We start from the raw sequence: 57,671 nt of genomic DNA on the forward strand, positions 1-57,671 counted from the left end.
ATGTGGAAACAATTTAATCCAGATGGCAGTTTATTTTATGGTAACTTTTTAGAAACTGTTACTGAAATCATGCCGATGTATTGGATGAGAGCTATTGGCGGAAGTATGTATATCATCGGTGCTTTTGTTATGATTTATAACGTTATCCAAACTGCAAGATCTGGTTCAAAAGTTGAAGATGAATTGGCAGAAGCTGCTGCTTTATCTAAAATTACTGGTAGAAAGCGTGGCGAGAAATTCCATACTTGGTTAGAAAGAAAACCAATTCAACTTACAATTTTAGCCACTATCGCTATTTTAATTGGTGGAATTGTTCAAATCATACCAACACTTTTGGTAAAATCTAATATTCCGACGATTACAAGTGTAAAACCTTACACGCCACTGGAATTGGAAGGACGAGACATTTATATAAGAGAAGGTTGTGTCGGTTGTCACTCGCAAATGGTGAGACCATTCCGAAGCGAAGTTGAACGTTACGGCGAATACGCAAAAGCTGGAGAATTTGTTTACGACCGACCATTCTTATGGGGAAGTAAACGTACTGGACCAGATTTATTGAGAGTTGGCGGAAAATACTCAGACAGCTGGCACTTTAACCACATGTACGATCCACAAAGCACGTCTTCAGGCTCAATCATGCCTAGTTACCAATGGCTAATTAAAGATAAATTGGATAAATCTTCGACAGAAGGGAAAATGAAAACCATGGCAGATCTTGGAGTTCCATACAGTGAAGAAGATATTGAAAATGCAAAACAAAGTATGGATAAACAAGGAAAACAGATAGAGAAAAATCTATATGATGATCCAGATTTTGTTAAAAGTTATGAAGCAGACAAAGCTTATGCAGAACAAAATAACGAAGACTTTGTTGAAATGAAAGACCGTGAAATTGTCGCGCTTATTGCTTATCTCCAAAGATTAGGAACAGATATTAAAGTCAAAGATAATAATGAAGTTTCAACTTCAAATTAATTCAAAAATTTAAAAGCTATGTTGAAATTTATAAAAGGACACATGGAAACCATTGAAGGTATAGAAATCTACCCAATAATTTCCTTACTGATATTCTTTCTCTTTTTTGTTGGACTTTTCTGGTGGGTTTTTACTGCCAAAAAGGATTATGTAGAGAAGGTTAGCCAAATTCCATTAGAAAACCAAAACGATAACGAATTATGAGAAAATTATCATCATTTTTAAGATTAATAGCATTGCTTGGCATTGCTTGGTTAGGCGTCGAACTTTTGTTAGAAACAGAATCCGGACAATGGGCGATTGTGGAATATCCAATGTCTTGGCTTTTTTTAGGTGTGGTTTTTCTTTTTGCTCTGGCGATGGAAGCTTCTGTATCGGCTTTGCAAAACACCCTTTATAAGTCATTATCCGAAGAAAAAAGAGAAAAATACCACGAACTTGAAACTGATAGATTAGAAAATCTGAAGTCGAAGTTCAATTGGATTTTTATATCTCTAACAAGATCTAAACCCGTTGAAGAGGAAGATGAAATTGAACTTGATCACAATTACGATGGAATACGTGAATTGGATAACAAACTTCCGCCTTGGTGGTTGTATAGTTTTTATGCAAGTATTGTTTTTGCCGCAGTTTATCTTGTGAGATTTCATGTCTTCAATGATTATGATCAAATTGAAGAATATGAAGCTGAAGTCGCTCAAGCTAAAATTGATATAGAAGAATACAAAAAAACTGCTAAAGACTTAGTTACTATAGAAAATGTATCAGTTCTTGAAGAAGCAGCAGATTTAGAAGTTGGAAATCAAATCTATCTAAATAATTGTGTAGCCTGTCATAAAGCTGATGGTGGAGGTGGAATTGGTCCTAATCTAACCGATGAACATTGGATTCTTGGTGGCGGGATTAAAAACGTTTACAAAACTTTAGTTGAAGGCGGAAGACCTGGAAAAGGTATGGTAGCTTGGAAAAACGATTTTTCACCATACGAGCTTCAGCAAGTTGCGAGTTATGTATTGAGCTTGCAAGGTACAGAACCAGCAGAACCCAAAGAACCTCAAGGTGAAATTTGGGAAGATGATTCAGATTCAGAATAAAACTTAGCAAGCAAAAGTATGGACAATCAGGAAAAGTTTAGAGACAGTATCGGTACCTTGGATGATGAGGGGAAACGCAAGTGGGTTTATCCAAAGCAGCCAAGTGGCAGATATTATGATTACCGAAAATGGGTAAGCTACGCACTCTTAATTTTCCTTTTTGCAGCACCTTTTATCAAAATAAACGGCAATCAGTTTTTATTGTTTAATGTATTGGAACGGAAATTCAATATTTTTGGATTTCCGTTTTGGCCTCAAGATTTTTATCTTTTTGTCATTTCAATGATTATTGGTGTGGTGTTTATCGCACTTTTTACAGTTGCTTTTGGAAGAATTTTCTGTGGCTGGATTTGTCCTCAAACCATTTTTTTAGAAATGGTTTTCAGAAGAATAGAATATGCCATAGAAGGTGATCGTGGCAAACAAATTAGATTGGATAAAATGCCTTGGAATCGCGAAAAGATTGTCAAAAAATCTTCGAAATGGGCTATTTTTGCATTGATTTCCTTTCTAATTGCCAATGTATTTTTAGCCTATTTAGTCGGTAGCGACCAACTTTTAAAATACATCATCAACGGTCCTTCTGGTCATTTGGGAACTTTCATTCCGCTACTTATTTTTACTGCTGTCTTTTATTTCATTTTTGCTTGGTTTAGAGAACAAGTCTGCATTATTGCTTGTCCTTATGGCAGATTGCAAGGTGTGCTTTTGGACAATAAATCAGTAGTTGTAGCCTACGATCACAAACGCGGTGAGCGAGAAGAAGGACGTCAAAAGTTTAAGAAGAATCAAGATAGGAAAGCCAGTGGAATAGGGGATTGTATCGATTGTTTTCAATGCGTACAGGTTTGCCCAACCGGAATTGACATAAGAAACGGAACGCAGTTGGAATGTGTAAATTGTACTGCATGTATTGATGCTTGTGATGATATTATGGTAAAAGTTGATTTGCCAAAAGGTCTGATTCGTTACGCAAGTGAAGAAAATATAGAAAAGAAAGCCAAATTTAAATTCAATGCCAGAATGAAAGGCTACACGGCTGTTTTGGCAATATTAATCGGTTTATTGGTTGGCATGCTCATGATTAGAAGTGATGTTGAAGCGAAAGTTTTAAGATTACCTGGTCAAATTTATGAAACAAAAGACAATGGTAATATTTCCAATGTATTCACTTATAAATTAATCAATAAGACCAACCAAGATATGGATAGTATTCATTTTAAACTGCATAACATTGATGGTGATTTGAAGCTGGTCAAAAAAGATTATTTTCTGTTGGAAGAAAGTGGGCTAGCCAAAGGCACATTGTTTATAGAAATTGAGCCTGAGTTACTGAAAGAAGCCAATAACAAAATTGAAATTGGCGTCTACAGCAAAGACGAATTAATAGATATGGCAACCACTAATTTTATGGGGCCAAGAACTTTTAGATAAAAAATTATGAAACTGAATTGGGGAACTTCCATTGTTATCGCATTTGTACTTTTTATAGGTTTCATCATGTTTATGGTGGTGCAAATGGTTTCTAGTAAAGAATTGGAACACGACTTGGTCGTCGAATCTTATTATCAAAAAGAATTGACATTCCAGAATGAACTTGATGAGGCACAAAATGCCGTAGATTTAGACGCAGATATAGAGATTAAAAAATCGAGCGAAGGGCTAAAGTTTATTTTTCCTGAAACTATAGAATTTTCAAAAATTTCTGGTGAAGTTTTCATGTATCGACCTTCTGATAAAACACTTGATTTTACGGTAGACTTGAAATTGAAAACACAAGAGTTTGTCATTCCAAGACAACTCATTAAATCTGGACGTTGGAATGTCAATTTGAAATTTAAAATAGATGAAAAGTCTTATTTAATTAAAAAAGAAATCTTGTTTTAGATGCTTTGGTCGGCTTTCATATTTGGTTTATTAGGAAGTTTGCACTGCGTCGGTATGTGTGGGCCAATTGCACTAATGCTACCTGTCGACCGACAAAATAAAACCCGAAAGTTTTTTCAAATTTTCCTCTATCATTTAGGTCGAATTTCGACTTATGCATTGATCGGACTCCTTTTTGGCCTGATTGGTGAAAGTTTTGCAATGTTCGGTTTTCAGCAGCAATTGTCCATAATCATAGGTGTTTTGATGTTGCTTTCTGTAATTTTACCTCAATCGACATTGAATTCAATTAAAATTACACAACCATTATATAGATTCATCGGTAAAATAAAATCTGAAATCGGTCAATCTTTGAAGAAAAAAGAAATTGATACATTTTTTTATCTAGGATTTCTGAATGGTTTTTTACCCTGTGGATTGGTTTACATGGCGGTTTTCGCTTCAGTTGCAGTTTCTGACCTTTTGAATAGTTCAGCTTACATGGTGATTTTTGGATTAGGAACTATTCCTTTGATGACTTTAGTGATTTATGCTAAGGATTTCATTCAAAAAATAATTAAATTCAATGTTAGAAAAATTATTCCTGTTGCTGTGGGAATTATCGGGATTTTATTTATTTTGAGAGGAATGGGTCTAGGTATTCCATATGTTTCACCGAAACCGGCAACAGAACAAGTAGACGCATCAAAGTCGTGTCACTTTTAAAATTTAAAACTCAATTTTATGCAAAATTATATCGACAAATCAACCGCTGTATCTTTAGTCAATAGCGGCGATCGAATTTTCTTTCAAGGTGCCGCCATGACGCCTAAAATTTTAATAGAAGCTTTATGTCATCGCTACGAGAATCTTTCTGAAGTGGAAATTGTTCAACTTCATACCGAAGGCGAGGCGCTTTATACGCAAGATCCTTATCGAAAAGCTTTCAAAACCAACTCTTGTTTTGTAGGTGGAAACGTCAGGAAAGCAGTAAATTCTGATTATGGGGATTATATTCCGATTTTTCTGAGTGAAATTCATCTACTTTTCAAACGCGGAATTTTACCGCTAGATGTTGCTTTTATCCAAGTATCTCCACCAGACAAACACGGCTATTGTTCATTAGGAACTTCTGTAGATGTCACGCTTGCAGCCATACAATCGGCTAAAAAAGTCATCGCCCAAGTGAATCCAAAAGTACCGCGTTCTCACGGTGACGGCATCGTGCACATCAGCCAAATAGATGCTGCTGTAGAAGTCGATATGCCAATTCACGGGCACGATCCGCTAGTTGCCAATGAAATTGAAGAAAAAATCGGTCAGCATGTGGCACATTTAGTTGAAGACGGTGCAACTTTACAAATGGGAATCGGTGCTATTCCAAATGCGGTTTTGAATAATTTGTATCATCACAAAGGTTTAGGGATTCATACTGAAATGTTTTCAGATGGAATTTTGCCTTTGGTAGAAAAAGGAATTATTACTGGTGAACATAAAGTCGTCAAACCGGGTAAAATTGTGACTTGTTTCGCGATGGGTTCGCAGAAATTATACGATTACATAGATGAAAATCCAATGGTACATTTCAAAGAAGCCGCTTATACAAACGACACTGCGATTATAAGAAGAAACCCTAAAGTTACGGCGATTAACTCTGCTATAGAAATAGATTTAACTGGACAAATTTGCGCTGATACTATTGGAAGACGACAATATTCTGGTGTTGGCGGTCAGATGGATTTCATTAGAGGTGCATCGCTTTCTGAAGGCGGAAAAGCTATTATTGCCATGCCTTCAGCAACTTACAAGGGAATTTCCAAAATTACACCATTTCTAAATGAAGGTGCAGGCGTGACCACAACAAGAGCACATGTTCATTATGTGGTGACCGAAAATGGCGTGGTCAATTTATATGGAAAAAATTTAAAACAACGTGCCAAAGCTCTGATTTCTATCGCACATCCAGATCATCAGGAAAGCTTAGAAAAAGCAGCTTTTGAAAGATTTGAATCTTCAAAATTGAACTAAATGGAAGATATTGAGAGTAGGGAAGATGTGAGAATTTTAGTCGAAAAGTTTTATGAGAAAATAAGGCAGAATGATGAAATCGGTCATTTTTTCAATGAAACAATTACAGATTGGGAAGCGCATTTAGAAAAGTTGACTGATTTCTGGGAAAGCAACTTGTTTTTTAAATCCACATTTACAGGAAATCCAAAGCGGGCTCATATCAAAGTCGATCAAGCATTTGGTGAAAAAATCACCAATTATCACTTTGGGATTTGGATGAATTTGTGGTTTGAAACCATCGATGAGCTATACAGTGGAGAAATTGCACATCGTGCTAAAACTAATGCGAGAAAAATGTCGGTGCATTTGTTTTTAGGAATTTATAAAGCCAGGTCGAAATAGGGCTTCCTTCGTATATAAATATTCACGTCAAATAGAAGTTCAGCTTTATAAGACCGCAAACTCTTATCATTTTTTTTATATTCGTATTTGTACTTCTGAAAACAAATATTATGAAAAACATGTTTTTAGCATTATTAGCGATGAGTTTGTTTGCTTGTAGTAATGATGACGACATTCAGGATAACGACCAAGACAACCAAGAATTCTTAAATAGTGTCCTAGGAAGTTATGAATTGAAAGCAGCTTATACCGATGTTACTCTAGATTTAAATCACGACGGCAAGAAAACCACCGATCTTTTTGAAGAAGCCACATTTTGCAATATGTCTTCACTTCTAGAGTCATATAGAGGTTGGATTACTGATGAAAATTTTTCTGAAATTGCGATTAAAATTCCCTACTCATACTATCTTGTAGAAACTGAAAATTTCAGTACTTGTTTAATGGATACTACTGTGTTTTATAAAATCAATATTGATGAAGACCAAGAAGAAGTATCTTTGATTCCTAATGATTTTGAAGATGATTTCATTTCTGAATTCAATGCGGTATTTGTAGAGATGTATTGGGAAAATGAAGTGGCATATTTTACCATAGAAAAAGAATTCTATAATTCTAACGGCGAGTGGCAAGAAGCGACGCTTTATATGGAATATGAGAAATTTCGAGATAAATAACATTCAAAATAATTATTTTAATTGAGATTTAAATCCCTGCTTTTTTGTGGGGATTTTTTATACTTGGCATTATGACCAATACAGTTAAGTTCAAGTTTGATATTGGTATAATTTGCACGATATTTGAATAGAGGTTTTTAATGAAAACAATAAATTATGAGTAAGTTTAGTCAGATTATTTCAGGAGACACACCGGTTTTAGTAGATTTCTTTGCAGATTGGTGCGGCCCTTGTAAAACTTTAGCACCAATTCTAAAAGACCTCAAAGCGGATTTAGGCGATGAGGTGAAAATTGTAAAAATAGATGTTGATAAAAATCAAAGTTTAGCCGCAAAATATCAAGTGCGTGGCGTTCCAACACTGATTTTATTTAAAAATGGAGAACAACAATGGCGACAAAGTGGTGTCCTACAAAAAGATGACTTAATCAAAGTGATTGAGTCTGTCTAAATTTAAAAGTATATTTCTGAAATTAGTTATTTTCTAAAGAAACGATAAGCCCTAAAGCAAAAGTGACGAAATTATTTTTATTCAAATAATCACTCTCCTGACGTGGTGCATCTATTGAGTTTGACAAAGAAAAATGAAAATTTGAACTAGCAAAAGCACGTAATGTTTGTTTTTCATTTAAGTAATACGAAACCTGTAAATCATTTTTTATGCCGTTATAATTTAAAATGTAGTTTCCAGTAAAATAGCTATTTCCTTCATTAACTTTGTGCCTTATGCTTCCATTAAAATATCCAAAATTTATGGTAGCGAGCAAGTTTTTGGTAATGAAATGTTCGTAATACACGAAAAAACTTAAAGTTGCCAAATGTTCTTTTTCAAAATTATCGCCTAGAAATACTTGACTATCCAACGATAGTTCAGTTCGGGAATAATTAATTCCAATGCCACCTAAATTTTTTATTCCTCCTAAAATTCCCACGTTGATGCCTAAACTTGGGTCATAAGCTTCACTGAAGTAGCCATCGCTTAGACTTGATAACAATTGACCGCCAGCAGTTATTTGAACTGTAAAATTGTCGTCATAACGTTGATCTAGATCATTCAAATTAGTACTTAAACTATCGGTTTGAGCAATTATAATTTGACAAAATAAAAGTAAGCAAAGTGTTTTTTTCATAATTATTCAGATGGAATCAGTTGAATTGTGCCTAAATCATAATACAATTGGTCAGTATTTACAGGAATTATAACATTATCTCTTTCTATAAATTCACCTTCAAATAAATACCTGAATTCGAGATCTGATGCTTCGAGATATAAAACCAAATCCAAAAAATTAGTGCCAGGAAAATACATTTTGAATTCCCCAGCGGAATTGGTAGAAACGTTCATCCTTAAACTAATCGGGTTGCTGTAAAATGAATTGTTGATAATGTATTCATGCTCATTTTCACCTAGAAAAATCTTTAAATTTTCAACTGGTTGATTATTTTCATCGACAACTTTGCCTTCAAAAACATTTACAACATTATTCCTGAATTCATTTTTACAGCTAACTAAACTCAGTAGAAGGCAAGCTGAAATTAGCTTGAATATAAAACGATTGGTCGATTTCATTTTCAAACATAATAAAAAAGAGGCTAATTTTGCAAAAAGCCTCTATTAAATTTCGGTAAAGTTTTAAATATTTAGATTTTAAAAGTCATCACTGGCAATTCTGAATGGTTCACCACATCTTCACCAATACTGCCATTGAAAAAATGTGACAATCCTTTTCTACCGTGAGTTGGCATGGCTATTAAATCTGCTTTCAGTGATCTAGCACCGTTAATGACACCCTGTTCTATAGTGTAATCGTTATAAATTTCAATATTTTCTCTTGAAAGTGGCACTTCAACTTTATTCAAGAATTTACGCATTTGCTCACGGATTTCTTCAGTGCTGTAAAATTGATTGCCAGGTAAATTCACATAAAGCAATTGGATTTTAGCATCAAAACTATCAGCAAAATTTTTAGCTTTTTTATAAGCGTCTAAATTTTCCAATTCAAAATTTGAAGCAAAAACTACATTTTTGATATTGAAATCTTCAATTTCATTTTTTACAACCAAAATTGGAACTTTGGAATATCTTACTACTTTTTCTGTATTAGAACCTATGACAATTTCCTCAAAACCAGAACTACCGCTTGATCCCATGACTACCAAATCGATGTCGTTTTTTTCTACGGATTCGTTGATTCCAAAAGTCGTTGAACCAGATTCTACATTGTCAATCACATTTACGTCTTTTAGAAAGTCTTTATCTAAAAACTTACTAAACCTTTGTTTTGCCAGTTTCATAAAGAAAATGATTTGCTCATCATCAACATTGAATTGTGCTCCTCCGAATAGTGATTCTGCCAATTCAATAACGTGTAAAACATGCAGTTCTGCGTTATTTTTTTTAGCCAATTGTGCTGCAATTCTCAAGGCATTTTCAGATGGTTTTGAAAAGTCTACGGGTACTAATATTTTTTTCATTGTTTTAGGTTTTAAATAGTCATTGAAAATAATTTGGTTTCAGGTTGTTTTGATTTTAATCTTAAATCGAAAGCCATACAAATATTTCTTATAAAGGCTTTTCCCTTATTTTTTACAATAATTTTATTGTTTTGTATTGAAATTAACTCATCTTGCTCGAACTCTTTTAAATCTGTGATAATATCGTTAAAAATCAAGTTATTTTCATCATTTTTATCCCAACTTGTTTCAAAGTTACACATTAAATTTAAAATATGTCGACGAATATTTAAATCTTTTTGATTCAAAATATGACCTCTAAATACTGGTAATTTCATTTCTGAAATTCGACTGTAATAATCTTCCAATTTTTTTTCATTTTGGGCAAATGCAAACCAACTATCACTAATTGCAGAAACTCCTAAACCGATAAGTTGTTCGGTTTTTGTAGTGGTATAACCCATAAAATTTCTGTGTAATTTTCCATTTTGAAAAGCGATGTTTAGTTCATCTTCTGGAAGTGCAAAATGATCCATACCAATTTCAATATAACCGATATCTTCTAGCATTTTTTTGCCAGTTTCATATTGCAAACGCTTCTGTTTTGGAGAAGGTAAATCCGTTTCGCTAAATCCGCGTTGTCCATTGCCTTTGGTCCAAGGGACGTGCGCATAACTGTAAAATGCAATTCTGTCTGGCATCAAGATTTTGGTTTTCTTGATTGTGTTTATGATGTCTTCCAGAGTTTGTTTTGGCAAACCGTAAATAATATCATGACCAACAGAAGTATAACCTATTTTTCTTGCATTTTCGGTTGCTTTTTGAACGTTTTCAAAAGATTGAATTCTGTGAATTGCTTTTTGAACTTCAGGGTTGTAATCTTGAATGCCATAACTGACTCTGCGAAAGCCAAGATTGAATAAAGTTTCAAGATGTGATTTTGTGGTGTTATTTGGGTGACCTTCAAAACTGAAATTGATATCTTCCGTTTTTGCTGAAGTTTTTAATAAAGTTTCAATGAGAAATTTTAAATTTTCTGGATTGAAAAAAGTTGGTGTACCACCGCCTAAATGAATTTCTTTGATTTTAGGTTTATGAGAAAAAATATCCAAGTACATATTCCATTCTTGAAGCAATGCTTGGATGTAAGGAGATTCGACCTCGTGTCTTTTGGTGATTCGCTTATTGCAGGCACAAAATGTACATAGGCTTTCACAAAATGGCAAATGAATATACAAGCTGATTTCATCACTACCATGTTGCTGAAGTGATTTTTTCCAACTAGCGATTGAAAAATTAGCCTCTTCCCAGTATGGCACTGTTGGATAGCTTGTGTATCTCGGCCCTGGTACATTGTATTTTTCAATTAAATTTCTCATTCTCAACTAAATTTAAATCAAAGATACTGGCTAACTTCAGCATCGTAAATGATATAAATCAGTAAATATGATATTTTGAAAAACTAGTTTTTAGGTTAAATTTTATTCCTCATCAAAATTGTAATATTCAAATTTTAGTTTTACAATTTTTGTGACTTGTGTGACAAAAGTAGAATGAAAATCTGTTTACTTTTGCCTTAAAATTTATTGATGGATAAATACATCGACATTTTCTTAAACTCTTTCACAGGTTACTTTAATTATTTGGTAGAAGAAATTCAAAATCCATCTTGGACCAATTACTTTTGGTGGCTTTTAGGTTTGTCTTTTCTAGTTCTAATTCTTGAAATCCTAATTCCTTGGCGTAAAGATCAAAAAATATTCAGACGTGGATTTTGGTTAGATGTCTTTTACATTTTTTTTAATTTCTTCATATTTTCATTAATAGGATACAATGCTATTTCCAATATTTTTGTTGAATTATTCAATGATTTTTTAAACTTATTTGGCATAGATAATATTGTAGCTTTTCACATTCAGGATTTTCCAGTTTGGCTGCAATTGCTTATCATGTTTTTAGTGGCAGATTTTATTCAATGGAATGTTCATATACAATTACACAAACAGCCGTGGTTGTGGAAGTTTCATAAAGTTCATCATAGTGTTAAAGAAATGGGTTTTGCAGCCCAATTTCGATTTCATTTCATGGAAACGATTGTTTATAAAAGTGTTCAGTATTTGCCTTTAGCAATGATTGGTTTTGGTATTGAAGCTTTTTTTGTCGTTCATATGTTTGGTGTGCTCATCGGTCATTTGAATCATGCCAATTTATCTTGGGATTATGGTATTTTCAAATATATTTTCAACAATCCTAAGATGCATATTTGGCATCACTCTAAAGCCTTGCCCAAATCGCATCCGTATGGCATGAATTTCGGTTTATCTTTGAGTATTTGGGATTATCTTTTTGGTACAGCACACGTCCCAAAAGATGGCAGGGATATCGAATTGGGTTTTGAAAATGATGAAGATTATCCGCAAGATTTTTGGAAACAATTGAAACAACCTTTCAAGGAATAGATTTTATCTTAATTGAATTAAATTCTTATTAAACTTACTCTAGTTTCACTCATCAAACATTGCACTCAAAATAATTTTTATTCCTCTAAAAATTAAATATCCAGCAATAATGCAAATTATAATTCCTAATATTAAAACTGGCCAGTACAAAGGTTTGTCCTGATTGTTGAATGCACTAAAAATTATCGAAGGTCCTAAGAATATGAGTGGTAGAGAACCTGCAACGAATTTTATGCCTTTGCCCAGAGTATTTTTATTGGTATGTTTCATTGGCGATTGCTTTTCTTACACTACCGTGTTTTTCCAGTAGTTCTTTAGCTTTATCTAAATTTACATTCAAAGTTTCCATAATTAATTTTGCCCCTCGCTGTTTCAGTTTTTCATTGCTGAGTTGCATGTCAACCATTTTGTTGTCTTTCACTCGGCCTAACTGAATCATCGTAGAAGTAGAAATCATATTCAGAATTAATTTTTGTGCTGTTCCTGCTTTCATTCTTGAACTGCCAGTGACAAATTCTGGCCCAACTATTACTTCAATAGGGAAATCTGAAACTTTTGACATCGGAGAACCTTCATTACAAGTGATGCAAGCGGTTTTTATTTGATGAGCTTGGCAATCTTTCAAACCACCTATAACGTAAGGCGTGGTTCCCGATGCAGCAATTCCAACAACAACATCTTTGTCATTAATTTCAAATGTCAATAAATCTTTCCAGGCCTGAGTTGTGTCGTCTTCGGCATTTTCTACGGCATAACGAATGGCATGATCTCCACCAGCAATAATACCGTTTACTAAATCGGAAGACACGCCAAAAGTTGGCGGACATTCACTAGCATCCAAAATTCCTAATCTTCCGCTTGTTCCTGCGCCAATATAAAATAAGCGTCCGCCTAGCTTCAATTGTTCAACAATTTTTTGAACTAATTTTTCTAACTGTGGAATGACTTTCTGAACTGCTAAAGCAACACTTTGGTCTTCATTGTTGATGTTAACCAAGATCTCTTCAACTGACATTTTTTCTAAATGTCGGTATTTTGAATCTGATTCTGTGATTTTTTTGAAACTCATTCTTCCTCTTCTTCTTCAATGATAAATTCGCGTTGGTTCATTTCTGAAAGACTAAAATAACCAAAAATTAATTCATCTGGATTTTCTGTATTTTTAATATTTCCTCTTACTGTAGCTGGTTGCGTGGCAAAAGGTCCGCCAGAACTTCCAATCTGATCCAAAAGTATATCTAGAAAATTGTAATAACTTTCTGAAATGCCTAACATTTCAATATCGATAACATCTCCCGGCTCGAGCTCGTCGTCTGAATAAGTAGCAGAAATTTGATTTCCATTGGTGAATCCATCATCAAAAATGTTGAATTCTGGATAAGCGAAATTTGGATCGTCAAAGGTGAACAAATAAAAATTCTCTTCCTCTTCTGGGTCTAAAAAAGTGATTTCAATTTCTATATTATCTCCGAAAAAACCACCTTCATTATTCTGATAAACAAATTCAATCGGTACTATTGGAGTCATTATTTCAGTAGCTGTGTAAGTTTTGCCATCAACTGAAATTTCCAGCCGATATTCCATGCCAATTTCAGGAATGAAAGTCGAAGTTTTGTATGTTCCAGCCTCAGTTTCTTCAAAAATAAATATATCTCCGTTGCTGTTTTCTATGTGAATTTCTGCATCTGAAACTTTCTCTAATTCATCAGCATAAAATCCGCCAGATCTTGATAAATATATGAATTGTTCATTACCGTAAGTTTGTTTTTCCCATTTTATCGCTGCATCTACAACGAGTCTTGGTTCTGCATCTTCAAGGTCGACTTTTACAACATCTTCACAAGCTGTAAAGCTGAAAATCAATATTATATAAATGAAAAGTTTTTTCATGACTAAAATTTAAAATTATAACTCACCGACGGTACAATACCAAATATTGAAAACCTAACCGCCTCGTTTTGTCCAGTAGTTTCATTTTGTTCAAAATTCAGTGAAGCTGCATTTCTTCGGTTATATAAATTATAAATACCGAAATTCCATGAAGATTCCCAAGCTTTTTGTTGTTTTCTTGGTGTGTAAGTCGCAGAAACATCAAATCTGTGAAAAGTCGGTAAACGATTCAGATTTCGTCCTTCATAAATTGGAATATTCAAGTCTTGGTATTCAAATTGTCCCACAGGAAAATTGACTGGTCTACCAGTTTGCAAGTTGAAATTTGCATTGAATGACCAGGCTTTATTCAATTCGTAACTACCAACGATGGACAAATCATGTGTTTTGTCGTAGGGGTTGAGATACCAATCTCCATTATTGATGCCTATTTCTTCTGGTGAACGCCCTGGTGTGCGTTGTTCACTTCTCGATAATGTGTAAGATATCCACCCTGTAAATTTACCAGTATTTTTCTTGAAATAAACTTCCCAGCCATAAGCTCGAGATTCACCGTTCAAAATTACACGTTCAATCGCATCATTTGCTATTAAATTTGCTCCGTCTATATAATCGATGCGGTTATTTATTTTTTTATAGAAAACTTCTGTTTCAAGTGTGTAAGGTGAATTTTTGAAGTCTTTAAAAAAACCAACAGCAAATTGGTCTAATTGCTGCGGTTTTACATATTTTCCGCTGGGTGTCCACACATCAAAAGGTGTTGGTGAAGAAGTGTTGGATAATAAATGTAAGTTTTGAACCATCCTATTATAGCTGGCTTTGATGGAGGTGTTATCATTTAAAATATAAGATACTCCAAGTCTAGGTTCCAGATTGAAATAAGTTTTTTCAATTTCAGATTCATCGCCATCGATAGTTTCAATCGGAGAAGCTTCTACATAAATATCTCTATTTTCATCATATAACAGTGGTTGGTCATTCTCATAGATGTCTATTGTTTTGTCTTGCATTCTGGAAAATGCATTGACTCTCAATCCGTACTGTAAATTTATATTATCGGTAAGTGAATGTTTTACAGAAAAATATGCAGAATTATCATAAGCGTATTTGTTATTTAGAATTCTAGCGTTAAAACTAGATGTCACTGAAGTAGGAATTATTTCTCCTGGATTGATAGCAAACCGAATACTATTTATGCCGTAATTGAAATCTAAATTTTCATTGATATTGTGTTTCAAATCATAATTGATTTTGAAATTAGAAATACTATTTTTGAAATTGAAACCAACCTCTGGCAATTCCAATTCATAACCATATCTACTAAATGAAAAATTTAAGTCGCTAGTTAGATTTTCATCAAATCGATGTTTCCAATTTACAACGCCAAACGCATTGCCGAATATATTACTAAAACTATCATTAATATTTATTAAATCCCGACCATAATAGCCAGAAAAACTCAGTTGGTTTTTTTCATCCAGTCTGAAGTTGAATCTAGTATTAATGTCATAAAAGTATGCCGAGTTATTATTGTCTGTGAGTTTTAGAAAAAGATGTGCGTAAGTTCCACGACCACTGACGAGAAAAGAACTTTTGTTTTTTTGAATTGGCCCTTCTAAGCTAAGTTTACTAGAAATCACGCCAATGCCACCTTCACCTTTTAGCTTTTGAGTATTACCTGTTTTTTGACGAATGTCTAAAACCGAAGACACTCGACCGCCAAAACTGGCAGGAATTCCACCTTTGTAAAGTTTCAGATAATCGACCGCGTCTGGATTGAAAATGGAAAAGAATCCAAATAGGTGAGAGGATTCATAAATAATAGCATCATCGATCAATATTAAATTCTGATCGGCTGCGCCACCACGAACATTGAAACCAGATGTTCCTTCACCACCATTCGAGATTCCAGGTAACTGTAATAAAGAACGAATGACGTCTGGCTCGCCAAAAACCACGGGAATTTTTTTTACACTAGAAGCGTCAAGTTTACTTACGCTCATATCTGTATCACGAATGTTGACTTTTTCAACACTACTAGAAATAACAACTTCTTCTAAATCCTCAGATTTGGGTTCAAGCTGAAAGTCTAAAGTCAAATTTTTGTTGAGATTGACGGTTTCAGTGATTTCTTTAAAACCGAGATAACTAATTTTTAGATTGTATTCACCTTGTGGCAAAGTAATACTGAAATTTCCCTTGTCATCACTAACTGTACCGCGATTTTCGCCTACAATAATTACATTTGCGCCAAGAATAGATTCACCTTGATCATCGGTGATTTGTCCAGAAATTTTAAAATTTTGACCAAAACTGCTTAAGGCGCAAAAGAACAAAATTGAAAAAAATAACTTATAGATTGGTGTCAATTTTTTAGAGCAAATATATTTAAGAAAAGTAAACGAACTCTAATAATAGTTTTAAATAAAACTAAATTTTTCGGATTAAAATTCTTTTTTTGTTAAATAAAAATCTTCACTAAATACAACTTTGAGTTCAACTAAAAAAGAGATTTAATTTTACAAAAACCAAAAGGAGTTAATTTTATAAGTTCTTTTAGCAAAAATAAAGGTTCACAACGAACTTATTTTGATTCATTATGAAAAAAACTAACGAAAAAACTATTTCTTCCTCGAGATCGTCAAACCATCTCGAATTGGCAATACGATAGTTTCGATGCGGGAATCTTCTTTAAGTAAACGGTTGAAAGTTAAAAGTGCTTTCGTTGAAATATCATTTGGATCAACTTTCTCAACAACTTTGCCGCTCCATAAAACATTGTCTGATAGAATGACACCACCTGAATTCAACTTATCCATTACTAATTCAAAGTATTTAGGATAAGAAGTTTTATCTGCATCTATAAATACCAAATCAAAACTTTTTTCCAACTTTGGAATAATTTCCTTAGCATCTCCAGTATGCTGGAAGATTTGTTTTCCATAGCCACTCAAATTAAAATATTTTCGCTGCAAATCATGTAATTCTTCATTGATATCTATTGTGTGCAATTCGCCATTTTCGGATAAACCTTCTGCAAGGCTAAGTGCGGAATATCCTGTATAAGTGCCAATTTCCAGAATATTTTCTGGTCTAATTATTTTGGATAAAATACTCAACAAACGCCCTTGGTAGTGTCCGCTCAACATTCTTGGCTGAAGCACTTTTTGCCAAGTTTCTTTATTCAACTGTTGAAGCAATTCTGGCTCTGCTTCGGAATGTTTTTCTACATAATCTTGAAGTGATTCATCAATAAAATCCATCAACTCAATATTTTGTTTACTAATTTATTTTTGCTTTCATCGTCGCTGCCATAAAGCCATTGAAGTACATTATCCGACCAGATTTCATCTTTTTCAGTTTCAGATATGATTTTCTCGTTTAAAGCTAAATCCAAAATTTTTCCTGGATATGAAGATTGCGGAGCACTTTCCATTTCACCTAAAGGATAAGGGTCATCTAGTCCGGCTAAAATTTGAGAACTTTTCTGGTTCTCAAGTAAGAGTTTCAATGACCTTGTGTCGTGTACAAGTGTATCAAAAAAGATGTTTTTGTGTCCAACTGATTTTCGAGGGTGTGTTTTGCCTTCAAATAAATCTGGTCTTCCATCGAATCCCTGTATTCTTCTTCCTAAATTAATTTGTGCCAACTGACCGCCATGAGCAAAGCAAACACGCATATTTGGATATTTATCTGGATAACCGTTCAATGTTAAAAAATGATAAGCATCTGCACATTGCGCCAACATCCATATCAGATGAAATCGCCAAGCTGTGTTTTCTAATTTAATGAACTTTTCGCCATCATAAGGATGGATTTCTACAGCTAAATTGAATTCGCTTGCCATTTCAAATATTGGCTCATTTTCTTCATCAAAAATACAACGCCAAGTCCCAATACTGTCCATATAATGCGTTGGTAAGCATAATAATTTCAAGTCGAGTTCTTTCACGCAACGTTCTATTTCCCAAAGCGCACTTCTTACAAAAGCTGGATGAACAACAAATCCGCAGGAGAATTTTTTAGGATGGTTATGCTGTACTTTCGCATTGAAATCATTTTGAAAACGCAAAGCTTTTTTCATTTCTTCTACGCGCAAACCATTGCCATATAATTGAGATAAATTAAGCACTACAGCATGGTCAATATTATATCGCTCCATCCATTCTAGTTTTTCATTCAAGAAAAAACTAGAATCTGTTACTGGGCGTTTCCAGTTTTTTTGGAGCATAAATTTCTTATCCTCATCAATCCAAAAAATTTCCTTTTCCCTCATGAAATCAGGAATTTCCTCAGGGTATGGCAATAAATGAGAATGTCCGTTAATTCTGAGTTTTCTCTTCATAATTTTAGAATTTTGGAATCTTTTGTTGAGATTTTTTTAGTTTGAAATCACTATAAACTTTTGGTACGTCCACCATCGATAGGCAAACTTACACCGTTGATATAGCTAGCAGCTTCACCAGCCAAAAATGCAATAGCATTGGCTAATTCTTCTGGTTGACCGAAACGTTTTGCGGGCACGCTGTTTTTCATAGCTTCAGCTACTTCACTTTCAGACTTATTTTGTTTTTTTGATTTGTTGGCAATAATTTGATCTAAACGACCAGTAGCCGTGAATCCTGGTAAGATATTATTTACTGTAATTCCAAATTCACCTAATTCGTTTGCCATAGTTTTGCTCCAGCTAGCAACGGCACCGCGGACAGTATTACTTACACCAAGTCCATCAATCGGTTGTTTCACTGAAGTTGAAATTACATTGATGATTCGACCGTATTTGGCTTTTTTCATTCCAGGAACCAAAGCTTGAACCAAAATTTGATTGCAAATAACATGTTGTGAAAACGCATTAGTAAACTCATTGGTTTCAGCTTCATAAATTGGTCCACCTTTAGGACCGCCAGTATTGTTCAGTAGAATATGATAATCTTTTTGCTTTGTTGCAGTTTCAACTTTAACTTTTAGATTTTCAGGAGCATTAAAATCGGCAACAATATAATCATGTGTTTGACCTGCCACTTTAGATAATTTTTTCAGTGTAGATTTTAATTTTTCTTCATCTCTAGCCACCAAAGTTATGTTAGCACCCAAATCTGCCATCAATAGAGCAGTGGCTTGTCCGATTCCTGCAGTACTGCCACAAATCAAGGCGTTTTTATTTTTTAAATTGATATTCATAAATTAAAATTTTTATTCGTAAGTAATACAAATGTTTTTAGGTTCCGTAAAAAATCGCAAAGCTTCTAAACCGCCTTCTCGACCAACGCCACTTTGTTTGGTGCCGCCAAAAGGGGTTCGCAAATCTCGATTCAGCCAAGTATTGACCCAAACAATACCACATTCAAGTTTTTTGGACATTCGCATCACGCGATTCATATCGGAAGTCCATAATGTAGAAGACAAACCGTATTTGGTGTCATTTGCCATGTTCAATGCTTCTGTTTCTGTTTCAAATGGCATGATGCTGACGATTGGTCCGAAAATTTCTTCTTGATTGATTCTACAATCATTGCTTTTGACTTCTATAATTGTAGGCTGAAAATAGTAACCTTCACTGAAGTTTTCTACATCAACTCGTTTTCCGCCAAATAAAATATTTTGATTTTCAGTTTTGGCAATTTCAACATAAGATTCTACTTTTTCTAAATGTGATTTTGAAACCAAAGCACCAATTTTTGTTTCTGAATTCATCGGATGTCCTATTTTCAATTGAGAAACTTTTTCAATGAAATCTTTTTTGAATTGTTCATAAATTGAAGCTTCTACAAAAATTCGACTGCCACAAAGACAAATCTGACCTTGATTGGCAAATGAAGATTTTACAGTGGTTTCTAACATTTTATCATAATTGCAATCTGCAAAAATCAAATTTGGATTTTTGCCACCGAGTTCCAAGGATAATTTTTTGAACATCGGTGCAGCAATTTTGGCAATATGTTCACCGGTTTTGGTGCCACCTGTAAAGGTGATTGCTTTAATTTTTGGATGTTTGGTGATGGCTTCTCCTGCGGTTTGACCTAATCCATTTACGATATTTAAGACGCCTTTTGGTAAACCAGCTTCAGTGCAAATTTCACCCAATAAGTATGCGGTATACGGTGTGATTTCGCTGGGTTTTGCAACGACGGTGTTTCCAGCGGCTATTGCAGGAGCAATCTTCCAAGTGAATAAATATAAAGGCAAATTCCAAGGTGAAATACAGCCTACAACGCCAATTGGCTGGCGCAATGTGAAATTCATACTTTGTAAACCGATACTTTCGTGGGCTTCACTACTGAATTGTGTAATTGCTTTTGCGAAAAAACTAAAATTTGAGGCTGCTCTGGGAATGTCAACAGATTTTGCTAAACTCAATGGTTTCCCATTGTCCAAACTTTCAGCTTCAGCCAACTGGTCTAGATTGGCTTCAATAATATCCGCAATTTTTTGAAGAATTCTACTCCGTTCATCCAAACTAGTCTCCGACCATGATGGAAATGCATCGGCTGCTGCTTTGTATGCTTTTTCTATATCTTCAGCTCCAGAGTTGGCAATTTTACTGTAAATTTTTCCTTCAGCCGGATTGTAATTATCCAACCATTTGTCATCTATTGGTTTGCAATATTCACCGTTGATATAATTTAAAATCAATTGCATAAAATTCAGTTTGAATGATTGCAATTTAATGATAAAATTGATTGATTACCGTCCACTTTTTAAAAAATAATTAGCAATTGTCAAGATCAATTGAGGATTAGATAATTATATTTTTTTGTAAGCTACAACTTTAATTTCTATCAATAAATGTGGGTGTGGCAATTGGTGTACTGCAACCGTTGTTCGTGTTGGACCGTTTTCTGGTTTGAAATATTTTGCATAAGTTTCATTGTAACCTTTGAAGTCGTTCATATTGACTAAAAAAGTGGTTACATCTACGACATTTTCTAAACTTGCATTTTCTTCTTTTAGAATACTGTCGATATTTTCTAAAACTGCTGCTGTTTGCTTACGAATGTCCAAATTGGTCGTTCCCATTTCATCTACTTCAACACCATCAAAAGTATTATCGGAACGTCGTGAACTCGTTCCTGACACGTAGATGAAGTCTCCAACGCGTTTCACATGTGGATAAGCGCCGCGAGGTTTTGCTTTGCCTTCTACTAATTTGCTTGACATATATTTTACTTTTTAAATTATTTCAATATTGATTTTTAAAAATGAATTACTTTCAATGTTCTAAAATAACATCGCCTTCCAAAATTTGTTGGGTTACATTTCGAATGAGCTCCAACTGTTCTTTAAGAGATTGTTTATCGTGCAATTTGTTGTTTTTAAGCAATCCCAAAATAGCTTTATCTTGTCCGCGACCTCTATCCATGGCTGTTTTATATGAAATTTGCTCTTCAAAAGTAACCAGGCTATATTTGGAAGAATATTGTTTTGGAAATTCCTTTTCTAAAGCCAATTCTATTTTTCTTTTTTGTAGAAATATATCTTGCGCAGTATGCGATTTCATTTCATGGAAATTATCCAAAGCTAAATCCGCAATCGCGTCTGCATCGGGTTTTCTTGTTTCACTAAATACTTTGAAACTCTTAGAAACATCAAAATTATTTTCGACTAAAATTTTATCAAATTCGAAAACATCTTCAAAAGAAGCGTTCATGCCTTGTCCGTAAAACGGAACGATGGCATGTGCGGCATCGCCCATAATCAATGCGTTTTTAAAAGTCCAGGGTGAACATTTCACCGTGCCTAATGGCGCAGTAGGATTTTCAAAAAATTCAGTTTTCAATTCTGGCATAAGTTTATAGGCATCTGGATAGATACTTTTAAAATATTCCTCTACAATTTCAGGATTGTTCAAATTATTGAAATTGTATTTACCGCCTTCGTAAGCTAAAAATAAGGTAACTGTAAAACTTTTATCCAAATTTGGTAAAGCGATGAGCATATTTTCACCTCTTGGCCAAATGTGCAGCGCTCCTTTTTCAGTCGCATATTCTCCAGATTCTGAAGGGGGGAAACTCAACTCTTTATAGCCATGTGTTAGAAAATTTTGCGAATGACTGAAGAGAAAATTCTTTTGATTTTGCATTTCTTTTCTCACGACAGAACCTGCCCCATCTGTACCAAAAATATAATCAGCATTGAAACTTCTTTGTGCTTGGTTTTCAGAATCTTCAAACGTGGCTGAGGTTTTTTCCAAATTTACATCTGTACAAGATTGATTGAAGTGAATTTCAACATTATCATGTTTTTCAACAGCATCTAGAAGCAAAGCATTCAGACCACTTCTTGAAATGGAATTGATATATTCGCCTTCACGGCCACTGTATTTAGACAATTGCATTTCGCCTTGTTGATCGTGCAACATTCTGCCATACATCGGAATGCAGAGTCCTTGAACGGATTTTTCTAAACCGACTAGCTTGATGCCTTTCATCCCGCGGTCAGAAAATGCTAAATTTATGGAACGTCCTGCAGAAATATCAGCTTTTCTTAGGTCTGCACGTTTTTCAATTAAAGTAATTTTATAATCGTGTTGGGCTAAACGCAAAGCCAAAAGTGAACCACAAAGTCCTGCGCCAATAATAAGTATGTGTTCTCTAGATTTCATTCAATACTTTTTTTAAGATTTGGACAAATACGTAAACATCTGTATAAGAATTATATAATGGAGCAGGAGCTACTCTGATGACATCTGGCTCTCGCCAATCTGAAACCACGCCAGCTTCAGTTATTTTATCGAATAAAGTTTTGTCAGCATTTTTTACTTGAATGGAAAGTTGACACCCACGTTCTTCAGGATTTCTTGGTGTAATAATATGAATATCTTCATTGTCTAATTCATCGATTAGGAATTCTAAAAAGCCTGTTATTTTTTCAGATTTTTCTCTAATTTTTTCAAAACCAGCGGCATCAAAGACATCTAATGAAGCACGAATCGCAGCCATCGACAGAATCGGCGGATTGCTGAGTTGCCAACCTTCGGCGCCAGGAATAGGGGAGAAGTCCTTTCGCATATTGAATCTAGTAGATTTGTCGTGTCCCCACCAACCTACAAAACGCTTCAAATCTGGATTGTTGGCGTGTCGCTCATGAACGAAACATCCACCGAGACTTCCTGGTCCAGAATTTAAATATTTATATGTACACCATACGGCAAAATCTGCACCGACTTCATGAAGATTCGGTTGGATATTTCCTGCACCGTGAGCCAAATCGAATCCAACAGTGATATTTTTGTCGTGAGCGAGTTTGGTTATTTTTTTTAAATCGAAAGATTGCCCTGAATAATAATTAGTAGAACCAATCATTACTAACGCAATTTCGTCGCCATGATCTTGAATGATTTTTTCATAATCTTCCATTCGACAGGTATTTTCGCCTGGTCTGGGCTTCCATAAAATCATACCGTCTGTTGGATCGATGTCGTGGAATTTTAACTGAGATTCCACAGCATATTTGTCGGAAGGAAATGCATCGCTTTCAATAAGGATTTTATACCGTTTTTTTGTTGGTCTGAAAAACGAAACCATCATCAAATGCAAGTTGGTCGTCAAGGTATTCATCACAACCACCTCTTTAGGCTTAGCACCAACAATTTTCGCCATTTTTTCAGTCAGAAATTCGTGATAGGGCATCCAAGCGTGTTCGGCTTCTGTATGACCGTCTACGCCATATTTTGCCCAGTCATCTAATTCTTGTTGAATGTATTTTTGCGTGTTTGTCGGTTGCAATCCCAATGAATTTCCACAGAGGTAGATTTTTTCTTCTCCGTCAGTGTGTTTGGGAATATGAAATTGATTTCTAAATGTTTTAAGTGGATCGGTTCGATCCAAAGCTTTTGCAAATTCTATACTATTTTGGTAAATCATGCTATTATTTTGCGCTTATATCTGTAAAATAAAGTTTGAAAGTTTTGTCTGGATTTTGGTGAGTTTTAGCAATTTTTAAACCTTTGAAAGTTTCGTAATCTTCCCAGGTTGTACTCATTGCCGGCTCTTGTTTTCCACTAGGAATATAAGACCACTCACGAATTATATTTTGGTCATCAATGTAAATTTTATAGGTGTCGCCTGGCGTATAACCGGCTTCATTTTTATAATTGATGCTGACTTCTGTAAGTTTTTTTTCTGAAATCGGGGCTTCAACTTCATTTTTGATTTCGGTATCGAAATTATCGTCCCAAACTAGCTGAAATGGAAAAAGCAACCAATATTTATCGTTGATAAATGCTTGGTCTGTGCGTTGTAAAGTGCTGTCAACTTTATTCAAATTGTAGGTTAGAGTTGTGTCTGCTGTGGTCATGCTGACTTTTTCAATTTTGGGTTGCCATTCCCAACCTCTTGTAAAGACATTGCCGCCTCGATCTACATTGAAACTATATTTGAGTTCGTCAATGTCAGACCAATTTTCAAAACCGTGAGCTTTAGCGATTTTCATTAAAATTTCTGGACGATCGTTTTTTACTTCAGTTGAATTCATTTCAGATTTTGAATCTGAATTTTCGCTTTTGTTTTCTGCTTTTTTACAGCTGAAAATCAAGCTTAATATTAAAATAAAGTACAGTTGTTTCATAGCTTTCGAAAAGTTTTTCGTAAAGGTAAATGAAGCCATGATGCTTTACAAACGATTTTCACTTTTAATTGAATTGAAATTTTTTTAACGGCAAATTTATCGCAATACAATTTTCTGAATGACTTCACGTCCAAGACTTTCGTTGAGGCGTTCTATGATTTTGGATTTTCCATAACTGAGTTCTTCTCTTAAAGTAGAAGAGTTCAAGTGAACAGTTAGTGTTTCATTTCTGAAACTCACTTTCTCAGTGTAATTTTTTATGGCGGGACCGAGTTCTGTCATCCAAGCTTTTTCAACATCTACGCGATCTAAACCAAGATTCAAACGATGTTTGCTTTTGAAAATTTCCATTAAATCTTTCATGGATTTTTCTTCGTGCTGCCGTTTATTTTTTGCCATTGTTCTCAATATCTATACGTTCGTGTCTTTTATAAGTGTAGATGAAATCTTGCTCGTTTTTAACGACAAACTTATTTTCACTAATGCTGATAATAGTCTCCTTCCATTGGTCAAAGCTGTTACTGTAGTATAAGCGAATACTGTCGTTTTCAACTTTAATTTCAAAATTTTCTAGGTCTTTTGAAGCTGTGTAATTTCCGATAATACTTGGTTGTAATTTTTTTCTGAAACCAGTGGAATCTTCAATTTTAATGAAATCTATATTTTGATTCATTTCATATTTTTTCGCGCCATAAGGTGTTTCGGCTTTTTTAATTTCCCAGAAACCGTTCAATTGGTCTATGTTGCCAAGATTATTTTCATTTTGACAGGCGAATAATAAAAAAACTAAAGGTAAAACTAAATATTTCATGCTTCAAGATTAATCATTTTATATTGATTGGCGTTTTGTTTGACGACTTCTTCTGTGCGTTCGGGATGTGTGTCGCTAATGAACATCTGACCTAAATCTGATTTTGAAACCATTTGAACTATTTGTTTTACACGATCTTCATCCAGTTTATCAAAAATATCGTCTAAAAGTAAAATAGGTTTCATGCCGTGTTGCGATTTTAAAAAATCATATTGTGCGAACTTTAGCGCAACTAAATATGATTTTTGTTGACCTTGAGATCCGAATTTTTTAACCGAATGCTTTTTAATTTTAAAAATTAAATCATCTTTATGAGTTCCAAAATTAGAATATTGGCGTTGTAAATCTGTTTTTAAACCAGATTTCAAAATCTCGCTAAAACCTGTTTTTTCTTTGAATTGACTTTTATAAGTCAAACTGATTTCTTCTCTAGAATGACTAATTTCGCTATATCTGGCTTGAAGAATTGGTAAGAATTTTTCAATAAAGTTTTGGCGTTTTTCAAAAATATTTTGACCAATTCCAACAATTTGATCGTCATAAACATCTAAAGAAGTTTGGTCGAAAGTGCGATTCGCAGCAAAATATTTCAGCAAAGCATTTCTTTGAGAAAGGACTTTGTTATACTTCAGCAACTCGTTAAGGTAAATTTTATCGCCTTGTGAAATTACACCGTCCATAAATTTTCGGCGTGTTTCGCTACCTTCCAAAATCAAATCACGATCTGTTGGTGATATTATGACCAGTGGAATCGTGCCAATATGATCACTGATTTTGTCGTAAATTTTCCCGTTGCGTTTGATTATTTTCTTTTGCCCTTTTTTGAACGATGTAATTATTTTTTCATTTTTTTCACCATTAAAAAAGTCGCCTTCAATAACAAAAAAATCAGCATCGTGATTTATATTTTGACTTGTAACTGGATTAAAATAGCTTTTTCCGAAAGCTAAATGGTAAATAGAATCCAAAATATTCGTCTTACCGATGCCATTTTGACCAACTAAGCAGTTGATTTTGTCATCAAATTCTAAATTGATGCTATCGAAATTTTTATAATTTATAAGAGATAAATCCTTTATGATCATTGAGTTGATTTAAAGTATTTAATTTTTATTTTGGTTTAAAGCACTAAAATTAACATTCTGTAAAAATATCAAATAAATAGTGTATTCTATATGAATAAAAATTATATTTTTGCCAGTCGAATAAAATACAACTATGGCATCATATAGAAAAAGAGGTTACAAACCGAAGAACAAGGCTGAAAAAGAAGAGCAAATAGAACAAGAATCAACAACAGCCGAAGTTTTTAATACTTTAGATGAACGCGCGACTAAAACCGAGGCATTCATTTCCAAATACCAAAAACCGATTTTCGGTGTAATTATCGCTATTGCTGTGGTTATTATCGGCTTTTTAGCTTATCAAAAGTTTATTCAAGAACCGAATGAAATTGAAGCAGCTAATGAGATGAATCAAGCGCAACAATATTTCGATAGAGCGATAGAAGCAACAGAAAAAGAACAAGATTCCTTATTCAACTTGTCTTTGAAAGGTGGAAACGGTAAATTTGGATTTGAAGACATTTCCAGTAATTATAGCAATACGAAAGCAGGAGAATTGGCAAACTATTATGCCGGAATTTCTCATTTGAATTTAGGTAATTATCAAGAAGCAATTGAATATTTAGATAATTTCAATGCTGGAGATGAAATCCTAACACCACTCGCAAAAGGTGCGATTGGAGACGCTTTTCTTGAATTAGAGCAACCGAAAGAAGCTTTAGGCTATTTTGAACAAGCTGCTAATATGCGCAACAATTCATTTACTACTCCAAAATTTTTATTGAAAGCTGCGGTAACTGCAATAAATTTGGAACAAGCTGAAAAAGCAGAAAAACATTTAACACGTATTCAAGATGAATTTCCTGAATCTGATGAAGCAGAAAATGTTGATGTTTATTTAGGGCAAGCGCAAGCATTATAACATGTATGGCAACATCAGGAAAAAATCTTTCAACTTACGATAAATCAACTTTGCCGAACGCTAAAGATATGCGGATCGGCTTAGTTGTTTCTGAATGGAATCCAGAAATTACAGAAAATTTGTTTCAAGGCGCATTTGATGCATTAATAGATGTTGGTGTCATCAAAGAGAATATTGTTCGCTGGAACGTTCCCGGAAGTTTCGAATTGCCTTACGCTTGCAAAAAAATGCAGGAAAGTTTTGAAATGCTAGATGCTATTATTGCTGTCGGAAATGTAATTCAAGGAGAAACCAAGCATTTCGATTTTGTTTGCCAAGGTTTGACCAAAGGTATTATGGATTTGAATCTTCAAAACGATATTCCTATTATTTTTTGCGTGTTGACCGACAATACAAAAGCTCAATCTGAAGCGCGTTCCGGTGGAAAACACGGTAATAAAGGTACCGAAGCCGCAATTGCAGCCATCAAAATGGCACAATTGCGAAAAGATGCTAAATTCTACAAACCGATTTAAAAATTAAATGTTGATTTCAGGTTAAATTCGAGCTCGAAATCCATTAATTTGATTCATTTTCCTTAATTTTGACTTTATAGAATAAACTATGTTTAAAGTCAAATCACTCAAGCTAAGAAAGAACAATCGGTACAATTATACACCGCGTTATTATAACGGGAAAGATATTGGAAATCCGTATAGTTTTGATTCCAAATTCAATAAATACAAAGACACCCATAATACCATAGATTTTGGCTCACATTGGGCTGAAGCTAGAACAAATTCCAGACACCGCGGTAACCGAAGCATCAACCGAAGGGTGATTCTGATCGCATTAGTTTTAGCATTTATTTTTCTATGGATCATCGATTTTGATCTTTCAATTTTTACTGCAAAATAAAAAATGAGTGATATCATCCAATTATTGCCCGACCATGTAGCCAATCAAATTGCTGCCGGAGAAGTTGTTCAACGTCCGGCTTCTGTAGTTAAAGAACTTATGGAAAATGCGGTAGATGCTGAGTCGAATTCTGTGACTTTGGTTGTAAAAGATGGTGGTAAAACTTTAATTCAGGTTGTGGACGATGGTTTTGGAATGTCTGAAACTGATGCGCGTTTATCTTTTGAACGTCATGCCACCTCCAAAATAAAACAAGCCGAAGATTTATTCAATCTGCATACCAAAGGATTCCGTGGTGAAGCTTTAGCTTCTATTGCCGCAGTTGCTCATGTAGAAATGAAAACCAAACCTGAAGCTGAAGAAGTTGGTACACAACTCGTCATCGAAGGCAGCAAAATTGTCTCTCACGAACCTTGTGTAACGTCCAAAGGAACTTCGATTTCTATTAAGAATTTATTTTTCAATATTCCCGCTAGGCGAAATTTTTTGAAGTCGAAACAAGTTGAACAGAAACATATTATAGACGAATTTCAACGCGTGGCTTTAGCTCATCCAAGTATTGCTTTTAAAATGATTCACAACGATAGTGAGATTTTTAATTTGCCAAGTGCTAATTTCAGACAACGCATTGTTGGCGTGATGGGTTCGAAAACCAATGAAAAGTTAGTGCCGGTTAAAGAAGAAACTGATTTGATTAAAGTCAGTGGCTTTGTTGGAAAACCAGAATTTGCAAAGAAAACAAGGGGCGAACAATTCTTCTTTGTCAATCACCGATTTATAAAACATCCATATCTTCATCATGCCGTTTCTAGTGCTTTCGAAGGTTTGCTAAAAGATGGTGCATATCCTAGTTATTTTTTGTATTTGGATGTTGATCCAAAATCTATAGATATCAATATTCATCCTACTAAAACTGAAGTGAAATTTGATAATGAGCATGCGTTTTATTCAATTTTGAGAAGTGCAGTGAAACATAGCTTAGGTCAATTCAATGTGGCACCTGTTTTGGATTTTGAAAAGGATGCTAGCATGGATCCTAATTATATTCAACATAAAAGTAATGCTAAAATTCCTTCTCTGAATGTTAATCGGAATTTCAATCCTTTTGAATCTGAAACTAAATTTCAGTCAAAATATAAGCATAATCATCAAACACAAAAATCAGCGCCATGGGAAGCGCTTTATACTGGTTTGAATCAAGATGTTGATTTTGATACCAAATCAAGTGAATTAGTTGATATAGAAGTAGAAAGTGAACATGTTCGTGGAGATTTGTTCCATGGGAATCACCAAAAAACAAATTTTGAATATAGTGGCACTTTTCAACTTCAGAATAAATATATTATTACATCAACGACTTCAGAAATGTTGGTCATTGATCAACATCGAGCTCATTTTCGCGTACTTTATGAAGAATTGTTAAAGAATATTACAGATCGACCTGCATTAAGTCAGCAATTGTTATTTCCATTACAACTTCAATTGAATACTAATGAAATTCAAATTTTTGAACAGTTGAAATCTTCATTGGAAAATGCTGGGTTTTCTTTTTCTGAAATTGGAAAAGATTTTGTGAAAATCAATGGAATTCCAAATAAATTACCCGAAAGTGAAGTATCGATTTTGTTAGATCAACTTTTGTCAGACTTTGATAATGAAATTCCAGATTCTGGTTTTCATCAAACCGATTTATTGGCTAAATCTTTAGGGCAAAGTATGGCGGTTAAAAATGGTACACCACTTGAAAAGGAAGAACAGACGGAATTGGTCAATCAGCTTTTTTCTTGCAAAGAACCAATGCTTACGCCGATGAATAAATTGATTTTCGTCAAACAATCGGCGTCAGATTTCGATAAAAAATTTATGTAAATGGGAGGAAGAATCACAGAAACTGTAAAAGTCTTATTAATCGTAAATATTTTGTTCTTTTTTGGAGCTGAATATCTAGGTGATTATGCCTTTAGAATGTTTGCGCTTTGGTTTCCAGAAAACGAAAATTTTGGCTTTTGGCAAGTTTTAACGCATATGTTTATGCATGGTGGTTTTTCACATATTTTGTTCAATATGTTTGCTTTATACATGTTTGGCAGTTTATTGGAACAATATTTAGGGCAAAGCAAATTTTTATTCATTTATTTTTCAGCTGGATTAGGTGCTGCCGGGCTTCAAATTTTATTCAGCTATATTGGTTATAATAACGCTTATGAGACCTACATAGATGCAGGCGTAAGTCCTAGAGAAATTAAAGATTTGATTCAAAGTGTTAAAAATACAGGTGAATATCGCCTCTATGATTCAATTCCAAGGGATGTGAGTGAACAACTTTTCCGTAATTATTTGACGCCAATGGTCGGTGCGTCAGGTGCTATTTTTGGAGTTTTAGCAGCATTCGCCGTTGTCTATCCAAATTTGCCTTTGTATATTATTTTTGTGCCGATCCCAATAAAGGCCAAATATTTAATCGGTGGCTATTTCTTGTTGAATTTGTTTTCTGCTGTGACTGGCGTTACCCTATTAGGTCCTTCAAATACCGCATATTGGGCACATATCGGCGGAGCAATCATCGGATTTATCACAATGTGGTATTGGAAAAAAAATGAACCTAACCAATACAGATGGAATTGATATGAACTGGAAAGATAATTTAAAATACAGATACAATACAGCGAATATGCTCGAAAAATTGATCGGGTTAAATGTGCTGCTGTTTATACTCACATTTGTTTTTAGAACCATAGGTTTTTTATTTCAAATTCCAACTGAGTTTTTTGTGGAATGGCTAGTATTTCCAAAGCATCTAGTTGATTTAGCTTTTAAACCCTGGACAATCATTACTTACGCATTCATGCATGCTGGTATTTTTCATATTCTTTCGAATATGATCATATTATATTTTTCAGGTCAGTTTTTTCTGAATTTTTTCTCGGAGAAACGTTTGTTGAATTTGTATTTACTCGGTGCTATCGGCGGCGCTTTGATTTATATGTTGAGTTATAATTTGTTGCCAGCATTTGCAGGAACCGGTCGTTCATATCTCATTGGTGCATCGGCATCTGTCATGGCTATTTTGGTTGGTGTGGCAACGCAAGCACCAAATATGCAGGTGCGTTTGTTTTTTCTAGGAAATTTAAAATTGTGGTGGATTGCTGCTTTTCTAGTTGTTTTGGATGTAGTTCAAATTCCAATTTCTAATCCGGGTGGGCATTTAGCACACATTGGCGGTGCTACTTTAGGTTATTTGTACATCACACAATTGAAAAAAGGCAATGATATTGGATCTTGGTTACAGAATATTACTGACGGATTTGCTTCTTTATTTTCTTCAAAATCAAATCGGAAAAGTCGAATGAAAACTGTGCATCGTAAAAAAACTAAAACAGAAACAACTTCAACTAAAAAACGATCTGAGCAACAGGAAAAAATAGATAAAATTCTTGATAAAATAAGTAAAAGTGGTTACGACAGTTTATCTAAAGAAGAAAAAGATTTTTTATTCAAAGCCGGAAAAGACATGTAAAGACAGTGAAGACCAAACTCAATTTTTTTGAAAAATTCATCTACGCTCTGAACTTAATTTTTGTCGTATGCTTGATTATTGCCTATCTTTTACCATTTGTGCCTCCAAAATTTTCAGCATTTTTATCTATTCTGAATTTAGGTTTACCGTTTTTCTTATTTGTCAATTTTTTATTTTTCTTCTACTGGTTGGTCAAGTTGAAAAGACAAATGCTTTTGTCTCTTTTTGCAATTTTGGTAGGTTTTGGTTATTTCAATAAAATCTATGTTTTTAGTGATTCTGTGAAATATCAATCTCCAAATGTTTTGAAAGTAATGAGTTATAATGTTAGATTATTTAATCATTATAAATGGATTGAGCAAAATAATATAACCAATAAGATTTCTGATTTTATTAGAAATGAATCTCCGGATGTTGTAGCTTTTCAAGATTATTATAAAGATCCAGATTTGAAATTGACTGATTTCAAATATAAGTTTGAAAAGTTTAAACACGAAGGTTCTAGAATTGGTATGGCAATTTTTAGTAAATATAAAATTGTAAATACGGGAACTATTGATTTTCCAAAAACTCAAAACAACGCAATTTTTGCTGATATAATCAAAAATAGAGACACCTTACGAGTCTATGCGGTGCATTTGGAATCTTTAAAAATTCTGCCAGATGTTGAAGAGTTACAAAAAGAAGACCAGCAGAAACTTATTAGTCGAGTAGGGAAGTCCTTCGTAAAACAAGAAGAACAGGTTGAGATGTTGAAGCAGAGTTTCGAATCCACCGACTTACCAAAAATAATCTGTATGGATATGAATAATGCACCGTTTTCATATGTCTCTAATCAAATACTGAAACACAATCTCAGAGACGCATTTACAGTCGCTGGAAATGGTTTTGGCAAAACCTTCGATTTTGACTTTTTACCCATCAGAATTGACGTCATTTTCTCTGAAAAATCGATTAAAGTATTGGACTTCAAAAACTATGAAGTCCAGCTTTCAGACCATTACCCAATTATGGCAAGTTTCGCTTTTTAGCCTTTTCTTTTCTGATTTTGAAGATAGCTTAAAGCTGCAGGTCCTTCATTAAATAACAAATCTAAAATGCTTAAGTTATGGAGGTAACCGAATTTTGCCTCAAAAACTTGAATGTACTTTTCTAATTTAAATTCTGGCGTTCTTTTGGCATTCACTAAACTCCTACAATCCTTATATTCTTCATGAATAAATTCAAACTTTTTAGTTTCATCATATTCAAAATTGATTTGAAGACAATCAAAAACAATTTGCATACACATCAAGTTAAAATCCATTAAAAAAGTCGCCCTTTTTTCAAATAATGGTAAAAATTCGTCTTCATAATATTCGAAAAATGGTGAAGTTCTGTAAGCTGCTTCTAAAGATTTCCAATGTAGCTTTTGCCACTTGAATTCATTCTCGATTTTTATGTCACGGTATTTTTGATGCTTATCGGTTTTGTTTTTTCTATGTTTTACAGGAATATTCAATAAAAGTCTTCCATTGGCACCATAAATATACTGCCGACTTCTGTAAGTTTGTTTTTGGTAATTGTCTTTCGTTTCAAAAACAAATTTGTCTGCTTGGGCAATTTCCGCATATAAATCTACAGGACCGAAGTAACTCGGATGAATAAGGCTTGGCTTCAAAATTATTTAGATTTTTTGTTTTTGATGAAATAATTATAACCAATATACAAAACGACTGCAATTAAAAAATACACGAAGTAGGAGACTGGCTTGCCTTTACCACCAACAGTTGTAAATAAGCGCTCCCAACGTACTTTATCTATTAAACTTTTAGCATTTCCATCTAAACTCATCCATACAAAAACAGGTTTTCCGACAACATGATTAAAAGGCACATATCCCCAATATCTGCTATCTTCACTATTGTGACGATTGTCTCCCATCATCCAATAATAATCTTGCTTGAAGGTGTATTCTTCTATTGGTTCATCATTCATGTAGACTTTATTTCCACGGACTTCAAGCTTCTGTTGAATGCCCATTTCTTCACCTTCATAGACTTCAATGATTCGTCGATATAATGAAAAACTTTCAAGGTTTATATCGACAGTTTTACCAGCTTTTGGAATATAAATCGGTCCAAAATTATCTTTGTTCCAATCCACTTTTCCATTATTTGGAAAAATACCATCTTCTTTTTGTCCTTTTGGTGCAATCCAACGTTCTATATATTCTACATTCGGATGATTTTTTAATTTTTGGACGCCTTTTTCAGTTACAGATGTGAACTTGTATAAACGTTTAGACTGATCGATCCAACTTGCTCCGTCTGTGACATCATAAATTTCAATTAGACTCCGCGGATTGAAGCCTTGACCCTTACCTTGAACAATATACGAGTATTGCGGTTTAGCACGGTCAGGAAGCTGCAGAGGTTGGTTATTTACAAAAATTTTACCATCTACAATTTCTAATGAATCATCTGCAATAGCAACTGCTCTTTTAACGTAATTCGATTTTTTATCAATCGGTTTATCGTAGTGTCTCCCAGAATCATCTCTAAACATTCTCACCGTATCTACTGGCCAATTGAAGACAACAATATCATTTCTTTGAATATCTTGAAACCCCGGTAATCTCATATATGGAATCTGCGGCTTATTGAGATAAGATTTTATACCAACCAATGGAATTGTGTCATGAACCATTGGAAATGAAACTGCGGTTTGTGGCACTCTGGCACCATAGTGAAACTTACTGACAAAAAGGAAATCGCCAACCAACAAAGTTTTCTCAAGAGAAGATGTTGGAATCGTAAATGGCTGCATGATATAGGTGTGAACTATTGTTGCAGCAACAACCGCAAATAAAATAGAACTGACCCATTCGCCAGTTTTAGATTTTGCTTTTAGACTTCTGTTGCCAACATATTTGTGTTCCGCAAAATAATTGATATAATAAGTGTAAAAACCAAGAGTTACGATTTCAAGAATAGTGTCTGTATCCGAATTTTTACCAAAACTTCTAGCAGTTTCCACCCAAATAACTGGAAACATAATTAAATTTACAATAGGAATGAATAGCAGAAAAACCCACCACCAAGGTCTATTTATAATCTTGAAAAGCACAATGGCATTATAAATTGGAATTGCAGCTTCCCATGCCTGTCGCCCGGCGCTTTTGTACAATTTCCATGTGCCCAAAAAATGAACAACTTGAATTATAAGTATAAAAATTAACCATTCTGAAAAAGTCATAGGTTTTGGTTTTTAGTCGTTTTTATTTTTATTCTGAAGCACATTTTTCATTTCATAAACGCCTTCATCTTGATTTATAATCCATTCTGCAGCTACCACAGCTCCAAAAGCAAAACCGTCTCTGGATTTGGCTTCATGATTGATGTTAATTTTGTCAATTTCAGATTCATAAGTGATCTCATGAATACCGAAAATACCAGCTTTACGCTCTGCTTCAATCGGAATACTATTATTGTCCTGTTTGGGTGGATAATTCCAGTTTGTAAATCTTGTTTTATCGATAATTTGTTCTGCTAATGAAATGGCTGTTCCACTTGGTGCATCTTTTTTTTCAAGATGGTGGATTTCTTTTAAATTAACATTGTAGGAATCCATGTTTGCCATCATTTCGGCAAGATAGGCGTTCACTTCAAAAAAGATATTTACGCCTATGCTAAAGTTAGATGCGTATAGAAATCGACCTTTATGATCGCGACAAATATTTTTTGTTTTTTCAAATTTATCCAGCCAACCAGTAGTTCCTGATATTACAGGGATATTATATTTTAGGCAAGTTGTGATATTTTCAAATGCAGCTTCTGGTGTGCTGAAATCAATAGCAACTTCAGCGGATTTCAGTTTTTCAATATCGAGCTTTTCAGAGGTTTTAAAGACAATTTCATGTTGTCTATTTTGGGCAATTTTTTCAACTGTTTTTCCCATTTTTCCGTATCCCAGAATTGCAATTTTCATCTAGTTGAATTTAAAATTTAAACTTAATCCATAATCAATTCTACCGCTGATCACATTGGGTTCAAAATTGGGTTCCAAACTCAAATCTTCAGACACGTCAAACTGACTCAAATGTGCGTCAACATTGGCGTCAACAATATTTAGAATGTACAAACCAATGGTAGCTAAAATAGCTAATTCTTTATTTTTTCTGAATTGTTTTTGAGCAGAAATCAAACTTTCATCGGTCAAAATATCTTGAAATTCATCGTTTTCAAAGCCTGCCAAACGGCTTTTGTAGGCATCTCTATAACGTTGGTATTCTTTGTCGTTTTGAAATACTAAATACATCGTAAAACCTAAACCGCCGTAAACGATAGGAATTTTCCAATAACTGCCATTGTAAGCTTGTCCCAAACCTGGCAAAATAGCGGAGTAAAATGCTGCTTTCGAAGGTGCTAGCGGATCGTAAGGACTTGCGCTAAAGGCGTTTTCGGTTCTTAAACTGCCTTGCTGATCTAAAGCTAAAGTATCGTTTTGTCCAAAACTGAATTTTGTTGATAAGCACAACAAAAAGAATACAGCGAGAAGTTTAAGATTCACCTTGAATTAGTTTTTTGATTCTTTCAAAATCTTCATCAGAAGAAAACGGCACAATGATCTTTCCATTGCCTTTTTTATTGACTTTTAACTCAACTTTAGCACCAAAATGATTAGAGATTTGTTTCAAAGCTTTTTGCTTTTTCTCATCTATTTTCGGTGTTGAATCAGATTTTTTCCCTTTGTTTTGTTGAATTTGTCGGACAAGTTTTTCTGTTTCTCTCACAGAAAGTTTGTCTTTCAAAATTTGTTCATAAACTTCTAGTTGGATATTCGGGTCGGAAACATTGATTAACGCTCTGCCGTGTCCCATACTCAAAAACCCATCTCGCATGCCAGTTTGGATAATAGGATCTAATTTTAATAACCTTAAATAGTTGGCAATTGTAGATCTATTTTTTCCAATTCTGTCACTCATTTGCTCTTGTGTCAAATCAATTTCATCTATCAATCTTTGGTAAGACAAAGCAACTTCAATCGGGTCTAAATCTTGGCGTTGGATATTTTCTACCAAAGCCATTTCTAAAGATTCCTGATCGTTAGCAATTCTAATATATGAAGGTATGGTTTCCAGACCCAACATTTTGGATGCGCGGTAACGACGTTCACCAGAAACCAATTGGTATTTATTGAAATCTAGTTTTCTGACAGTAATTGGCTGAATGACTCCAAGTTCCCTAATCGAACTCGCGAGTTCTTTCAAAGCTTCTTCGCTGAAACTTGTTCTTGGCTGAAACGGATTGACATCAATAGCGTCGAGGCTGAGCTCAACGATACTCCCAACAACTTTGTCGGCATTTTTATCTTCAGCTGATTTTATATCGTTTTCAGGATCGCTCAATAATGCGGATAAACCGCGACCAAGAGCTTTCTTTTTAGTTGTTTTTGCCATTCGAATTTTACTTTGACTTTTTGATAATTTCTTCAGCTAAACTTAAATAATTATTGGCACCGCGACTGGCTGCATCATATTTAATAATGCTTTCACCATAACTTGGCGCTTCGCTCAAACGTACATTTCTTTGGATAATTGTATCGAATACCATATCGCTAAAGTGCTTTTTCACTTCTTCCACAACTTGATTGGATAAGCGCAATCTGGAATCGTACATTGTGAGCAAAAGCCCTTCAATACTCAATTCTTTATTATGAATCTTTTGAACACTTTTGATGGTGTTGAGCAATTTTCCTAAACCTTCTAGTGCAAAATACTCGCATTGAATAGGAATCAAGACTGAATCTGAAGCCGTAAGTGCATTTAGAGTCAATAAACCAAGAGATGGCGCGCAATCGATGATAATGTAATCGAATTTACTTTTCAAAGGAGTTATAGCTTTTTTCAACATGGATTCACGCTCATCTTCATCAACTAATTCCAATTCAATAGCAACCAAATCTATGTGGGAAGGAATCAATTCTACGTTTGGAGAATCTGTTTCTATGATGGCTTCTTCTGCATTTTTAGTATGTTCTAAAAGCTGATAAGTGCCAATTTCCACAGATTCCAAATCAATACCAAGACCTGAAGTCGCATTGGCTTGCGGATCGGCATCAATCAACAATACTTTTTTCTCTAAAACGCCTAAGGCAGCTGCTAAATTTACTGCTGTTGTGGTTTTGCCAACACCGCCTTTCTGATTCGCAATTGAAATTATTTTTCCCATTAATTTATCTTAATTTTGACCTGTAAAATTACAATTTATTACGCCATTTGAAAATTGATTTTACGCTTTCTGAATACTTTTTTATTTCAGTAATAAATTATTTTCTTTTTTGAGACCGGATCATTTGTTCAAGCTGATCCCACATCTCTGGTGAAATTTTTTCTAAAAGGTTGAACTGTCCAGCACCTTTCAGCCATTCACCACCATCTATAGTTATGATTTCACCATTCAAATATTGTGCGAAATCTGAAACTAAATAAGCGGCAAGATTAGCTAATTCTTGATGTTCGCCGACTCGTTTTAATGGCACTTTTTTAGCCAAATCAAATTTTTCTTTCAATTCACCAGGTAAAAGTCTGTCCCAAGCACCTTTAGTGGGAAAAGGTCCTGGCGCAATGGCATTAAAACGAATACCATATTTAGCCCACTCTACAGCCAGAGACCTTGTCATTGCTAAAACGCCAGCTTTGGCGGTAGCGCTTGGTACAACGAATGCAGAACCTGTCCAAGCGTATGTTGTGACAATATTCAATACAGTTTTATTGGTTTGTTTTTCTTTAATCCAATGTTTGCCAAGCGCCAAAGTGCAATTTTTTGAGCCTTTGAGGACAATGTCAATGATCGTGTCGAAAGCATTTGCAGAAAGGCGTTCTGTAGGTGAAATAAAATTTCCTGCAGCGTTGTTTAATAAAATGTCGATTTCACCAAAAGCTTGATGAGCTTGGTCAATCATATTTTCAACTTCTTCATAATGCCTTACATCGCATTGTAATGCGAGACATTTGCCATTGGTTTCAGCCTCAAGTTCGTCTGCTGTCTTTTTCAGTTTTTCTAGATCTCGACTAGTTATTACAACTTTAGCACCGAGTTCCATAAAATATTTGGTCATTGACTTGCCAAGACCGCTACCACCACCAGTGACGATGATTGTTTTGTCCTCTAAAGCGTCGTCGCGTAACATTTTCTTTTGAAAATTCATGATTTAAATTTTTTTCAATTTACGAAATTTAAAAAACTAAAAGTTCAGAACTGAATTAATTGAATGAGTTTTTTAATTGAAATAATAGACCAAGAATAAAAGCAGTGAAATTAAAAAAGTGCTCAAAGCTACTTTTTTTAATTCAGGGTCAAGATGCCTAGGGTTTTGGTAATTGTAAACTTTTTTTAGATGTATAAACAGAATTATAAAACCAGTAAACGGTAAATATACTATCCAATTATTAAATCCAAAATATTGAATCTGATAGGCAAGTAAAGAGAAAAATGAAACAATAATTAAGCTGAAATGATAAGTTTTGGCAAAACTTTTCCCAAACTTGACTACTAAAGTATTTTTTTGAGAATTTCGGTCACTATTTTCATCTCGCATATTATTTAGGTTTAGAACAGCAGAACTTAAAAGTCCAATGCTTGTTGCTGGTAAAATCAACCAAAAATCAATTGTTTTTGTCATTAAAAAATTTACTCCAATAACACTGACTAAACCAAAAAAAACAAAAACAAAAATATCGCCAAGTCCACGATAGCCGTAAGCAGAGTTGCCAACTGTGTATTTTATAGCTGCTAATATTGAAGCTATACCTAACGCAAGGAAAAGTAAAGAATACAAAAATTCATTTTTACCAAAACTGATATAAATTAAGCAAATGGCTAATATTAAAGTAATGATAGAAGTTATAATCATTCCTACCTTCATTTCTTTGTCAGTGATTGCACCACTTTGTAATGCACGAACTGGTCCAAGTCTTTCATCATTATCGGTGCCTTTGACACCATCGCCGTAATCGTTTGCGAAATTTGATAGAATCTGTAATCCTAGAGTTGTGGCTAATGCTAAGAAAAAAATACTTGAATTAAAATTATTGGACAAAAGCGCTGTTGCACTTCCAGTCAAAATACCAGAAATCGAAAGCGGCAAAGTTCTTAGCCTTGCAGCTGAAATCCATGCTGTTATTTTTTTCATTTAGATGCCAGTATAATTTTGCGGTGTAATGGCTTTCAATTCATTTTTCACACTTTCTGAAACCGAGAGAGTGTCTATGAAATCCGCAATACTTTTTTTATTGATTATTGTATTTGTTCTTGTCAATCCTTTGAGTGCTTCATAAGGTTTGTCAAATCCTTCACGTCTTAAAATTGTTTGAATTGCTTCGGCAACAACAGCCCAATTTTGTTCAAGGTCAGATTCAATTTTGGAAGAATTCAATAATAATTTATCCAAACCTTTGATGCTAGATTGTAAGGCAATTAAAGTATGACCAAATGGCACGCCAATATTTCGCAATACCGTGCTATCTGTCAAATCACGTTGCAAACGACTGATTGGGAGTTTGGCCGAAAGATGTTCAAATAACGCATTAGCAATACCGAGATTGCCTTCAGAATTTTCAAAATCAATAGGGTTCACTTTGTGTGGCATCGCAGAAGAGCCAACTTCGCCAGTCTTTATTTTTTGTTTGAAATAATCCATAGAAACATAACTCCATATATCTCTATTGAAATCTATAATGATATTATTGATGCGCTTCATGGCATCAAAAAGCGAAGCCATATTATCGTAATGCTCAATTTGTGTAGTTGGGAATGAATGATGTAAATTCAAAGTGTTTTCTACAAAATTTTCACCAAATTTTCGCCAATCTATACTTGGATATGCTACTTTGTGCGCATTGAAATTTCCAGTTGCACCACCAAATTTTGCTGAAAACGGAATTGTTTTTAATTGATTTATTTGTGTTTCAAGTCTGGTGACGAAAACCTGAATTTCTTTGCCTAATCGGGTTGGGGAAGCAGGTTGTCCATGTGTGCGAGCCAACATTGGAATTTGCTCCCATTCAGCAGATTTTGCAGATAATTTTACAACAAGATCTTGAAGATTTGGTAAATAAGTGTTTTCAATAGCATCTTTAAGACTAAGCGGTACAGCTGTATTATTGATGTCTTGTGAAGTCAAACCAAAGTGAATGAATTCTTTAGAATCGGTTAAACCCATATCATCCATACGTTCCTTGATGTAATATTCTACCGCTTTGACATCGTGATTGGTAATTTTCTCAATGCTTTTGATTTTCGTGGCGTCTTCAAAAGTAAAATCTTTATAAATCGATCTTAATTTTGGAAACAAAGAGGCATCGAAATCTTTCAATTGTGGCAATGGGATTTGACATAAAGCAATGAAATATTCAATTTCTACTTTTACGCGATAATTGATGAGCGCTTGCTCACTAAAATATTGACTTAAAGCTTCAGTTTTTCCAGCATACCTGCCGTCTATAGGAGAAATAGCGTTGAGCGAATTCATCGGATTTATTTTGATTTCGCTCACAAATATAAGCTTTCAACATTGAATTGTAAGCACATTGAAAAGCTATTTTTAGTTTTTCAAACAGACTCCTTTTTAAATAGTTTTCAATCTGATATTAACATTGCCTTTTTTTCCTTCAATTTAAATCTTACTAAAAGAAAACTACTCAAAAACAGGCAACCAAAAATTGTCAAAGCCATTGGCACAATACTGATTCCAGTGAATTTGCTAATTATGTATGAGGTTATAGCACCGAGACACATTTTCAAACTACCAACTAAAGCAGAAGCTCGACCTGCTCGTTTGGTAAAAGGAAATAAAGATAACGCAGTTGTATTTGGATTTTGAAATCCTAGTAAAAATAAAATAGCGAATAATAAGATTACAGTCACATAAAAGCTGTTGATAAACAAACTATTTAGCAAAAGAAATATTGCTAATCCTACTAAAATATAACTAATATAAAGCGTTAATGTAAAAGTTTTTATTCTGATTAAAATTGCACGATTCAATTGGCTACCTAAAATTAATCCCGATGCATTCAACCCAAAAAACCAAGCAAATTCTGTTTCAGACATACCGAATCTATCCATAAATAGAATAGGCGCATTCGAAATATAAGCAAACATTGCGCCTATAGTTAAGCTTCCTGCCATAGCAAATGTGAAGAACATTTTGTCTGTAAGAATACCTTTATATTTCAGAAAAATTTGTTTATATTTTAATTCTACAGTTTTATCGGGCGTGATACTCTCTGGTAAAAAAAGTAAAACACTGATAAACATAAGTGCAGCAAAAATAGCCAGAAACATGAAAATCATTTCCCAATTGAAATAGGCAATGACCATTCCGCCTAATGTTGGCGCAATAATTGGCGCTGCTCCCATGATTAGCATCAAAAATGAAATGGCGCGCGCGACTTCTTCTGGAGGGAAAATATCACGGATTACAGCTTTTGCGGCAACCATTCCTGCTGAAGCACCGACGGCCAGAAAAAATCTGGAAATAATGAGCCAGTAAATGTCTGGTGAATAAAAACAACTCAGTGCTGAAATCACATAAATCACCAAACCAATAAGCAAAGGTATTTTTCTGCCAAACTTATCCATAACTGGTCCGTATGCGAGTTGCCCTAATGCTATTCCTATAAAATAACTGGTTAACGAAATTCCAACTTGGGCTTTAGTCGTTTGAAAATCTGTAGCAATATGTTCAAAACTTGGCAAATACATGTCGATAGATAAAGGCCCGATGGCGATCATAGTGCCTAAAACCAATAAGATGATGTATTCTTGCTTTTTGTCTCGTATAACATTAGGATTTTGCATTTTGCAAATCTCAACTAATTTGTTTTGATAATTGGTATGCCTAATTTCAATTAACACTTAATTAGTATGCGAAAACCTTTTCGAGTTTCAATGCTTGTCTCGAAATGTTAAATAAAAAAACCTTACCAATTTTAAAATTGATAAAGGTTTTAATTTTTTTAAAGCTATGGAATTATTTCAATTTAGGAAATTCACTTGGTTTAAATTCGTGCATGATTTCATAAACTTTCTCAAAAACATCTTCTGAAGATGGTTTAGAAAAATAATCACCATCTGTACCATAAGCTGGTCTGTGTGCTTTTGCAGTTAGCGTTTGAGGTTTACTATCCAAATATTGATATGCATTTTGCTCATCCAAAACTTGTTGTAAAATATACGCAGATGCACCACCTGGAACATCTTCATCTATTACAAGCAAACGACTTGTTTTGGAGACACTTTTTACAATGTCATGATTTAAATCGAATGGCAATAAAGATTGACAATCAATAATTTCAATATCGATGCCGACTTCTTGCAATTCTTGCGCTGCTTTTTCAATAATTCTTAAGGTTGAACCGTAAGAAACCACGGTCAAGTCTTCACCTTCTCGAATAGTTTCAACTACACCAACAGGTGTTTTGAATTCACCTAAATTATTAGGCAGTTTTTCTTTTAAACGGTAAGCATTTAAGCATTCCACAATCAGTGAAGGTTCATCGCTTTCTAACATTGTGTTGTAGAAACCGGCGGCTTTAGTCATATTTCTTGGAACTAAAACATTGATGCCTCGAATCAAGTTCAAAATGCCACCCATCGGTGAACCTGAATGCCAAATGCCTTCCAGTCGGTGTCCGCGAGTTCTTACAATAAGCGGCGCTTTTTGTTTACCTTTTGTTCGGTAGGATAGCGTCGCCAAATCATCGCTCATAATTTGTAAAGCGTATAATAAGTAATCTAAATATTGAATTTCAGCGATTGGGCGTAAACCTCTCATTGCCATTCCGATACCTTGACCTAAAATCGTGGCTTCGCGAATTCCTGTATCAGCAACTCTCAGCTTACCATATTTTTTTTGAAGTCCTTCTAAACCTTGATTCACATCACCAATTTCTCCAGAATCTTCTCCAAAAATTAAGCTTTCAGGTCTAGTTTCAAAAATTTTATCAAAGTTGTCTCTCAAGACCACTCTTGCATCAACTTCTTCTACATCTTCAGCGTAAGTAGGTTCTACGGCTTCAATATTTATCGCTCGACCTTCATATGCACTCCATAAATTACTGCTATAATCAGGTTGTGTACGGTCAGAGAAATCTTCAATCCATTGAATTAGTTTTGTTTTGGCCTCAGATTCTTCGCCTCTTACGTAACGCAAAGCTTTTCTAGCTGTTGCTAAAATGACAGATTTTAAAGGTTCATCATTGTTTTTTAATTCATCGACTAGAGAGTTGATGAAATTTTTATTCTCAGAACTTTGTGCAAGATTCGTCAATAACTTAATGACAGTTTTATTTTCAGATTTGGCAGTTTTACCAAAAGCAGTCCAAGCAGCTTTTTTACCATCTCTAACTTCCTTTTTAATACTCTTTTCTATATCTTTTAATTCTTCATCAGAAGCGAAGCCGTTGGAAATCATCCATTCTCGCATTTTCACATTGCAGTCATGTTCTTTTTCCCACTCCAAACGGTCTTCACTTTTGTATCGCTCGTGTGATCCTGAAGTAGAGTGACCTTGCGGTTGGGTAATTTCTGTAACATGAATCAATACAGGAACATGTTCTTCTCTGGCAATTTTCTCAGCCTTTTGATAAGTCTCTATTAATGACGTGTAATCCCAACCTTTTACGACAAGAATTTCGTAACCGTTGGTGTCTTTTTCTTTTTGGAATCCTTTTAGAATTTCAGAAATATTTTCTTTTGTAGTTTGGTGTCTTGCGTGCACGGAAATGCCATAATCATCATCCCAAACATTTATTACCATAGGCACTTGCATCACACCAGCGGCATTGAAAGTTTCCCAAAATAAACCTTCACTAGTACTGGCATTACCAATGGTTCCCCAAGCAATTTCATCACCATTTTTAGAAAATTTTTCTGAATTGATGTTTTCTTCGTGACGATAAATTTTAGATGCTTGCGCTAAACCAAGTAAGCGAGGCATTTGCCCAGCAGTTGGAGAAATATCTGCGCTAGAATTTTTTTGTTCTATAAGGTTTTTCCAAGAACCATCTTCTTGCAAACTATGTGTCATAAAATGTCCGCCCATTTGGCGACCACCTGACATTGGTTCATCTTCTAAATTTGTGTTGGCGTATAATCCAGCAAAAAATTGCTCGACACTTAACTGTCCTATTGCCATCATGAAAGTTTGGTCTCTGTAATATCCAGAGCGGAAATCTCCGTTTTTGAAAGACTTCGCCCATGCCAATTGAGGCACTTCTTTTCCATCGCCAAAAATCCCAAATTTTGCCTTGCCGGTAAGCACTTCCCGTCTTCCCAAAAGACTGCATTCACGGCTGGTTACGGCTATTTTATAATCTTCTAAAACTTCCTTTTTAAAATCTTCAAAAGAAATATCTTCTTTCTGAATTTTGTCTTGCATTTTCTCTTTTTTTGAACTCTGGCGAAGATAATGAATTTAGACGAGAATAACATTCTAAGTGATTCAAAAATTATATTATCCGTAATTATAATTAAAATAGATTCACTTTTTTCAATTATTCTTGTTTAAATTAGATAATACTTATTAAAAACGGAATTATTCAGTCATTTATTTAATTGCCTAATATTTTTTATTGATAGATTTTTTACTAAAAAAACTTATCCAACAACTTTCAAACTACTATAACCTTGCGCATTTCTGTCCAAAACAATTTGAGTTTGGATGCGTTCCTTCAGGGCAGAAACATGACTAATAATACCGATGGTTTTATTACTTTCGGCTTGAAGTTTTTCTAAAGTATCCAGCGTTAAATCTAATGTTTCAGGATCTAAAGTGCCAAAACCTTCGTCGATAAATAAACTATTGATATCGATATTTTGCGCTGCCAAATCTGAAAGTGCCAAGGCCAAAGCCAAGCTGATCATAAAAGTTTCGCCGCCTGACAATGTTTTGACCGATCGCCGCATGCCGCCCATGTGTTGGTCGATAACGTAAAGTTGGTCTGGATTTTCATGATCCACTGCTTTGTCCAATTGATAGCGGTCATGCAGTTTTTCCAATCTTTTATTGCCCAAAACTATTAAATGTTTTAAGGTTAAATCCTGAGCGAATTTATTAAATTTATTTCCCGTTGCATCGCCGATGAGTTCATTTAGAACTTCCCATTTTCGGTTGTTTTTTTGTTCTTCTGAAATGTGTTTTTGAATCTTTTGATAATCGGATTCATATTCTTTGTTGTTTTTTAAAATCCGTTTGATTTCTGCTGAATTTTTTTGATCGGATTCTAAAATTTGCCGTTGTTCAGCAATGGCAGATTCGACATCTTCAGATTTTGAAAAATGCTTTAAATCAATATTTGAAATTTGCGTGTTTAAATTTTTTATTTTATCCTGAGTTGAATTTAAATCTTTATCGAGTTTGTGTTTTTGCTCAATCAAATCATTGTAAACTTTCGCCTGAAGTTGCGCTGATTTTGCTTCTTTTATATTTTTGAAATCTTCTTTAGTGACTTCATCTTGAAGCTTCGATTCCAAAATCGTATTTTGTTTGGTGTAGTTTTCTAAATCTTGAATTTTTCCTTTCAGATTTTTTTTATGGTGTTTCAAATTGGACTGTTGATTGGTCCAGTTTGATTTGAATTGTTTGACAACAGATTTTAAATTTTCTCCCTCGTACATCTCCTGAATATTCTGTTGAAGTCTTTTGCCCTCTTTGAAAATTTCAAGCATGTTTTGCGCTATTGGTAGTGCTTCATTAATGCTATTCAAATCTTGACTTTGAGATTTGAATGTCTTCAAATTTTCAAGCTTATTTTGACGAATTACAACTAATTCATCAAAATTCTTGTTATTAATATTCTCAAAAAAATCACCAAACTTCTTTTGAAATTCATCTTCAAGATTTTGTATTTGGCGACCTAATTTTTGCAATTCTTCATGTTCTTTGTCGTATTGTTCTTTTTTGAGTTTTAAATTCGATTTTAACTCAACCAATTTACTTTTTTTCGTTTCTAAATCTTGCTTTAAATCTGTGATTTTGGCGTCAAGTTGGTTTGGTTTTTCTGGCAGATGCTCTGCAAAAGGATGTTCAGTTGAACCGCATAAGGGGCAAGTTTCACCAGTTTTCAATCGCTTGCGCAAATCTTCTAATTCCAGTTTTAAATTCTCGTTTTCTTTTTGATGTTCTAGAATTTCCAAGTTTTTACCTTTAATTTCAACGTCTTTTTCCAACTTGGAAATTAACTCAGGCAATTGACTGATTTCCTGGTTGATTTTTGAAATCTCTTTTGTTAAATCTTGACTACGTTGCTGAATATGATCAAGATTTCCTTGAAGATGTTTTGCGTCTTTGATCTTATCAATTTCCAGATTCAGATTGTCAATTTTAACTTCAATATCTTCAACATCGGTGTTGAGTTTGTTTTTTAAATTATCATAAATCTTAGATTTCTGAGATTTAAGTTCTTTTAATTGTCCAATCAATTCCTCCAATAGATTATTTTGAAGTGAAACGTCAAGCTGCTTTAATTGTGGTTTAAGCAATTCTTTTTTAGACTTAAAAGCATCCAGTTTTTTGTCTTTCTGAATACGTAGATTCTCGTAGTTTTCAAGAAAATCATCTAAATCAGTTTCCAATTTCTCGGCTGAAGTATCGTGTTTGACAAGTTCTTCAACTTTATTTTGAAGCCTGTTCAATTCCGTTTCAAGCTGGGAAATGCTATCTTTTTCAGTTGAAATCGATGTTTTTGAGTCAAAAATTTTGACTTGCAAGTCGTCCCAAGTTCGCAAACTTTCTTCAAAACCCAAAGTTTTTTGATGCTTGGCGATTCGATTTTGATTTACATCATCGAATCTTGACTTATTTTGTTTTAATTGTTCAAATTGAGATTTTACTTTATTTAATTCAATTTTTAGCTTAGATATTTGCTTGATTTTTTCTGAATCTTTTTCGTATTCTTTGAGTAGTTGTTCTGTTTTGGAAATGCGTTTTTCGAGTTCAATGTTTTTAGCTTCGTAATTTTGAATATTCTCGTTACTCAATAATTTTTCTTCTAAATCATTCAATCTTAACTTTTGATCTTTGATTAGCTCCTGTAAGTCTTTATTTTTTTGATAAACTTGTATTCCGATTTTTCTGTAAATCGGTGTGTTGGTGATTTTTTCGAGCAATGCGCTGCGTTCTTTGTCGTCAGATTTTAGAAGTTTGGCAAATTCACCCTGAGAAAGCAAAACCGATTTTACAAATTGATCATAAGATAAGCCAATGAGTCGTTCGATTTCTTGTTCAACTTCGGTTTTCTTTTCGCTGAAAGATTTTTCCGATTGGTGGTCAAACAGTATCATATCATGGTCACGAAGCTTGTCATTTCGATTGGTAGAAATGGTCCAAGTCGCAGTGAAATCTCCAGATTTACAGTTGAATTTTACTTCAGCAAAGGCGTCTTTTTGGTATTTTGTCAGAATGCTGCCGTCTTGTTCTATACGGGTTTTGCTAATTTTTTCCAGACGTGGCGTTTTACCGTAAAGCGCTAAACAAATGGCATCTAAAATAGTGCTTTTCCCACTTCCTGTCGCACCAACAATGGCGAACAATCCGCCATCACTAAGCGGCGGCGCTTCAAAATCGATATTATGCTCGCCTTTTAGTGAATTGATATTTTTGAATCGAAGGTGTAAGATTTTCATAATTAGTAAATGTTCAATTCGTCTAAAATACTTTCAAAAGCATCGATTAGCTCTATTTTTGAAACTTCGGTTTCGTCTGTAGCATCCAGTTTTTTTCGAAACACATCCGACACATTTAAATCCTGAATATTGTCTTCAGATTTATATAAATCAGCGCTACCTTTGGGTTGATTTTGATAAGAAATTTTGTGTTTGACAATTTTGCAATTTTCAGTTGAAAAATTTTCAATCAGACTTTCTAATTCTGCATTTTTTGTGGCTGAAAAATCAATATCCTGCATTTGAATTTCAATCAAAGTGTCTAATTCTTCTGAATTTTCGACCTGTTCTAATTTAGTTCGGATGTCGTCTAAATTTCCTTTGATTAATTTTAAATTTCTGAATTTTGGTACAGACAAACTTTGAGGCTCAAAATCGGTTTCAGTATCGATAATTAGAATTCGTTTGTCATTTTTGCGTTCGCTGAAAGACAGTGGAATAGGGGAGCCGCTATAAAAAATAGGCGTTTTTGCATTTAGTTTTTGAGGTTTGTGAATATGACCAAGCGCTATATAATCGTATAAATTGCCAAAATGTTTGGCTTCCAAACCGGCTAAATTTCCGATTTGTATGTCGCGCTCACTGTCAGATAAAGCGACACCTACGGCATATAAATGTCCCATGCCAAGGAGTGGTTTGTCTGGGAATTTTGTTTTTGAAACCTTTGCGGTTTCCTGAAAATGATAGGCAATGCTGTGTTGAATTGCTTCTATTTTGCTATCGTAATCTTCTGCTTTGTATTGTTTTTTCAAATCCTGACTTCTCAAATATGGAATTGCTGCCACGACAATTTCAACTTCATTGTTTTTCAAAATAGGAATTAGACAATCTTCAACATTTTCGGGCATCCTGCCTATGACGTGAATATCGAGTTGATTGAGCAATTCTTTGGGCGCATCCAAGACATTTGGCGAATCGTGATTACCGCCAGTGAGAATGATTTTTAAGTTGAATTTTTTCAACTTCATCAAGGTTTGATAATACAAAGTTCTGGATTCACTCGATGGGTTCGAGAAATCGAAAATATCACCAGAAACTAATAAAACATCGATGTTTTCGTTTTGAATAACTTCACACAACCAATCGACGAAAAGCGAGAAATCTTGGTGCAAATCTACTTTGTGCAGTTTTTTACCAATGTGCCAATCTGCGGTGTGAAGTATTTTCATGAAATTAGATTTTTAGAGCGATTTGTAATATCCGACTTTAAACCAGAGTCGATTTCGAAATCTGTTGTCTACCAAATAATCATCCGTACGGTAGTCCAACCCAACTTCAAATTTGTTTTTGTCATCGATATAAAAACCGAGTGCGCCGGCCAAACGATTTTCAATATCATCGTCGCCATCTTGCGTCATATAAATAATTTCGTTAGAAAATGCTAAATAATTTTCGCCTGGATCCAAACTAACGCCGTTAAGTGGAATTTGACTTTTAAGTCTGTAACGCGCTCTGAATAAGAATTTCTCATTTTTAAAAAATGTCTGATCTGTTCTGATTCTATGCCCAATTCTGAACATCGAACTGCGTTGCAAAATAGACACTTGCTGAATCGGCCGATGTGTGTTTTCGCCTTCCTCAATTCTGTATTGGTAACCGATATCAACTTTGATAAACGGAGATAAACGCCTGCCGACGAAGGTTTGTAAATCTGTTAAACTGTGATTATAATCAAATTTATCGTCCAACGTTTGATCGTTGTAAACGAAATGTTGCGATTCAACTTTATGTGTGACAGAATATTTTTCAGAAATTTTATAACTCAATGAAGCTTCGGGAAAAAAACCACCCAAAGAACGCGTTTGTGCATAAGAATTCATTGCGAAGCAGGTCGCTAAAATAAATATAAACTGTTTCATATTAGTAATCTAAATTATCAGTGGCTTTGATGTTTACGATTCGTTTTTCAAGAAGTTTTCCGTCCTGATCAAAAAGTCCTTCCCAAAGTTCGTCTGCGTCTTCATTTTTGCCATAAAATTCAATTTCGTAATTTATAGTTAAATCCTCGTCGTGTTCATCTTCATCTATTAAATCTTCCAAATCATCGCCGTCACCAGTATATTGAATTTGAATTTTTTTAATAGAAAATTTACTATAATTTTCATCAAAATATTGCTGAATTTTTTGTTTTGCATGTGTTTTAATTTCGTTCTGATCTATTAAAATTTCGATATTAACGATTTCTCCAGAAGTATCGAATTCTACACTATGTTTATTGTTTTTCCAAAATAATTTGGCTTCATAAGCTTTTTTAGTACCATCGGTTTGAAAATACCATTTTACACGAGATTTTTTCTCGTAAGCATCTTTCATCCATTCTTTTGCAGATTCAGGTACTTGCTTTTTCTTGACGCGTTTTTCAACTTCATTTTTTTCTTGGGCGAAAACAATTGAAAAACAAAATAATAATAAAATTGTGGTTATATTTTTCATGTGTTTTAATTTTTATGGAATATTAATCTAAAAAACTTTTTACTGCTAAATTATAACTTCTTAAACCAAAACCGCTAATAGTGCCGAGCACGACCGGAGAAATGAAAGATTTTTTTCTGAATTTTTCTCTAGCTTGAGGATTGGAAATGTGAACTTCAACTACTGGAGTTTCTATTGCCTTGATAGTGTCTGCAATGGCAATTGAAGTATGCGTAAAAGCTGCTGCATTCAGAATAATGCCGTCTACATTGTCGTCGGCTTCTTGTAATTCTGAAATAATTTCACCTTCAATATTAGACTGAAAATAGGACAATTCAGCAGATTTGAATTCAAATTGAAGCTCTGTAAAGTAATCTTTAAAACTCCTACTACCGTATATTTCTGGTTCACGTTTGCCCAAAATATTGAGGTTTGGTCCGTTGATGACGTGTATTTTCATGATGTTTAACTTTAGAATTCAAATTTATTAAAATATTTGATGAGAAAACTTTTTATTGATTAGGATTTTTTCCTTTATTTAGCGGATATATTCCGAATTTAAATTAAATTTGAGCATGAAATCAGATTTACCTATAGAAATTCAGCGTTTTAAACAAGTTCGCGAAGAGCACAATTTTACTCAAACTGAATTTGCAGAAGTCCTTAATATCAAAAATTCTACCTCGGATATTGAACGCGGACGGACCAAACTTTCCGGACAAGTTGTGATGCAGCTTTTAAAGATTTTTGAAATCAATCCATTGTGGATTTTTGGTGAAAGTTTTCAGAAAAAGTTAGACGTACATCATATCAATTCCATGCCGAAAGTGATTTCAATTTCTGAAGACAACAATAGAGAAAATATGTTGCTGGTGAACCAAAAAGCAGCTGCCGGCTATCCGCAGAATATTGGTGATGCTGAATTTTACCAGCAATTACCAGCTTTTGAAATGCCAATTCCACAATTCAGAAATGCATCTTTTCGTGGTTTTCAAATAGAAGGCGATAGTATGGAGCCGAATTTCAGAGCTGACGATTGGGTTTTGGGCAAGTCTGTAGAAAGTTTGCAACAAGCCAACAATCATAAAGTTTATGTCTTTGTTTTGCAAGATTCTGTATTGGTCAAAAAATTACACAAGCATCCCAATTCTCATAAAGTGTCGCTGATTTCTACCAATTCGTATTATCCGCCTTATGAAATTGAAGCTTCAGAAATTCAAGAAATATGGGAAGTGACAAGCAAATTGACTTTTTCCATAAATGAAAATTCTGAAAATAGCATGTTGAAAAAATTGGAGCAATCTATGGAAGATTTGAAAGCGCAACTTCATTCTATTAAAAAAGTTTAGATGGATTTTAAAAATTTATTTGATTTTCTTGAAACCTTGAATGCCAATAATCATAAAGATTGGATGGATGAAAATAGGGATTGGTACGAGAATGTAAAAGCCGATTACGTGAAATGGCTCGAAGATTTGGATGATCAACTATCGAAATTGGATGAAAATTACTATTCGTCTTCAGGAAAAAAAGCTATTAATCGTATTAATAATAACTTGTTATATCACCCAGACAAGCCAACTTATAAAGATCATTTTGGTGCTGGTTTGGACAAAAGACCAAAAACTGGCGACTTCTATATTCATTTAGGTATTGAAGAGATTTTTGTAGCAGGAGGTTTTTATAAACCCAAATCAGAACTTTTAAAGAGCATTCGTTCAGCTATAGATTATAATGGTGATGAATTCAAAGAAATTTTGAATGAAAAGAAATTTCAGGAACATTTTGGCGGGTTAATGGAAGATGAAGATAAATTAAAGACTTCTCCAAAAGGATTTTCACAGGATCATAAACACATCGATTTACTTCGATATAAGAGTTTTGCAGCTATGAAGCATTTTAAAAGAAATGAAGTCTTAGCTGAAAATTTTAAAGATAAAGTTATAGAAGCCTATGATGTAATGTTACCTTTCAGGCGATATTTGAATAAAGCCGTCACGGTTTAATCTTTCTTTTTTTGAAACTATTTCAAAGTAATAACCGTCTATTATTATACAGTTTGTTCCTGCTTGGAATAACAGGTTTAGGCTTTATAGTTTTTCCAGAAACTTCTTTTCAGCTGATAAATCAGGCTTCCATTTGGATTAGACGAATTTTTGGTCAATTCTACTTAATTTTAGGATTAGTCATCTTAATCTATTTAATAATCATTGCCATTTCTCCTTTTGGTCGATTAAAGTTAGGGAAATCTAAACCAGAATACTCTTTTGCATCTTGGCTAGCGATGATGTACTCGACAGGAATGGGCGCTGGAATTATTTTGAGAGCCGTCCAAGAACCTGTTTTTATGATGCAAAACCCTGGTATAGAAATTTCCAGGTCAGAAATAATTCATGGTTTGGAGATGACTTTTTACCATTGGGGGTTTACGGCTTGGGCATTTTATGGACTTTTCGCTCTCTTTATAGCTTATTTGCTATTTATCAAAAATAAAAACATCCAACTTAGCCATATTATTCCGAATTTCAACCATAATTTTTCAACAAAAACCATTGACTTATTAGTGATTCTTACCACGGTTTTTGGTGTAGTGAGTGCAGTAGCGCTTGGCATCAGGCAAATGGAAGGTGGTTTGAATTATATTACAGAAAAAACTTTGGGTTTTACAATAAGTTTCTTTTTGTGTATTTTAATTTTTGCCATAGCTCTTTATTCTTCCATCCAAGGCTTAAGGACGGGTATTCGTCGTTTATCTAATATCAATATTGGACTTACTTTGTTGCTATTGTTTTATGTTATTTTCCAAAGCGACTTTAGTTTGATTATTAGCAATCTAACAGAAACTTCAATAGCACTTTTTGTAGATTTTATTCCATTGAGTTTAGCCACTGGAGATTTTAATTTCGATGAGATTTTTTTGTCGGATTGGACTTACTATTATTGGGCATTTTGGATAGCTTGGGCGCCATTTACAGGAATTTTTATTGCAAGAATTTCGAAGGGAAGAAGCATAAGACAGCTTATTTTAGGAGTTCTTATTATACCTAGTTTAGGTTCATTTATTTGGTTTACAAGTTTCGGGACTTCTGCAATTGAACTTATAGAGTCCGGTGTGGTTTCAAATTTTGCTTTTAACGATGTTTTTTCTGCCACTTTTGTTTTCTTAGAGCAATACACATTAGGTTTCTATGCGATAATTTTGGCTATTTTTTTGTTGTTAGGTTTTTTAATAACTTCTGTGGATTCAGCTATTTTTGTATTGAGCATGTTTTCAGACCTTACTAAAATCAATCCCTCTTCCTATCATAAGTGGATTTGGGGCATAGTTTTATTCATTGTAACACTTGGTTTTTTGATTTTAGGGAAATTCAGTCAGGCAACAGATATTTTGGATGCTGTTCAAAAACTCCTTATCGTCAGTTCACTTGCGCTTGCTCTACTTAGCCTTGTTTTTATAGTTTTTTTCACTCTAGGACTATATCGAAATCATAAGGCTAAGAAAGAATAATTTCAAAATTTTTTATTTTAATTCATAATTGTATATTTAACTCAATGATTTTTTTCAGAAGTTTTTGCATATTTCAGCTTAATTATCTGGATTGTTTAATTAAAAAAATTCTTTATCATTTCCTTTTAAATCATGAAAAAACAATTAAAAAGAATAGTGAAATTTACCGACGATTACACGAATGAGGAACGCATTATTTTGCGTGATCATTTGGCGATGGAACGTACAAAATTAGCTAATGAACGCACGCTTTTGTCTTATTTAAGGACCTCTCTGTATTTGCTCTTAGGAGGAACTGCTCTTCTCAGTTTGAAAAATAAAAGTTTTGAAGACCTAAAAATCATTGGCTACATTGCCTTGTCTCTAAGTGTCATTTTTTTGATTATCGGCATAACAAGATTTATACAGTTGAAAAGACATTTGCGTAACTTTAAATAAATTTTGAAATACAAATCACCTAAAAATCATTTTCAACAGTAGCCAAAATAGTTTTTGTTGCTCCAGCTTGTGAATTTACAAAATGACCACAAATTTCTCCAGTTTTTTCTCTGAATGCTTTATTTTCAATCATTTTACTGAAAATATAATCAAATTCTTTTTCGTCTGAAACGCTGTAAAGACCAGCGAGTTTGCGCAATGAAATGGCTTCGGGAAATCTTTTAAAATTCTTCCCAATAATAATTGGTACACCAAAAGCGGCAGGTTCCAAAATATTATGCAAACCGTCTGTTCCCATGCCACCACCAACATAAGCAATATCTGCATAACTGTAAATTTTGGTCAGTAAACCAATGGTATCGATAATCAAAACATCGAATTTTTTCAAATCTTGATTTTCTATTTCAGAATAGCAAATTACTTTTTTAGAAATACGAGATTTTAATTTTTGAATTTTTTCAGATTTGATTTGGTGCGGTGCTATGATGAACTTTATTCCAGATTTTGTTTTATTCAAACTATTTAGATAAACCGATTCGTCCTCTGGCCATGAACTTCCAAAGACAATATTCATTTCACTTTCAGCTGTGAATTCATCTAAAAATGGCAGTTTATTGTTCATTTTCAATTGAGCTGTCACTCGATCAAACCTTGTATCTCCAGAAATACTAACATTTTCAAAGCCTTGATCTTTCAATAGTTGAAAAGAAATTTCATTTTGAACAAAAAGATGCTCAAACTGATGTAAAGCTTTTCGCATGAATTTTCCCATTGGTCTAAAATACAATTGATTTTCTCTGAAAAGCCCAGAAATTAAATAGGTTTTAATTTTAGCATGGCTTAATTCATTTAAAAAATTTGGCCAAACTTCATATTTTACAAAGAAGGCGATTTCAGGATTCAAAATCTTGATAAATTTTTCAGCATTCGATTTGGTATCGAGAGGTAAATAAGTAACAATGTCGATGTTAGAATCATTTTTTTTGACTTCAAATCCAGAGGGCGAAAAAAAACTGACTGCAATTTTATATTTCGGAAATTTGTTGCGGATCGCATTAATTACTGGTAAAGCTTGTTCAAATTCACCTAAAGAAGCTGCATGGAACCAAATAATTTTATCATCAGAATTAACTTTAGAAACTAAGTCAGCGAAAAGATTTTTTCTTCCATTTACAAATGCTTTTAATTTTGAATTGAAAAAACCAAGAAGTGGTAAAAGCCGATTGATGATTTTAATTAAAAGTTGATAAAGAAATTTCAAAATTTTTTTCTTCAAAAATAAGCTTTTGTAAGAAACAACAGTTTTAAAGTTTTATATTTATATTTTTGTGAAACTTAAAATTGACTATGAACAAACTACAAATGGTTGACCTAAAAGGTCAGTATGAAAAAATTAAAGAAGAAGTAGACAATTCAATAATGGATGTTGTCAATTCTACAGCCTATATCAACGGACCAACGGTAAAAAGTTTTCAGACCGATTTAGAAAATTATCTGAACGTAAAACACGTTATTCCCTGTGCAAATGGTACAGATGCACTCCAAATTGCAATGATGGGTTTAGGTCTAAAGCCTGGTGATGAAGTAATTACTGTAGATTTTACTTTTGCGGCAACGGTTGAAGTCATTGCCCTTTTGAATCTTACACCAGTTTTGATAGATGTTGATGAAAAAACTTATAATATAGATATTGAAGCTTTAAAGAAAGCGATTACACCAAAAACAAAAGCGATCGTACCTGTGCATTTATTTGGTCATGTTTCTCAGATGGATGAAATCATGGAAATTGCCAAAGCTCATAATTTATATGTTATTGAAGATAATGCACAAGCTATTGGTGCAAATTATACTTTTAAAGATGGCAGACAACAAAAAGCCGGAACAATTGGTGATGTTGGTGCGACTTCATTTTTTCCATCAAAAAATTTAGGTTGTTACGGCGACGGTGGTGCTATTTTTACTAATAATGATGAATTGGCACACACTATAAGGGGAATTGTGAATCATGGAATGTATGAGCGTTACCATCATGATGTGGTTGGTGTAAATTCTAGATTAGATAGTATTCAAGCATCAGTTCTAGGTGTAAAATTAAAGTATCTAGATACTTACAACGCTGCTAGACAAAATGCTGCTAGACAATATAATGAGGCTTTAAAAGTTTCTGAACATATTATTACACCAAGTACGGAAACTCATAAAAAATGCGATAATTCTGAAGGAATTTGCGATACTTGTGATTGCCATGTTTTTCATCAATATACTTTGAGAATCACGAACGGTAAACGTGATGAATTGGCAAATCATCTAAAAGAATTAGGGATTCCTTTCGGAATTTATTATCCCATTCCATTGCACTTGCAAAAAGCTTACAAAGATGAACGTTATAATGAAGGAGATTTTACAGTAACGAATCAATTGGTGAAAGAGGTCATTTCTTTACCAATGCATACCGAACTGGACAAAGACCAAATTGAATATATTACTGCTGAAGTATTGAAAATCGTTGGCTAAACTTATAATATAATGTAATTTGAAAAGAGGTTTTATTTTTAAACCTCTTTTTTTATTGAATTTCTGCGCTAATTCCAGCTTCTAGAATCTTACTGCATCTGGGTTTCAAATCTTCAAATTCACCAGATTTTACAGCGCATTTTCCTTTATAATGAATTAATAACGTGCATTGTTCTGCCTGAACCAAGTCGTGATCGCAAGTTTTAATTAAAGTTTCAATAACGTGGTCGAAAGTGTTGATGTCATCATTGAATACAACAATTTCATGAGAATCCTTCAGTTTTTCTTCAACAACAACTTCTTCTAAAACTTCTTCCATAACACTCATCACTTTTTTTTACAAATATAAAGATATGAATCGTATCAAATTTTAATTTTTTGTGAATTTAGCAGCAACCCAATCGTCTTTTAGTTGATGTTTAACATAATCTAAACCCTCATTTAAAGCAGATTCTTTAATGATTTCAAGGTCATTTTCATAAAA

61 protein-coding genes (2 of these 61 running past the window's edge) are annotated in these 57,671 nt (G+C 34.0%); 23 read left to right on the forward strand and 38 right to left on the reverse strand.

The annotated features are described in order from the left end of the window. From ccoN to trxA, 10 genes are all read left to right on the forward strand, one after another. Positions 1 to 978, forward strand: partial view of a cytochrome-c oxidase, cbb3-type subunit I gene (ccoN, locus tag EIG86_RS03970; RefSeq protein ID WP_127844846.1) — the end only. The gene continues 1,218 nt to the left of window position 1, outside the view; 978 of the gene's 2,196 nt are visible here — the last part of the coding sequence; its start codon lies beyond the left edge, outside the window; the stop codon is at positions 976 to 978. Between the two features lie 18 nt (positions 979 to 996). Next, positions 997 to 1,182 carry a CcoQ/FixQ family Cbb3-type cytochrome c oxidase assembly chaperone gene (locus EIG86_RS03975; RefSeq protein WP_127844847.1) on the forward strand — a complete coding sequence of 62 codons (186 nt, stop codon included), beginning with the start codon at positions 997 to 999 and terminating at the stop codon, positions 1,180 to 1,182. Further along, entirely contained in the window at positions 1,179 to 2,072 is an 894-nt protein-coding gene (locus EIG86_RS03980) for a cbb3-type cytochrome c oxidase N-terminal domain-containing protein (RefSeq protein ID WP_127844848.1), read from the forward strand. Before EIG86_RS03975 ends, EIG86_RS03980 begins: the two co-directional genes overlap by 4 nt. An 18-nt stretch (positions 2,073 to 2,090) precedes the next feature. Next, positions 2,091 to 3,506 carry a cytochrome c oxidase accessory protein CcoG gene (gene ccoG / locus EIG86_RS03985; protein WP_127844849.1) on the forward strand — a complete coding sequence of 472 codons (1,416 nt, stop codon included), beginning with the start codon at positions 2,091 to 2,093 and terminating at the stop codon, positions 3,504 to 3,506. A 6-nt stretch (positions 3,507 to 3,512) separates the two neighbouring features. Next, the gene (locus EIG86_RS03990) at positions 3,513 to 3,959 is read left to right on the forward strand and encodes a FixH family protein (RefSeq protein WP_127844850.1); all 447 of its coding nucleotides are present in this window, start codon (positions 3,513 to 3,515) and stop codon (positions 3,957 to 3,959) included. Then, a complete protein-coding gene (locus EIG86_RS03995) occupies positions 3,960 to 4,664 on the forward strand; it encodes a sulfite exporter TauE/SafE family protein (protein WP_127844851.1) in 705 nt (234 codons plus the stop codon). 18 nt (positions 4,665 to 4,682) lie between these two features. Next, a complete protein-coding gene (locus EIG86_RS04000; RefSeq protein ID WP_127844852.1) occupies positions 4,683 to 5,966 on the forward strand; it encodes an acetyl-CoA hydrolase/transferase family protein in 1,284 nt (427 codons plus the stop codon). Then, the gene (locus EIG86_RS04005; protein WP_127844853.1) at positions 5,967 to 6,350 is read left to right on the forward strand and encodes a group III truncated hemoglobin; all 384 of its coding nucleotides are present in this window, start codon (positions 5,967 to 5,969) and stop codon (positions 6,348 to 6,350) included. It begins immediately after the preceding gene. A gap of 110 nt (positions 6,351 to 6,460) precedes the next feature. Then, complete coding sequence (locus tag EIG86_RS04010) at positions 6,461 to 7,027, forward strand: hypothetical protein (protein ID WP_127844854.1); 567 nt, start codon at positions 6,461 to 6,463, stop codon at positions 7,025 to 7,027. Positions 7,028 to 7,180: 153 nt separating this feature from the next. Further along, positions 7,181 to 7,477 (forward strand): thioredoxin, encoded by a 297-nt coding sequence (gene trxA / locus EIG86_RS04015; RefSeq protein ID WP_127844855.1) that lies wholly within the window; start codon positions 7,181 to 7,183, stop codon positions 7,475 to 7,477. A 22-nt stretch (positions 7,478 to 7,499) separates the two neighbouring features. Here the strand turns inward: trxA and EIG86_RS04020 are convergent, their stop codons facing one another. The 4 genes from EIG86_RS04020 to hemN form a co-directional block, all read right to left on the reverse strand. Next, complete coding sequence (locus EIG86_RS04020) at positions 7,500 to 8,156, reverse strand: hypothetical protein (protein ID WP_127844856.1); 657 nt, start codon at positions 8,154 to 8,156, stop codon at positions 7,500 to 7,502. Positions 8,157 to 8,158: 2 nt separating this feature from the next. Then, positions 8,159 to 8,596, reverse strand: coding sequence for a peptidase associated/transthyretin-like domain-containing protein (locus EIG86_RS04025; RefSeq protein ID WP_127844857.1), 438 nt, complete (start codon positions 8,594 to 8,596; stop codon positions 8,159 to 8,161). Positions 8,597 to 8,667: 71 nt separating this feature from the next. Further along, complete coding sequence (locus EIG86_RS04030) at positions 8,668 to 9,501, reverse strand: universal stress protein (RefSeq protein WP_127844858.1); 834 nt, start codon at positions 9,499 to 9,501, stop codon at positions 8,668 to 8,670. A gap of 11 nt (positions 9,502 to 9,512) precedes the next feature. Further along, positions 9,513 to 10,859 (reverse strand): oxygen-independent coproporphyrinogen III oxidase, encoded by a 1,347-nt coding sequence (gene hemN / locus EIG86_RS04035; protein WP_127844859.1) that lies wholly within the window; start codon positions 10,857 to 10,859, stop codon positions 9,513 to 9,515. A gap of 210 nt (positions 10,860 to 11,069) precedes the next feature. Between hemN and EIG86_RS04040 the strand changes: the two genes are divergently transcribed. Then, positions 11,070 to 11,939: a sterol desaturase family protein gene (locus EIG86_RS04040; protein WP_127844860.1), complete on the forward strand. Its 870-nt coding sequence runs from the start codon at positions 11,070 to 11,072 to the stop codon at positions 11,937 to 11,939. A gap of 45 nt (positions 11,940 to 11,984) precedes the next feature. Here the strand turns inward: EIG86_RS04040 and EIG86_RS04045 are convergent, their stop codons facing one another. The 15 genes from EIG86_RS04045 to recF all read right to left on the reverse strand — a co-directional run bounded on the left by EIG86_RS04045 (position 11,985) and on the right by recF (position 26,291). Continuing rightward, positions 11,985 to 12,209, reverse strand: a complete 225-nt coding sequence (locus tag EIG86_RS04045; RefSeq protein WP_127844861.1) for a DUF6095 family protein — start codon at positions 12,207 to 12,209, stop codon at positions 11,985 to 11,987. Continuing rightward, the gene (murQ, locus tag EIG86_RS04050) at positions 12,193 to 13,008 is read right to left on the reverse strand and encodes an N-acetylmuramic acid 6-phosphate etherase (RefSeq protein WP_127844862.1); all 816 of its coding nucleotides are present in this window, start codon (positions 13,006 to 13,008) and stop codon (positions 12,193 to 12,195) included. The genes EIG86_RS04045 and murQ overlap by 17 nt, the downstream gene beginning before the upstream one ends. Further along, positions 13,005 to 13,829 (reverse strand): DUF4249 domain-containing protein, encoded by an 825-nt coding sequence (locus EIG86_RS04055; protein WP_127844863.1) that lies wholly within the window; start codon positions 13,827 to 13,829, stop codon positions 13,005 to 13,007. Before EIG86_RS04055 ends, murQ begins: the two co-directional genes overlap by 4 nt. Positions 13,830 to 13,831: 2 nt before the next feature. Beyond that, positions 13,832 to 16,198, reverse strand: coding sequence for a TonB-dependent receptor (locus EIG86_RS04060; protein WP_240032175.1), 2,367 nt, complete (start codon positions 16,196 to 16,198; stop codon positions 13,832 to 13,834). A 252-nt stretch (positions 16,199 to 16,450) separates the two neighbouring features. Beyond that, positions 16,451 to 17,092 (reverse strand): O-methyltransferase, encoded by a 642-nt coding sequence (locus EIG86_RS04065; protein WP_127844864.1) that lies wholly within the window; start codon positions 17,090 to 17,092, stop codon positions 16,451 to 16,453. Continuing rightward, positions 17,092 to 18,174 carry an amidohydrolase family protein gene (locus EIG86_RS04070; RefSeq protein WP_192901704.1) on the reverse strand — a complete coding sequence of 361 codons (1,083 nt, stop codon included), beginning with the start codon at positions 18,172 to 18,174 and terminating at the stop codon, positions 17,092 to 17,094. Before EIG86_RS04070 ends, EIG86_RS04065 begins: the two co-directional genes overlap by 1 nt. A 50-nt stretch (positions 18,175 to 18,224) precedes the next feature. Next, complete coding sequence (locus EIG86_RS04075; protein ID WP_127844866.1) at positions 18,225 to 19,010, reverse strand: SDR family oxidoreductase; 786 nt, start codon at positions 19,008 to 19,010, stop codon at positions 18,225 to 18,227. Positions 19,011 to 19,022: 12 nt separating this feature from the next. Beyond that, positions 19,023 to 20,468 (reverse strand): aldehyde dehydrogenase, encoded by a 1,446-nt coding sequence (locus EIG86_RS04080; protein ID WP_127844867.1) that lies wholly within the window; start codon positions 20,466 to 20,468, stop codon positions 19,023 to 19,025. 105 nt (positions 20,469 to 20,573) lie between these two features. Continuing rightward, entirely contained in the window at positions 20,574 to 20,987 is a 414-nt protein-coding gene (locus tag EIG86_RS04085; protein ID WP_127844868.1) for a RidA family protein, read from the reverse strand. A gap of 52 nt (positions 20,988 to 21,039) precedes the next feature. Beyond that, positions 21,040 to 22,431, reverse strand: coding sequence for an FAD-dependent oxidoreductase (locus EIG86_RS04090; protein ID WP_127844869.1), 1,392 nt, complete (start codon positions 22,429 to 22,431; stop codon positions 21,040 to 21,042). Next, positions 22,421 to 23,692, reverse strand: a complete 1,272-nt coding sequence (gene kynU / locus EIG86_RS04095; RefSeq protein ID WP_127844870.1) for a kynureninase — start codon at positions 23,690 to 23,692, stop codon at positions 22,421 to 22,423. Before kynU ends, EIG86_RS04090 begins: the two co-directional genes overlap by 11 nt. A gap of 4 nt (positions 23,693 to 23,696) precedes the next feature. After that, entirely contained in the window at positions 23,697 to 24,395 is a 699-nt protein-coding gene (locus EIG86_RS04100; protein ID WP_127844871.1) for a hypothetical protein, read from the reverse strand. 96 nt (positions 24,396 to 24,491) lie between these two features. Then, the gene (locus EIG86_RS04105; RefSeq protein ID WP_127844872.1) at positions 24,492 to 24,794 is read right to left on the reverse strand and encodes a DUF721 domain-containing protein; all 303 of its coding nucleotides are present in this window, start codon (positions 24,792 to 24,794) and stop codon (positions 24,492 to 24,494) included. Next, complete coding sequence (locus EIG86_RS04110) at positions 24,781 to 25,206, reverse strand: lipocalin family protein (protein WP_127844873.1); 426 nt, start codon at positions 25,204 to 25,206, stop codon at positions 24,781 to 24,783. The genes EIG86_RS04105 and EIG86_RS04110 overlap by 14 nt, the downstream gene beginning before the upstream one ends. Then, the gene (gene recF, locus EIG86_RS04115) at positions 25,203 to 26,291 is read right to left on the reverse strand and encodes a DNA replication/repair protein RecF (protein WP_127844874.1); all 1,089 of its coding nucleotides are present in this window, start codon (positions 26,289 to 26,291) and stop codon (positions 25,203 to 25,205) included. Before recF ends, EIG86_RS04110 begins: the two co-directional genes overlap by 4 nt. 133 nt (positions 26,292 to 26,424) lie before the next feature. Between recF and EIG86_RS04120 the strand changes: the two genes are divergently transcribed. The 7 genes from EIG86_RS04120 (at position 26,425) to EIG86_RS04150 (ending at position 32,637) form a co-directional block, all read left to right on the forward strand. Then, the gene (locus EIG86_RS04120; protein WP_127844875.1) at positions 26,425 to 27,192 is read left to right on the forward strand and encodes a tetratricopeptide repeat protein; all 768 of its coding nucleotides are present in this window, start codon (positions 26,425 to 26,427) and stop codon (positions 27,190 to 27,192) included. A gap of 5 nt (positions 27,193 to 27,197) precedes the next feature. After that, entirely contained in the window at positions 27,198 to 27,707 is a 510-nt protein-coding gene (gene ribH, locus EIG86_RS04125; RefSeq protein WP_127844876.1) for a 6,7-dimethyl-8-ribityllumazine synthase, read from the forward strand. An 88-nt stretch (positions 27,708 to 27,795) separates the two neighbouring features. After that, on the forward strand, positions 27,796 to 28,089 hold the full coding sequence (locus tag EIG86_RS04130; RefSeq protein WP_127844877.1) for a hypothetical protein: 294 nt from the start codon (positions 27,796 to 27,798) through the stop codon (positions 28,087 to 28,089). Positions 28,090 to 28,092: 3 nt separating this feature from the next. Further along, positions 28,093 to 29,958 (forward strand): DNA mismatch repair endonuclease MutL, encoded by a 1,866-nt coding sequence (mutL, locus tag EIG86_RS04135; protein ID WP_127844878.1) that lies wholly within the window; start codon positions 28,093 to 28,095, stop codon positions 29,956 to 29,958. After that, positions 29,959 to 30,714: a rhomboid family intramembrane serine protease gene (locus EIG86_RS04140; protein WP_127844879.1), complete on the forward strand. Its 756-nt coding sequence runs from the start codon at positions 29,959 to 29,961 to the stop codon at positions 30,712 to 30,714. A gap of 1 nt (position 30,715) precedes the next feature. Continuing rightward, positions 30,716 to 31,606: a rhomboid family intramembrane serine protease gene (locus tag EIG86_RS04145; protein ID WP_127844935.1), complete on the forward strand. Its 891-nt coding sequence runs from the start codon at positions 30,716 to 30,718 to the stop codon at positions 31,604 to 31,606. A gap of 5 nt (positions 31,607 to 31,611) precedes the next feature. Then, positions 31,612 to 32,637 (forward strand): endonuclease/exonuclease/phosphatase family protein, encoded by a 1,026-nt coding sequence (locus tag EIG86_RS04150; protein WP_127844880.1) that lies wholly within the window; start codon positions 31,612 to 31,614, stop codon positions 32,635 to 32,637. Here EIG86_RS04150 and EIG86_RS04155 read toward each other — a convergent pair. The 16 genes from EIG86_RS04155 to aroQ all read right to left on the reverse strand — a co-directional run bounded on the left by EIG86_RS04155 (position 32,634) and on the right by aroQ (position 51,187). After that, on the reverse strand, positions 32,634 to 33,266 hold the full coding sequence (locus EIG86_RS04155) for a WbqC family protein (RefSeq protein ID WP_127844881.1): 633 nt from the start codon (positions 33,264 to 33,266) through the stop codon (positions 32,634 to 32,636). The genes EIG86_RS04150 and EIG86_RS04155 overlap by 4 nt on opposite strands. 2 nt (positions 33,267 to 33,268) lie before the next feature. Then, positions 33,269 to 34,843, reverse strand: coding sequence for a signal peptidase I (gene lepB, locus EIG86_RS04160; protein WP_127844882.1), 1,575 nt, complete (start codon positions 34,841 to 34,843; stop codon positions 33,269 to 33,271). A gap of 12 nt (positions 34,844 to 34,855) precedes the next feature. Further along, complete coding sequence (gene dapB / locus EIG86_RS04165; RefSeq protein ID WP_127844883.1) at positions 34,856 to 35,575, reverse strand: 4-hydroxy-tetrahydrodipicolinate reductase; 720 nt, start codon at positions 35,573 to 35,575, stop codon at positions 34,856 to 34,858. Further along, complete coding sequence (locus tag EIG86_RS04170; RefSeq protein ID WP_127844884.1) at positions 35,576 to 36,157, reverse strand: DUF5683 domain-containing protein; 582 nt, start codon at positions 36,155 to 36,157, stop codon at positions 35,576 to 35,578. Then, positions 36,147 to 37,046, reverse strand: coding sequence for a ParB/RepB/Spo0J family partition protein (locus EIG86_RS04175; RefSeq protein WP_127844885.1), 900 nt, complete (start codon positions 37,044 to 37,046; stop codon positions 36,147 to 36,149). The genes EIG86_RS04170 and EIG86_RS04175 overlap by 11 nt, the downstream gene beginning before the upstream one ends. A 7-nt stretch (positions 37,047 to 37,053) precedes the next feature. Further along, positions 37,054 to 37,818 carry a ParA family protein gene (locus EIG86_RS04180; RefSeq protein WP_127844886.1) on the reverse strand — a complete coding sequence of 255 codons (765 nt, stop codon included), beginning with the start codon at positions 37,816 to 37,818 and terminating at the stop codon, positions 37,054 to 37,056. A gap of 97 nt (positions 37,819 to 37,915) precedes the next feature. Further along, the gene (locus EIG86_RS04185; protein ID WP_127844887.1) at positions 37,916 to 38,797 is read right to left on the reverse strand and encodes an SDR family oxidoreductase; all 882 of its coding nucleotides are present in this window, start codon (positions 38,795 to 38,797) and stop codon (positions 37,916 to 37,918) included. 72 nt (positions 38,798 to 38,869) lie between these two features. Next, on the reverse strand, positions 38,870 to 39,781 hold the full coding sequence (gene menA, locus EIG86_RS04190) for a 1,4-dihydroxy-2-naphthoate octaprenyltransferase (protein WP_127844888.1): 912 nt from the start codon (positions 39,779 to 39,781) through the stop codon (positions 38,870 to 38,872). Beyond that, on the reverse strand, positions 39,782 to 41,119 hold the full coding sequence (gene purB / locus EIG86_RS04195; protein WP_127844889.1) for an adenylosuccinate lyase: 1,338 nt from the start codon (positions 41,117 to 41,119) through the stop codon (positions 39,782 to 39,784). A gap of 107 nt (positions 41,120 to 41,226) precedes the next feature. Continuing rightward, positions 41,227 to 42,450 carry a multidrug effflux MFS transporter gene (locus EIG86_RS04200; RefSeq protein ID WP_127844890.1) on the reverse strand — a complete coding sequence of 408 codons (1,224 nt, stop codon included), beginning with the start codon at positions 42,448 to 42,450 and terminating at the stop codon, positions 41,227 to 41,229. A gap of 172 nt (positions 42,451 to 42,622) precedes the next feature. Continuing rightward, positions 42,623 to 45,031, reverse strand: a complete 2,409-nt coding sequence (locus EIG86_RS04205) for an alpha-ketoacid dehydrogenase subunit alpha/beta (protein WP_127844891.1) — start codon at positions 45,029 to 45,031, stop codon at positions 42,623 to 42,625. 218 nt (positions 45,032 to 45,249) lie between these two features. Then, positions 45,250 to 48,276 (reverse strand): AAA family ATPase, encoded by a 3,027-nt coding sequence (locus EIG86_RS04210; protein WP_127844892.1) that lies wholly within the window; start codon positions 48,274 to 48,276, stop codon positions 45,250 to 45,252. Positions 48,277 to 48,278: 2 nt separating this feature from the next. After that, positions 48,279 to 49,484, reverse strand: a complete 1,206-nt coding sequence (gene sbcD / locus EIG86_RS04215; protein ID WP_127844893.1) for an exonuclease subunit SbcD — start codon at positions 49,482 to 49,484, stop codon at positions 48,279 to 48,281. 12 nt (positions 49,485 to 49,496) lie between these two features. Beyond that, on the reverse strand, positions 49,497 to 50,174 hold the full coding sequence (locus EIG86_RS04220; protein ID WP_127844894.1) for a DUF2490 domain-containing protein: 678 nt from the start codon (positions 50,172 to 50,174) through the stop codon (positions 49,497 to 49,499). Between the two features lies 1 nt (position 50,175). Next, positions 50,176 to 50,748, reverse strand: a complete 573-nt coding sequence (locus tag EIG86_RS04225) for a hypothetical protein (RefSeq protein ID WP_127844895.1) — start codon at positions 50,746 to 50,748, stop codon at positions 50,176 to 50,178. A 22-nt stretch (positions 50,749 to 50,770) separates the two neighbouring features. Continuing rightward, the gene (aroQ, locus tag EIG86_RS04230; protein WP_127844896.1) at positions 50,771 to 51,187 is read right to left on the reverse strand and encodes a type II 3-dehydroquinate dehydratase; all 417 of its coding nucleotides are present in this window, start codon (positions 51,185 to 51,187) and stop codon (positions 50,771 to 50,773) included. Between the two features lie 115 nt (positions 51,188 to 51,302). Here aroQ and EIG86_RS04235 point away from each other — a divergent pair, with 115 nt between their 5' ends. The 4 genes from EIG86_RS04235 (at position 51,303) to EIG86_RS04250 (ending at position 54,673) form a co-directional block, all read left to right on the forward strand. Further along, positions 51,303 to 52,076: an XRE family transcriptional regulator gene (locus EIG86_RS04235; protein WP_127844897.1), complete on the forward strand. Its 774-nt coding sequence runs from the start codon at positions 51,303 to 51,305 to the stop codon at positions 52,074 to 52,076. Continuing rightward, positions 52,077 to 52,733, forward strand: coding sequence for a DUF2461 domain-containing protein (locus EIG86_RS04240; RefSeq protein ID WP_127844898.1), 657 nt, complete (start codon positions 52,077 to 52,079; stop codon positions 52,731 to 52,733). It begins immediately after the preceding gene. A gap of 11 nt (positions 52,734 to 52,744) precedes the next feature. After that, positions 52,745 to 54,235, forward strand: a complete 1,491-nt coding sequence (locus tag EIG86_RS04245; RefSeq protein ID WP_127844899.1) for a BCCT family transporter — start codon at positions 52,745 to 52,747, stop codon at positions 54,233 to 54,235. A gap of 156 nt (positions 54,236 to 54,391) precedes the next feature. Continuing rightward, positions 54,392 to 54,673, forward strand: coding sequence for a DUF202 domain-containing protein (locus EIG86_RS04250; protein WP_317129912.1), 282 nt, complete (start codon positions 54,392 to 54,394; stop codon positions 54,671 to 54,673). Between the two features lie 19 nt (positions 54,674 to 54,692). Here EIG86_RS04250 and EIG86_RS04255 read toward each other — a convergent pair whose 3' ends face one another. Further along, the gene (locus EIG86_RS04255; RefSeq protein WP_127844900.1) at positions 54,693 to 55,934 is read right to left on the reverse strand and encodes a 3-deoxy-D-manno-octulosonic acid transferase; all 1,242 of its coding nucleotides are present in this window, start codon (positions 55,932 to 55,934) and stop codon (positions 54,693 to 54,695) included. Between the two features lie 86 nt (positions 55,935 to 56,020). Here EIG86_RS04255 and EIG86_RS04260 point away from each other — a divergent pair, with 86 nt between their 5' ends. Then, positions 56,021 to 57,187 carry a DegT/DnrJ/EryC1/StrS family aminotransferase gene (locus EIG86_RS04260; RefSeq protein WP_127844901.1) on the forward strand — a complete coding sequence of 389 codons (1,167 nt, stop codon included), beginning with the start codon at positions 56,021 to 56,023 and terminating at the stop codon, positions 57,185 to 57,187. Between the two features lie 52 nt (positions 57,188 to 57,239). On the opposite strand, the gene EIG86_RS04265 is transcribed toward EIG86_RS04260, so the two are convergent. Both EIG86_RS04265 and prmA read right to left on the reverse strand, forming a co-directional pair. Continuing rightward, positions 57,240 to 57,515 carry an ATP-dependent Clp protease adaptor ClpS gene (locus tag EIG86_RS04265; protein ID WP_127844902.1) on the reverse strand — a complete coding sequence of 92 codons (276 nt, stop codon included), beginning with the start codon at positions 57,513 to 57,515 and terminating at the stop codon, positions 57,240 to 57,242. 42 nt (positions 57,516 to 57,557) lie between these two features. Further along, positions 57,558 to 57,671, reverse strand: partial view of a 50S ribosomal protein L11 methyltransferase gene (prmA, locus tag EIG86_RS04270; protein WP_240032176.1) — the final stretch only. The gene runs 738 nt beyond the window's last position; only the last 114 of its 852 coding nucleotides appear in the window; its start codon lies off the right edge, out of view; its stop codon occupies positions 57,558 to 57,560.

The sequence above is a fragment of the Psychroflexus aestuariivivens genome (assembly GCF_004010055.1).
In the GTDB taxonomy this organism is placed as follows: Bacteria; Bacteroidota; Bacteroidia; order Flavobacteriales; family Flavobacteriaceae; genus Psychroflexus; species Psychroflexus aestuariivivens.

Coding starts and splice junctions, on each gene's coding strand:
- EIG86_RS03975 (WP_127844847.1), top strand. CDS start 997: ATGTTGAAATTTATAAAAGGACACATGGAAACCATTGAAGGTATAGAA.
- EIG86_RS03980 (WP_127844848.1), top strand. CDS start 1,179: ATGAGAAAATTATCATCATTTTTAAGATTAATAGCATTGCTTGGCATT.
- ccoG (WP_127844849.1), top strand. CDS start 2,091: ATGGACAATCAGGAAAAGTTTAGAGACAGTATCGGTACCTTGGATGAT.
- EIG86_RS03990 (WP_127844850.1), top strand. CDS start 3,513: ATGAAACTGAATTGGGGAACTTCCATTGTTATCGCATTTGTACTTTTT.
- EIG86_RS03995 (WP_127844851.1), top strand. CDS start 3,960: ATGCTTTGGTCGGCTTTCATATTTGGTTTATTAGGAAGTTTGCACTGC.
- EIG86_RS04000 (WP_127844852.1), top strand. CDS start 4,683: ATGCAAAATTATATCGACAAATCAACCGCTGTATCTTTAGTCAATAGC.
- EIG86_RS04005 (WP_127844853.1), top strand. CDS start 5,967: ATGGAAGATATTGAGAGTAGGGAAGATGTGAGAATTTTAGTCGAAAAG.
- EIG86_RS04010 (WP_127844854.1), top strand. CDS start 6,461: ATGAAAAACATGTTTTTAGCATTATTAGCGATGAGTTTGTTTGCTTGT.
- EIG86_RS04020 (WP_127844856.1), bottom strand. CDS start 8,156: ATGAAAAAAACACTTTGCTTACTTTTATTTTGTCAAATTATAATTGCT.
- EIG86_RS04025 (WP_127844857.1), bottom strand. CDS start 8,596: ATGAAATCGACCAATCGTTTTATATTCAAGCTAATTTCAGCTTGCCTT.
- EIG86_RS04030 (WP_127844858.1), bottom strand. CDS start 9,501: ATGAAAAAAATATTAGTACCCGTAGACTTTTCAAAACCATCTGAAAAT.
- hemN (WP_127844859.1), bottom strand. CDS start 10,859: ATGAGAAATTTAATTGAAAAATACAATGTACCAGGGCCGAGATACACA.
- EIG86_RS04040 (WP_127844860.1), top strand. CDS start 11,070: ATGGATAAATACATCGACATTTTCTTAAACTCTTTCACAGGTTACTTT.
- EIG86_RS04045 (WP_127844861.1), bottom strand. CDS start 12,209: ATGAAACATACCAATAAAAATACTCTGGGCAAAGGCATAAAATTCGTT.
- murQ (WP_127844862.1), bottom strand. CDS start 13,008: ATGAGTTTCAAAAAAATCACAGAATCAGATTCAAAATACCGACATTTA.
- EIG86_RS04055 (WP_127844863.1), bottom strand. CDS start 13,829: ATGAAAAAACTTTTCATTTATATAATATTGATTTTCAGCTTTACAGCT.
- EIG86_RS04065 (WP_127844864.1), bottom strand. CDS start 17,092: ATGGATTTTATTGATGAATCACTTCAAGATTATGTAGAAAAACATTCC.
- EIG86_RS04070 (WP_192901704.1), bottom strand. CDS start 18,174: ATGAAGAGAAAACTCAGAATTAACGGACATTCTCATTTATTGCCATAC.
- EIG86_RS04075 (WP_127844866.1), bottom strand. CDS start 19,010: ATGAATATCAATTTAAAAAATAAAAACGCCTTGATTTGTGGCAGTACT.
- EIG86_RS04080 (WP_127844867.1), bottom strand. CDS start 20,468: ATGCAATTGATTTTAAATTATATCAACGGTGAATATTGCAAACCAATA.
- EIG86_RS04085 (WP_127844868.1), bottom strand. CDS start 20,987: ATGTCAAGCAAATTAGTAGAAGGCAAAGCAAAACCTCGCGGCGCTTAT.
- EIG86_RS04090 (WP_127844869.1), bottom strand. CDS start 22,431: ATGAAATCTAGAGAACACATACTTATTATTGGCGCAGGACTTTGTGGT.
- kynU (WP_127844870.1), bottom strand. CDS start 23,692: ATGATTTACCAAAATAGTATAGAATTTGCAAAAGCTTTGGATCGAACC.
- EIG86_RS04100 (WP_127844871.1), bottom strand. CDS start 24,395: ATGAAACAACTGTACTTTATTTTAATATTAAGCTTGATTTTCAGCTGT.
- EIG86_RS04105 (WP_127844872.1), bottom strand. CDS start 24,794: ATGGCAAAAAATAAACGGCAGCACGAAGAAAAATCCATGAAAGATTTA.
- EIG86_RS04110 (WP_127844873.1), bottom strand. CDS start 25,206: ATGAAATATTTAGTTTTACCTTTAGTTTTTTTATTATTCGCCTGTCAA.
- recF (WP_127844874.1), bottom strand. CDS start 26,291: ATGATCATAAAGGATTTATCTCTTATAAATTATAAAAATTTCGATAGC.
- EIG86_RS04120 (WP_127844875.1), top strand. CDS start 26,425: ATGGCATCATATAGAAAAAGAGGTTACAAACCGAAGAACAAGGCTGAA.
- ribH (WP_127844876.1), top strand. CDS start 27,198: ATGGCAACATCAGGAAAAAATCTTTCAACTTACGATAAATCAACTTTG.
- EIG86_RS04130 (WP_127844877.1), top strand. CDS start 27,796: ATGTTTAAAGTCAAATCACTCAAGCTAAGAAAGAACAATCGGTACAAT.
- mutL (WP_127844878.1), top strand. CDS start 28,093: ATGAGTGATATCATCCAATTATTGCCCGACCATGTAGCCAATCAAATT.
- EIG86_RS04140 (WP_127844879.1), top strand. CDS start 29,959: ATGGGAGGAAGAATCACAGAAACTGTAAAAGTCTTATTAATCGTAAAT.
- EIG86_RS04145 (WP_127844935.1), top strand. CDS start 30,716: ATGAACTGGAAAGATAATTTAAAATACAGATACAATACAGCGAATATG.
- lepB (WP_127844882.1), bottom strand. CDS start 34,843: ATGACTTTTTCAGAATGGTTAATTTTTATACTTATAATTCAAGTTGTT.
- dapB (WP_127844883.1), bottom strand. CDS start 35,575: ATGAAAATTGCAATTCTGGGATACGGAAAAATGGGAAAAACAGTTGAA.
- EIG86_RS04175 (WP_127844885.1), bottom strand. CDS start 37,046: ATGGCAAAAACAACTAAAAAGAAAGCTCTTGGTCGCGGTTTATCCGCA.
- EIG86_RS04180 (WP_127844886.1), bottom strand. CDS start 37,818: ATGGGAAAAATAATTTCAATTGCGAATCAGAAAGGCGGTGTTGGCAAA.
- EIG86_RS04185 (WP_127844887.1), bottom strand. CDS start 38,797: ATGAATTTTCAAAAGAAAATGTTACGCGACGACGCTTTAGAGGACAAA.
- menA (WP_127844888.1), bottom strand. CDS start 39,781: ATGAAAAAAATAACAGCATGGATTTCAGCTGCAAGGCTAAGAACTTTG.
- purB (WP_127844889.1), bottom strand. CDS start 41,119: ATGAATTCGCTCAACGCTATTTCTCCTATAGACGGCAGGTATGCTGGA.
- EIG86_RS04200 (WP_127844890.1), bottom strand. CDS start 42,450: ATGCAAAATCCTAATGTTATACGAGACAAAAAGCAAGAATACATCATC.
- EIG86_RS04205 (WP_127844891.1), bottom strand. CDS start 45,031: ATGCAAGACAAAATTCAGAAAGAAGATATTTCTTTTGAAGATTTTAAA.
- EIG86_RS04210 (WP_127844892.1), bottom strand. CDS start 48,276: ATGAAAATCTTACACCTTCGATTCAAAAATATCAATTCACTAAAAGGC.
- sbcD (WP_127844893.1), bottom strand. CDS start 49,484: ATGAAAATACTTCACACCGCAGATTGGCACATTGGTAAAAAACTGCAC.
- EIG86_RS04220 (WP_127844894.1), bottom strand. CDS start 50,174: ATGAAACAGTTTATATTTATTTTAGCGACCTGCTTCGCAATGAATTCT.
- EIG86_RS04225 (WP_127844895.1), bottom strand. CDS start 50,748: ATGAAAAATATAACCACAATTTTATTATTATTTTGTTTTTCAATTGTT.
- aroQ (WP_127844896.1), bottom strand. CDS start 51,187: ATGAAAATACACGTCATCAACGGACCAAACCTCAATATTTTGGGCAAA.
- EIG86_RS04235 (WP_127844897.1), top strand. CDS start 51,303: ATGAAATCAGATTTACCTATAGAAATTCAGCGTTTTAAACAAGTTCGC.
- EIG86_RS04240 (WP_127844898.1), top strand. CDS start 52,077: ATGGATTTTAAAAATTTATTTGATTTTCTTGAAACCTTGAATGCCAAT.
- EIG86_RS04260 (WP_127844901.1), top strand. CDS start 56,021: ATGAACAAACTACAAATGGTTGACCTAAAAGGTCAGTATGAAAAAATT.
- EIG86_RS04265 (WP_127844902.1), bottom strand. CDS start 57,515: ATGAGTGTTATGGAAGAAGTTTTAGAAGAAGTTGTTGTTGAAGAAAAA.